Raw genomic sequence first — 57671 nt, 5'->3', positions numbered from 1 at the left:
TTCATATCGTTTTTTTATCTATAAAACTTTTGCTTAAGTATGTTTGTTTTTTTATAGCTGTGTAATTTTAATTTTTTGTAAATGCCAAAATATAAAGTCAATATTGACAAAACAAATTTTTTAGTATATAGTATAATTAATAATTATATATTTGACAATGATGGAAAGTAGTAGATAATTTATTGGTTTAGAGAGTCGGTGGTTGGTGAAAACTGATACAATGATTATTGAATCCGTTCCGAAGTTTCTGGGGAATTAACCTGGACGCAAAACAGGCGATAATTTAGTAAGTGATTATTCATGTGTATAATAATTAGGGTGGCACCGCGGGTAACTCTCGTCTCTAAAATTAGAGACGAGAGTTTTTTTGTATGTTTTTTGTATTTAGAATACAATTATAGTGGGAAGATTATAAATTTATATGGAGGGTAAAAATGTTAGATTTAAAATTTGTCAGGGAGAATCCCGAAGTAGTAAAGCAAAACATCAAAAATAAATTTCAAGACAATAAATTGCCTTTGGTAGATGAGGTTATAGCTTTAGATATTGAGAATAGAGAGGTAAAGCAAAAAGCAGATGACCTTAGAGCAGAAAGAAACAAGATCTCTAAGGAAATAGGTGGATTAATGGCAAAGGGGGAGAAAGAAGAAGCTGAAACCCTTAAAAAAAGAGTGGTCGAAAGCCAAAAAGAGCTGGCGGAGCTGGAAAATAAAGGAACTGAACTGAAAGAAAAAATTTTAAAAATAATGATGATTATACCTAATATCATTGATTCAAGTGTTCCTATAGGGAGAGATGACAGTGAAAATGTGGAGGTAAAACGCTATGGTGAACCTGTTGTTCCAGATTTTGAGATACCTTATCATACAGAAATAATGGGAAAATTTGAAGGCATAGATTTAGAAAGTGCAAGAAAGGTTGCAGGCAATGGCTTTTATTATCTGATGGGTGATATAGCCAGACTTCATTCTGCAGTTATTTCTTATGCAAGAGATTTTATGATTGATAGGGGATTTACATATTGTATTCCTCCTTTTATGATACGTAGTGAAGTTGTTACTGGAGTTATGAGCTTTGCAGAGATGGATGCCATGATGTATAAAATAGAGGGTGAAGATTTATACTTGATAGGAACTAGTGAGCATTCTATGATAGGTAAATTCATAGATACAATATTGCCTGAACCATCCCTACCGCAAACATTAACAAGCTATTCACCTTGTTTTAGAAAGGAAAAGGGAGCTCATGGAATAGAAGAAAGAGGAGTATATAGAATACATCAATTTGAAAAACAAGAAATGATAGTTGTTTGTAAACCTGAAGATAGCCCTATGTGGTTTGATAAATTATGGAAAAATACTGTGGATTTATTCCGTTCATTGGATATTCCTGTAAGGACACTTGAATGCTGTTCAGGAGATTTGGCTGATTTAAAAGTTAAATCAGTGGATGTTGAGGCTTGGTCTCCACGGCAGAAAAAATATTTTGAAGTGGGCAGTTGTTCTAATCTAGGGGATGCACAAGCAAGAAGGTTGAAAATACGCATTGCTGATGAAAAAAACAATAAATATTTTGCTCATACATTGAACAATACTGTCGTGGCACCTCCAAGGATGCTAATTGCTTTTTTAGAAAATAATTTAAATGCAGATGGCACTGTTAACATACCTGTTGCATTGCAGCCTTATATGGGTGGAAAGACAGTTATAAAATAAGGTATAATCGAATGAAAATTGCATCATTTTAATTTAAGGATATCAAAAAATTTAGGAGGTTTTATGATGGAGCATGTAATCAAAACCACAAAACAAAATCAAATGATTGATATCACTAAGATAGTTAAGAAGGCTGTAAAGGAAAGCGGAATAATGAAGGGAATTGTAACAGCGTTTGTCCCACATACTACTGCAGGCGTAACTATCAATGAAAATGCGGATCCGGATGTAGTACATGATATTCTGATTGGTTTAGAAAAAGTTTTTCCAAACAGAAGTGAATATCGTCATATGGAAGGCAACTCAGATGCTCATATAAAAGCTTCTGTTATAGGATCTTCATGTACTGTAATTATAGAAAACGGAGCATTAAAGTTAGGAACATGGCAGGGAGTCTATTTCTGTGAGTTTGATGGACCTAGGACTAGGAAGTTGTATGTTAAGGTTACAGAGGGATAAAAAACTTAAGTATGGATAATATATTATTTTTAGATTAAGGTAAGTTTGAAATATAACTTATCTTTTCTTCTGTTTATTTTGTCTTGACATTTGTAGATTGTTCGAATAAACTACAAATAAGAAGGTTTATTCAGACAAACCAGGGGAGGATTAATAATGGAAGAATTTAAATTATTTGACGCAGAATACAAATTTATGAGTATAATATGGGACTATGAGCCAATAAACTCAACTAAACTTTCAAAACTAACAGAAGAAATATTAGGTTGGAAAAAATCTACCACCTACAACATGATAAAAAAACTTTCTGAGAAAGGCTTATTAATGAACGAAAATGCTACGGTAAAATCATTAATTAAAAAAGAGCAGGTACAAAAATATGAAAGTGAAGCCATTATTGAAAAAAGCTTTGATGGCTCATTGCCGGTTTTTCTAACTGCATTTTTAGACAATAAGAACTTAAGTAAAGGTGAAGCTTTAGAGCTTAAGCGGATAATAGAGGAGGCGACAAAATGACGGGTATATTTATTAAAATATTAAATTTAAGTAGAACAGCCACTTATGTTGCCTTTGCAGTATTTTTATTTAGAATTATTTTTAAAAAGGCTCCAAAAATATTTTCATACATGCTTTGGTCGGTAGTATTGTTTAGGTTAATATGTCCTATAAGTTTTAGTAGCTCCTTAAGCTTATTAAGACCATTGGATAAAAGCTTTGATTATATTCCACGTAATATTGGATTTATAGAAAGTAACTCATCAGAGATTAATCCATTAGGTGTAAATATAGAAACTATAGACATGGTAGTAGACAATACATTACCTGAAGCTACAGCTCATATAAATGTCAATCATATGCATACATTAATGAATGTATTTACTTTAATATGGCTTCTGGGAATTGCAGTATTGGTCATGTATTGTATTTATTCTTATTTAAAGATATATAGAAAGATTAGATTTGCCACATTAGTGAGGGAAAATATATACGAAACAGATCAGATAATAACTCCATTTGTATTTGGACTTATTAACCCAAAAATATACTTGCCCATAGGGCTTAAAAACAATGAGCTGGATTATATCATTTGTCATGAAATGGTTCATATAAAGAGGTTTGATTATACGATTAAGCCTATGTCATTTCTTGTATTTTCAATATATTGGTTCAACCCTGTAATGTGGATTTGCTACTATCTTATGATTAAGGATATGGAAATGTCCTGTGATGAAATGGTATTGAAGGAGTTGGGTAGTGATTTAAAAGGGGAGTATTCATCTTCACTGCTATCTTTATCAGTCAAGCAAAGCAATTTGATACTACCGTTAGCCTTTGGTGAAAGCAATATAAAATCAAGAATTAAAAATATATTAAATTACAAAAATCCTAAGTTTTGGACCATATTGATAGCTTTAATTGCTGTAATTATAATCTCCATAGGTCTTATCACAAATCCAATTTCTAATCAACCAGAGAAAATTTGCAAAGAATTTCTAAGACTATTCTATACAATAGAAAATACGGATATAGCGGATATGATCTATAATTCTGACTTATACTTAGAAAATGGATTGAATATTGATGAAAATGGCTTTGGAATAGTTGGTTCAAATGAGTTAGAAGAGGCATTAACAGCTAAATATGGTGACATTATGACTGAGGATGCGTTAAATAAGGCTATTTCCAATAGAACTATTTTGGCGGGAGAAATACCAGCTAGAGAATTTGGAAGCAAGCTTGAACCTGAAAATATTAATCTTTATGATGAAAAAATATCTCATAATGGCAATAAAACATATCAATACAATATAGATGCTTTTGTGAAGTTTAAGGATGGATCAGAAGAATTAGTTAATTTACAAGGTTCTTTAATGATGGAGAAAGTTAAAGGCAAATGGAAGGTTGGAGATTTTCAGCTTGATAAGGCGGAATTGGCGAAAATACTGGAGTTTGGAAAGTCATTTATATATATAATTAATCGAAGTGATGCATCTATAAAAACTATTGAATTAAATACTGAAGGACATCCTAGTAGTGCCCTAAATGCTGATAATTCAGATATAGATAAGAACGTACGGTTTGATTTTGAAATGATCGATTCAGAGGAAATTGATTTTACAATTAAGTTATTGAATAATGACAGAGAAGTATTATATGAAAGAAGCTTTATTGGAGATTTTTCCAAAGGTAAGGATATGTATCTTTATATTGAAGAAGATGAACTAGGGAAACTAATGATAAATCGTGGAAATAAGGAGGGTAAATATTTAAGCAGTGAGTCCTTAAATTGGTGCATAATGGCTAATGGCAATATTTACAATTATACCGGATATGAAGTTTCGGTGGAAATTGATGAAAAAGATATTCTGGGGAAGATTACATCAATAGTGGGGGAATATGAAACGCTTACTAGTAATGGGCAGGCGAATTTTGATATAAAAGGCTCTAAATATGCACAATACAAAGATGATATTGTAGTATTAATTGATAATGAGTGGGTATTATTTAAAAACAATGAAAATGTAGCTTCCGGACTTTCAATTAGTAATATTGGGTTTTTATATAGAGATTATAGTGATGAAGAAATATTTAGGGTGTTTAGAAATATTAGAAAATATATAAAAGTTGATGATAATTATGAAGCTAATCTTGATACAATAATTGAAAAATCATTTAAGGAATGTGGTATTGATGACCCTTTTACAATATATGCAGCGCAATCATCCCTAAAAATAACTGTATCTGAGTCAAAATAGTATTGGATATATAAAATTATGATACGTCTAATTATTAATTACATTATATTTGAACCATTATGAATGAATATGATATTATAAATGATAAGGGAACTTGATAGAGGAGGAAATTATAATGGCAAAGATCAACATTAAAAGAGGAGATATAACTGAAGAAAAGGTAGATGCGATAGTAAACGCCGCTAATAATACTCTATTAGGCGGAGGTGGAGTTGACGGAGCCATTCATAGAAAAGGCGGAAGGATAATTTTAGAACAATGTAAAAAAATAGGAGGATGTCCTACCGGTGAGTCTAGGATTACAACAGCAGGGGACCTCCCCTCAAAATATGTGATTCATACTGTGGGACCTATTTATCATGATAGTAAAATGAACGAAGAACAATTATTATACAATGCTTATTATAATTCTTTAAAATTGGCTGAAAAATATAATATCAAGTCGATTTCATTTCCATCCATATCAACAGGCGCATATGGATACCCAATAGAAAGTGCAGTGAAAGTCGTTGTAAGAGCTGTAAAAGATTTTTTAATTAATAGTTATGCAATTGAAGAGATCAATTTTATTTTATATAGTGATAATGACTATAGTGTGTATAAAGAATATTTTGAGCAATATTTGAGTAATTTATGATGTACAATTGAAATTGGATTACGAATTGCAGCAGTATGTTTAAATGCTAAATATTTCAATACAATTAAGGTTGACTTACACCTTCTTTTGTAATATTATCAGATAAGATTGTTAATTAAAACTTAAGTATAATAAAGGAAGTGTTTAAAATATTTGCAGATACTCATAAAATAATTGCAACTAACATTAATGATAATGTATTTAAAATATATGGATTTAAATTAGATGAAGATTCACTACTGTGGGGGGCAATCTCCCCTGATATATTGCCTAAGTATAGAATTATTAGACATTATAAAGATGAGAGTATAGATTATATTTCAAAAGAAATAATAAAAATAATATTTGTCAGCAGATTTATTGAATTTAATCAGATATTAGATCCTTTTGCATTAAAGCTTTTAAGTAAAAAAATAGGAGTTATATCTCATTATCTATCGGATTATGTTTGTTTGCCACATGCTAAAAGATGGACATTTAAAGAATCTATGATAAAACATATTAAATATGAGTCAAGTCTAAACGATTATGCACCAGGACACAATTTTAAGAAAAATGTAATCAGTGTTGATGATATTGACATCTATGACGGGAAAATAATTGTTTATAAGTCAAAAATAAAATCATATATAGAAGATGTTGTTGAAGAGTATTCTATGACTAGAGGGTTTGAAAGTGATTTAGATTTTGCTTTATCCTTAAATCTAAAAATAACATATTTTATCATAGATACGATTCATGCTTATTCTGAGGATGTTTATAAGAAAATTGCTATGGAGTTGTAATAAAATAAGTTGACAAAGTTATTCTTCATTTTATATAATTGTTATAATTATTTTTTAAAGCTGAGATAGGGAGAGTAGTTTATTAATTAATGTTTCAGAGAGTTGGGGATGGTGGAAGCCCAATACTATAGAATAAATGAAGAACACCCTGGAGCATCTGACCGAAATGAGCGGAGTAGGCTCAGACGATTATGGCACGATATAGCCGTTATGTATCGATTTATATAAATCCGTACAGATTTAAGTGAGCTTATTGCTAATTAAGGTGGTACCGCGAAATTGAACCTTTCGTCCTTTATAGGACGGAAGGTTTTTAAATTTTTAAAATTACAGGAGGTTGAAAGTATGAATGGGTTATTTACACCTAGAGAAATGCAAGTTGCAATAAAATTGATAAAAGATTATTTTGAAAGGAAATTGGCTGAGAGATTGAATCTTACAAGGGTTTCTGCTCCATTGTTCGTTAAACCTGAAACCGGTCTTAATGACAATCTAACAGGTGTAGAAAAAGCAGTCTCCTTTAGTTTGCGAAAATACGACCAGGAATTGGAGATAGTACAATCCTTAGCCAAGTGGAAGAGAACAGCACTTAAATATTATGGATTTGATGTTGGTGAAGGACTATATACAGATATGGATGCTATAAGACCTGATGAGGTACTTGATAATACACATTCTCTCTATGTAGATCAGTGGGATTGGGAAAAAGTAATAAGAGAGGAAGATAGAACTGATGAATATTTAGAGAAAACCGTTAAAGATATCTTTGAAGTTTTTAAAGATACAGAAAATTATATAAATGGAATTTATCCAAATAAATTATATAAAAAATTACCAGATGAGATTAAATTTATTACATCGCAGGAATTAGAAGATTTATATCCAAAAGAAAAACCTAAGATAAGAGAACATCTGATTGCTAGAGAATATAAGGCGGTATTTTTAAAGAAAATAGGAGGCACACTAAGATCTGGAAGCGTCCATGATACAAGGTCTCCTGATTATGATGACTGGGAATTGAACGGCGATATACTATTTTGGAATCCAATATTAGATGAGTCCTTAGAGTTATCCAGTATGGGAATAAGAGTCGATAGATCTAGTTTGGAAAAACAATTAAGACTTGCAAATGCTGAAAATAGAAAGATACTTGATTATCATAAAATGCTATTAAATCAGGAACTACCTTTTACGGTAGGTGGAGGCATTGGACAATCAAGAATTTGCATGTATTTTTTACATTCTAAACATATTGGTCAGGTTCAAGCTTCTGTATGGACTGATGAAATAATTGAACAATGTGAGAAAGAAAATATTTTTTTATTGTAATAAAATTAAATATGATATCATAGTAAATGAATATAGTAATAAGGGATACTGCACCTTAATTATTAAGATTTTGTAAGAAGCAAATTATATTTTGTTAATCAATTTTGATGAAAAATGTAGTATAATAATTTATACTGTCACTATTTTAGATAACATAAGGATAAGGTATTGGGGGAATGGATATGGCATTGCCAAATAAAAACGTATTTAATTTATATGAAAGCTTAAAATACAATTTTTTATTTAACAATGACATCAATTCAATACATATCCTATTAAATCTATATGATTTAGAGGAAAATATCAGAAATATTTTTCCTAAATATGTATCAATTCGCAATTTAAGAAAAAGTATAAATAGAGCATTAAGAAAAAGAAGAGGAAGTCAACTTATCGCTTTAAATTTAAGCAACTTAGTTCATGAAGAGATTAATAGATTGGAATTATTTTTATACTTAGAAGGATATAAAACAGGATATATGAATACAAGAATTGTTAACGATCTTGAAAGACTTACATTGAAGTATTATCCTATTGAGTATCTTTACAATAATAAATATCTGTTTCATTTTGAGACAAGCAATAATGAAGTATTAGAATTAAAAAAAACCATCAACAGTGATTTGAATAAAGAAGAAAAAAGATATAAAAGGCTATACAATCTAATGTATAAATATACTTATACTGCAATCAAACCTAAAGTTTTTAGTCTAAATAAATATCTGGACAAGCAGATGGCTATGGATTTAGATTTATATGACATCAATATCAAGGAGGATGTACCTTTATTAACTAAAGACGATCTTAATGAGATATATATTGAATTATTCAAGATAATACTTAAAAATGGATTTAAACTTTATAAAAATGCATATTGGTATGGACTAAATGATAGAGTTTTAAAGAGATACAGATAGTATATAGATTGTATAAATTATTAAAATATGGAAATAATATCCCTCTAGATAGAAATCTGGAGGGATTTTATGTTTAAGGATAAAAGATTTAAATATATTTTAATATTTTCTTTTATTTTATTTACACTAAGTTTTAGTTTTGGGTATTTAATTATGGACAACAATATTAAGAAGGAAGAAAATAATATTTCCGCAAGAGAACCTATTGATAAAATTGATAATAAAGAGGATATACAGATTGTTCAAGAAGAAAATATAATAACACCAAGCACTATACTAGAGGAAAGGGTACATTACAAGGTTTGCGATGATATTCCAACAGTGGAAAAAAGGGTGCCGGATGAATTTGTAAATATGACTAGGGATGAATTGGTTGGTTATCTGGAAAACAATTCGCCTCAAGTAAGGCTGGTATCTTTTTCAACCGAAAGGATTATATTATGGAGTGAAAAAGATCAATTATGTACAAATCATTTTGTCATAGGAGAGGAAGATGGTAAGATAGCTATATTTAAAATTGACGAAAAAGGAGAAAGAGTATTGGATAAAGTATTTTCGGAGTATCCAATCAATCTTTTACATCCAATAGATCAAGATAAATTGCGGGAAGGCATAAGAGTTGATAATGAAGAAGACCTATCGGATATAATAGAAAACTATATTAGTTAAGTAAGAGGTGAGATATATTCTCACCTTATTTTTAAGAATAGGTAGTATAAGCCTTTTATATGGAAGCAATTAACTATTTGTGATACAATATATAAAGAAAAAAATTTGCTAATCACAATTTAAACCAATCTAGTAATTCATAATGTGAATTAAATGTGGAAGGAGATCTTGATGATTATACTAGGCATTGACCCGGGAATAGCAATTGTAGGATATGGCATAATTGAATGTAATGGTAATCATTCTAAAGTTATAGATTACGGCTGTATCACAACTGATGCTGATATTTTTTTCCCTGAACGGCTAAAAATTGTATATAATGGTGTTATTGATATAATAGATAGATATAATCCGGAAGAAGTAGCTTTAGAAGAGTTGTTTTTCAATAAAAATGTAAAAACAGCCATAAAAGTCGGACATGCCAGAGGGGTGGAGATTTTAGCTTGCGTAAATAAGAATTTACCTATATATGAATATACACCTCTTCAAATAAAGCAATCGGTTGTTGGATATGGCAGAGCAGAGAAACGTCAAGTGCAGGAGATGGTTAAGATACTTTTAAACCTTAAGGAAATTCCAAAGCCTGATGATGCAGCGGATGCTTTAGCTGTAGCTATATGTCATGGAAGTTCTTTAAATTTTAAGGAAAGCTTTAGGATGAAATAACTTCACAAAGGGTTGATAAAATGATAGATTTTATTATGGGAGATGTAGTAAGCATAAAGGATGATTACATACTTTTACAAAACAATGGTATAGGTTATAAAATAAATACATCTGTCAATACGATGATGAATTTGGAATTGGGGAAAAAGGAACAATTGATTTATACTCAGCTTATCGTGCGGGAAGATGGACTCTATTTATATGGATTTTCGACTGAAGAAGAGATGGAAATGTTTAAATTGCTAATAATGGTAACAAAGGTAGGTCCAAAGGTAGCGTTGGGAATCCTATCTTCCTTAAGTACAAATCAAATCCAACTGGCTATAATGAATAATAATATTGATAAATTATGTAAAGCACCGGGGGTAGGAAGAAAAACAGCCGAAAGGATAATATTGGAACTAAAGGATAGAATAAATAAGGAAATTTTGATTGAAGAAGAAGTGGAGGATAACCCTAACAACAATTATCAGGAAACTGTACAAGCTTTGATGAATTTGGGCTATACTAGATATGAAGTTGATAAAGCCGTTAGATCATTAGATAAGAGCATAAGTGTGGAGGATATGATCAGGGAAGGGTTAAGAGTACTTTCTAAACATTAGAGGTGATTTTTATTTATGGATGATTTAAATAACAGAATTGTTGCCGGAAATTTGCGCAATGAGGATTTAGAAAATGATGCCAGTCTAAGACCTAAATGGATGGGGGAATATATAGGACAGGATAAGACAAAAGAAAAATTGAATATATTTATTAATGCCGCTAAAAAAAGAAATGAACCCTTGGATCATTGTCTATTATATGGTCCTCCCGGTCTTGGGAAAACTACATTAGCAAATATAATTGCTAATGAAATGGGAGTAAATATAAGGATAACATCAGGACCGGCAATAGAAAGACCCGGAGACTTGGCTAGTATACTTACCAATCTTGGTGAAGGAGATGCCCTATTTATTGATGAAATACATAGAATAAATAGAACGGTTGAGGAAATATTATATCCTGCAATGGAGGACTTTGCATTGGATTTAATAATAGGTAAAGGTCCCTCAGCAAGGTCAGTAAGACTTGATTTATCTAAATTTACTTTAATAGGTGCAACAACTAGGGCTGGTCTACTTACATCGCCATTGCGTGATAGATTTGGAGTCCTGCTCAATCTTGACCTATATGATGTAGAAAGTCTCACTTTGATTGTAAAGAGATCTGCCAATATCTTAAATATAAAAATAGATGATGAAGGAGCCATGGAGATTGCCAGTCGTTCAAGAGGTACCCCGAGAATCGCAAATAGACTTTTGAAACGAGTTAGGGATTATGCTCAAGTCAAAGAAGAAGGGATTATCACACATGATGTCGCTATGAAAGGTCTGGAAATGCTGGAAATCGATGAACTGGGTTTAGATTTTGTTGACAGGAAAATAATTCTGACAATTATCGAAAATTTTGAAGGCGGTCCGGTAGGACTTGATACCTTATCAGCGGCTACAGGAGAAGAAAGGGGAACTATAGAAGATGTTTATGAGCCATATCTTATACAATTAGGATTTATAAATAGAACCCCCAGAGGGAGAGTAACGACAAAAAAGGCTTATGAGTACTTTGATATACCGTTTAATGTAGAGTAGGAGGATTATGATGGATCAATTTGGTAAAACAATATTGGGCATTGGCGTTATTTTAGTGATTGTTGGTCTGTTAATGATGTTGGGAAATAAATTGGGGATAGGTAAATTACCAGGGGACATATATTATGAAAAAGGGAATTTTAGGTTTTTCTTTCCCATAACTACTTCAATTATAATTTCCGTAATCTTATCATTGTTATTAAAAATATTTAGAAGGTAGGGGACAATTTATATGAAAAAATTCATTCTGCTTATAATATCATTTATTTTACTAATTCCGTATATCTCATTTGGAGCAACTCAAAATGGAACATATCTGAATGTAAAAATCGGAAATAATATAAACATTTCAGAGAACATTTCATTATCAGCTGATAATGGGTTCTATCTGTATGATAAAAATAGTAAAAGAGAAATAACCTATATTGAAAATAATCATTTAATCGCAAAGGGAAATCAAAATGGTATTATTGAGATATATGACCAAAGTTACAATTACATCACTGAAATTTCTGGAGATGGAAGTGTTATTCTGGGTTCGGGAAATACCAGAGACTCGATTGTTCAAGTTGACCAAAATAAATATAGGGATTATATCACATTTCTAGTTAGAAATAATGAAATCCTACTTTTAAATCATATTGAACTCGATAATTATTTATACGGAGTGCTTCCGAGGGAGATACCTGCAAGTTCTCCAATAGAGGCATTAAAGGCACAGGCCATAGCCTCAAGGAGCTATACTATGGCAAATATAAATAAACATATTAACGAAGGGTATAATCTGTGTGACAAGGTACATTGTCAGGTCTATGGCGCATATGATAACGAAAATCCAGCTACAAATCAAGCTGTAGATGAAACTAAAGGAACTTATGCTTACTATGATGGTAAGATAATCGACGCTACATTTCATTCCACATCCGGCGGCTATACTGAAGACAGCTCCAACGTTTGGGGAAACAGCGTTCCATATTTAGTAGCCGTAGAAGATGAGTTTTCAGCCAATACTCCCAATAGCAATTGGACTGTGGAAATAACAGCAAGAGAATTAAAAGACAAACTATTGTCATCAGGTGTGGATATAGGGGACATAATTGAAATCCAATTGCTTGATATAACAGAAGCTAATAGGGTGCAAAAATTAAAGATTAAAGGAACAAAGGGAGAGCATATATTATCCAGTTCAAACTTTAGAAATTTAGTAGGTGCGTCTTTTTTAAAAAGTACTTGGTTTAATGTAAGTACAACCGGAGCAAGTTCCAATACAAAGGTGTATGCATTAAGCGGGGATAGCACTGTTCCTAGGGAAATGAATTTAGATGATGCATATATACTCAATGATGCAAATAAGTCTACGGTGTCAAGAGATATAGTAAGCAGAGCTATAGGAAAAGACAGGACAAGCTCTCTTGATGGAAAATCAAGCTCAAAACCCACCACTTTTGTATTTAACGGCAAAGGATATGGTCATGGCGTAGGTATGAGTCAATATGGTGCTATAGAAATGGCAAAACAAGGTTATAATTATGAAGACATTATCAAACATTATTACAAAGATGTTGAACTTATTAACGAAAATTAGAAAAGGAAAGACAGATGAAAACTAAGGACTTTTATTATAATTTACCACAAGAATTGATTGCACAACATCCGATAAAAGATAGAGTAGAGTCTAAACTGTTAGTATTGGACAAAACTACCGGAGAGATTGAGCATAGAAGATTTAAAAATATAATCGAATATTTAAATCCCGGAGATGCTCTAGTATTAAATGATACCAGAGTTTTGCCAGCAAGACTATTTGGAAATAGAATAGGAAAAGAAGAATCAATAGAAGTACTTCTACTGAAAAGAGTAGAGAAGGATGCATGGGAAACCCTTGTGAAGCCGGGTAAAAAAATGAAAATAGGAACAACTATTGAATTCGGAAACGGAATTTTAAAAGGAGAAGTATTGTCTATATATGAGGATGGGGTAAGAATCATTGATTTTAAGTATGAAGGCATCTTTGAAGAAGTATTAGACCAATTAGGAGAGATGCCTTTGCCACCGTATATAACGGAAAAACTTGAGGATAAGGAAAGATATCAAACAGTATATTCTAAAAATCTAGGGTCAGCAGCAGCTCCTACTGCTGGTCTTCATTTCTCAATTGATTTATTGAAAGATATAGAGAAGAAGGGAATAAATATAGTCTATCTGACTCTTCATGTAGGGCTAGGTACATTTAGACCCGTAAAAGAAGATGATATAAATGACCACCATATGCATTCGGAATATTTTGAGTTGAGTGACCAGGCAGCAAATATTATAAATAATACAAAGGAAAATGGCGGTAGAATAATTTCTGTAGGTACGACTTCAACAAGAACGCTTGAAGCTATAGGTAATGATGATGGAAGGGTATGTGGAAAATCAGGTTGGACTGATATTTTTATTTATCCCGGTTATAAATTCAAGGTAATTGACTGTCTTATAACAAATTTTCATCTACCGGAGTCAACTCTTTTGATGTTAGTGAGCGCATTTTCAACCAGAGAAATAATCTTGAATGCATATCAAGTAGCTATTGATAATAGATATAGATTCTTTAGCTTCGGAGATGCAATGTTTTTAAAATAATGGAGGATTATATGGCGATTAAATTTGAATTATTAAAAGAATCTAAGGATTCTATGGCAAGACTTGGTAAGATCACCACACCTCATGGAGAAATAGAAACTCCAATATTTATGCCTGTTGGCACTAGAGGGACAGTCAAGGCTATGACACCTGAAGAAGTAAAAATATTAGGTGCTCAGATTATACTTGCTAATACTTACCATCTATATTTGAAACCAGGGCATGAGCTGATAAGTGAGGCGGGTGGTCTCCACAAATTCATGAATTGGGATTATCCTATATTGACAGATAGCGGAGGATTTCAAGTTTTTAGCCTTTCTGATTTAAGAAAAATTAGCGAAGAAGGGGTGGAGTTTAGATCACATATAGATGGTTCAAAGCATTTTATCGGACCGGAAAAATCTATGGAGATTCAAAATGCATTGGGTTCAGATATTATGATGTGCTTTGATGAATGTACACCATATCCATCTTCCTATGAGTATTCTAAACAATCAATGGAAATGACAACTCGCTGGGCAAAAAGATGCAAGGAATATCATAAGAATACTGATAAGCAAGGCTTGTTTGGGATAGTACAAGGGGGAATGTTCAAAGATTTAAGAGAACAAAGTGCAAGAGATTTAGTTGAGATGGATTTCCCCGGGTATGCAGTCGGAGGACTTAGTGTGGGAGAACCAAAGGATTTGATGTGTGATTTATTAGAGTTTACTACTCCTTTGTTGCCTAAAAACAAGCCTAGATATCTGATGGGGGTAGGTACACCGGATTATCTGTTTGAAGCTGTAATTCGGGGAATAGATATGGCAGATTGCGTATTACCTACTAGGTTGGCTAGAAATGGCACTGTGCTTACCAGTCGTGGGAAACTGGTAATAAGAAATGCTAAATATGCAAAAGATTTTTCTAAGTTGGATCCTGAATGTGACTGCTATGCATGCACAAATTATTCACGGGCATATATTCGCCATTTATTTAATGTAGGTGAAATATTGGGTGCAAGGCTCACAACAATACACAATTTATATTTTTTAATTAAACTTATGGAAAATATAAGAGAGGCAATAAAAGAGGATAGATTACTGGAATATAAAGAAGAATTTTATAAAAAATATGGTTATATTTAATATTATTAATGATTTTTGGTAAAATTAAGGTATAATAATATAAGTAGGAATGACCTTTGGTGTTGTTCCACAATTATAGAGGGAGGTATATAGATGGATTCACAATCAATGCAAGCTTTAATAGTGCCAATAGGTTTTTTACTGATTTTTTATTTTTTTCTAATAAGACCACAGAAAAAGAAAGATAATGAAATTAAGGAAATGAGAAATAACCTTCATGAGGGAGATGAAGTTATTACCATTGGCGGTATCTATGGAAAGATTATAAGGGCTAAAGAAGATGTACTTACGTTAGAGGTAGGATCAACAAAAACCAGATTGGATGTTACCAGATGGGCTATAGGCTCAATTGTTAAAAAGAATGAATCAAAATCTAAAAAAGATTCTGAGAAAGGTACCGAACAAGATTCCGGAAAAGATTCTGAAGATAATAACAAAGAAAGTTAAAAGGACTTCCTATTTAAAGGAAGTTTTTTTATTCATCAAAAATCATATATTTCAATATCTTTTTGAGTAATATTTATAACCTTAAGTAAATAGATTTACTATAGAAGGGGGTATTGATATGAAGAGCAAAGGAAACGGAATCAGCATCAAATATTTGGCCAAGGGATTATTAATTGCGCTTATTTTTTCCATTATATTTATAATTATAATCTCCTTTTTATTAAGATTTACAAGCTTAAGAGAATCTAAAGTTTCGTTATTTAACAATATTGCGATGATACTAAGTATTGCAATTGGCAGCATTTATATATCATTTAAAGTAAAAGAAAATGGATGGCTAAATGGAGGTATATTGGGGTTATTATATTATTTAGTTATCATCTTTTTAAATGTTGTATTTTTTAGAAATTTGGACACAAATGCACTAATGTTAACAAAATTGATATTGTCAACTTTTTCCGGGATTATTGGAGGAATAATTGGAATAAATATCCGTTAAAATAAACATTTTATGACAAAAATAAAAGAAAAAATGTTTTTTACTGGTATTTATTAGCTTAAAATGATAAAATTTAGATTATATAATCTAAATTTTTTTTGGAGTGAATTTATTGGACAAGTGGTTTATAAGGAATAATAAAGTTGATATAAATAAGATTTCTAAGAATATGGGGATAAATGAAATTATTGCTAAATTGTTGGCAAATAGGGGAATTGTAGATTCAGATTCAATTAATAAGTTTTTAGAACCTAATCTCAACAAATTATATCCGGCAGAATTAATGAAGGATTTAGTTTTGACAGCAGAAATATTGGGAAAAGATATTAATAACAATAAAAAAATTAGAATAGTCGGAGATTATGATGTAGATGGAGTTATGTCTGTCTGTTTATTGTATAAGGGTTTAAAAAGACTTGGGGCGGATGTTGATTATGTGATACCTGATAGGGTATTGGACGGTTATGGCATCAATCTTAATATCATAAAGACTGCTAAAGAGGACGGCGTGGATACTATCATCACTTGTGATAATGGCATTTCTGCAAAAGATGCAATAGAATTTGCAAAAGATCTTGGATTTACAATTGTCGTAACCGACCACCATGATGTACCGGAAGTTCTGCCTGACGCAAATGCAATTATAAATCCAAAACAGTTGGACTGCAGCTATCCATTCAAAAATTTATGCGGGGCGGGTGTTGTATTTAAGCTCATATCATATTTATATAAAATCAATGGACTGGCTGCTGAAATTTATGATTTCTTAGAGTATGTGGCCATTGCAACTATATGTGATGTTGTTGATTTAATAGATGAAAATCGTATTATAGTAAAATATGGATTGGAAAAGCTAAACAATACAAAAAATGTTGGGCTTAAAGCACTGATTGAAGCATGTGGTATTTTAGATAAAAAAATAGATGTCTACCATGTAGGATTCATAATCGGACCTTCTATTAATGCTTCCGGAAGGCTGGATTCAGCTCTTTTAGCATTACAATTATTTTTAACTGAAGACAGTCAATTGGCAAAAGAAATTGCTATAGATTTAAGAGATCTAAATGAAGAAAGAAAAAAAATGACGTTGGATGGAATAGATAAAGCAGAATATCAAATAAAAAACAGCACTTTAAAGGATGATAAGGTACTTGTAATATATGAGCCTAAAATACATGAAAGTATAGCGGGAATAATTGCAGGAAGGATCAAAGAAAGGTATAATAAACCTACTATAATTTTGACCAATGGAAAAGATGGACAACCCAAAGGCTCAGGAAGATCCATAGAGGAATTCAATATGTATGAGGAACTTACTAAGTGCAAAGATATACTGGATAAATATGGAGGACATCCAATGGCTGCGGGATTATCTTTAAATGTTGAAAATATTGAAGAGCTTAAAAGACTATTAAATGACAACATTTCTTTGACAGAAGATGATTTAATTCCTAAAATTTATATTGACATGGAATTGCCTATTGAATATATTAATTACAAACTAATTGATGATATAAATGGTCTTGAGCCTTTTGGAAAGGGGAATTCTAAACCCATCTTTGGATGCAAAAAATTAAGAATTACAAAAGGATATTTATTGGGTGCAAATAAAAATGTAATAAAACTTAATTTATTATCACCTAAGGGGAGAAGAATTGATGGACTTATATTTAGTGAAGTTGAAAAGTTTATTGAAGCTATGACTGATAAATATGGGGAAGATCAACTTGAAAATATGTATAGGGGTATAGAAAATGATGTTTTGGTAGATATACTATACTATCCAAGTATTAATGAATATAAAGGAAATAGAAGTTTACAGGTAATTATCAATAATTATAGATTTAATTAATGCAATTGAAGAAGGTGAGACCATGTTAGAAAAATTATTGCAAAAAATTGAACAATACAATCCTCAAGCTGATATGAAAGCCATAATCAAAGCTTATCATTTTGCTGAAACTGCCCATGAGTCACAATTGAGGAATTCGGGGGAAAAGTACTTTGTACATCCTTGTGCCGTCGCTCTAATATTAGCGGATATGAACATGGATACAGCTACTATAATAGCTGGGCTTCTTCATGATGTAATCGAAGATACAAATATAACTTATGAAACAATAGCCGAGGAATTTGGAACTGAGGTCGCTGATTTAGTAGACGGTGTCACTAAATTAAAAAAACTTCAATATAAGACAAAGCAAGAAAACCAAGCAGAAAATTTACGTAAGATGGTTCTTGCTATGGCTAAGGATATAAGGGTTATCATCGTAAAACTTGCAGATAGATTGCATAATATGAGAACTTTAGAGTATATGACAGAAGAAAAGAAAAAAGAAAAAGCAATTGAGACGTTGGAAATTTATGCCCCCCTTGCACATCGTCTTGGAATATCTAAGATAAAATGGGAATTAGAGGATTTGTCACTGAGGTATTTGGATCCCGAAAGATATTATGATTTAGTTGAAAAGGTTCAAAAAAGAAGACTTGAAAGAGAAGAATTTATACAAGGAATAATAGAAGAATTATATGAAAAATTATCGGAAATGGGAATTCGATGTGAAATAAGCGGCAGACCAAAGAATTTTTATAGCATTTATAAAAAGATGGTATATCAGGATAAATTGTTTGAGCAAATATATGACCTAACTGCAGTTAGGATTATAGTTGATAATATTAAGGATTGTTATGGTGCGTTGGGTATAGTCCATACACTATGGAAGCCATTGCCGGGAAGGTTTAAAGATTATATAGCCATGCCTAAGCCAAATATGTATCAGTCTCTTCATACTACAGTAATCGGACCTAAAGGTGAAATCTTTGAAGTCCAAATTCGTACTTGGGAAATGCATAGGACAGCAGAATATGGAATTGCTGCCCACTGGAAGTACAAGGAAGGCTATTCAAAATCAGACAATTTTGATGAAAAGCTTACTTGGTTAAGGCAGCTTTTAGAATGGCAAAATGAATTAAAAGATCCCAGAGAATTTATGGAAACACTGAAGATAGATTTATTTACAGATGAGGTATTTGTTTTTACACCAAAAGGAGATGTAATAAACCTGCCTGATGGTTCAACTCCTATAGACTTTGCCTACAGGGTTCATACGGCAGTGGGGAATTCATGTGTCGGTGCAAAAGTAGACGGGAGAATAGTACCATTAAATCATAAGCTGAAAAACGGTAATATAGTAGAAATCATCACTAATCCAAATAGCAACGGTCCAAGTAGAGACTGGCTAAACATAGTAAAAAGTACTCAAGCTAAGACTAAAATAAGACAGTTTTTCAAATTGAAAGAGAAAGATTTAAATATTGTTAAAGGTAAAGAATTATTAGAAAGAGAAGTAAAAAGATTAGGATATAAAACATCGGATATTTTAAGAGAAGACTGGCTTAAAAATGTATCTAATAAGCTAAGCATAAACGCGATAGATGATTTATATGCCGCATTAGGGTATGGAAGTATAACTCTAAACCAAGTAATACTCAAATTAAGGGATTATTATAATGATTTTTATAAAATTACTGATGAGAAAGCCTTTGTTGAAAGTAAAATACAACAATCGCAGCCCAAAAAAGCTCTAAAATCAACACAAGGTGTATCGGTAAAAGGCATTGACAATGTAAAGGTGCGTTTTTCAAAATGTTGCAACCCTGTACCCGGTGATGAAATCATTGGATTTATAACAAAAGGTAGGGGAGTATCTATTCATAGAAAGGATTGCCCTAATATACTTGCAGATGGAGAAAACGAGGAAAGACTTATTGAAGTAGAGTGGGGTAACCAAAAAAAGGCATCTTATCATGCTGAGATTCAACTGAGAGCTGAAGATAGACCAGGGCTTTTGGCCGAAATTGCACTAAGAATAAATGAAGCGGATGTAGGGCTTTTATCCCTTAATGCAAGGACGAATAAGGATAAGACAGTCATAATCAATATCACATTAGAAATTCATGATATAGAGCAGTTAAAGGATCTGATGAAGAAGATGAGAAAGATAAAGAATGTAATGGATGTATTTAGAGTCACAGTATAATTCGCAAGAAAATTAATTCTTTAGTTCATATACGGGAGGATATAAAATGAGAGCAGTTGTTCAGAGAGTAACTACAGCATCAGTTTCGGTTGAAGGGAAAGCAGTTGGAGAAATAGGTAATGGACTAATGGTATTGCTGGGAGTCGGTGATGAAGATACTGATCGAGATCTTGAGTATTTAGTTGAAAAAATTGTAGGGCTTAGAATTTTTCAAGATGAAAATGATAAGATGAATTTATCTCTGATGGATGTAAAAGGAGAGCTCTTGGTAATATCACAATTCACGCTGTACGGAGATGTAAGAAAGGGCAAGAGACCCAGCTTTATAAAATCGGCAAGGCCGGATATTGGTAAAATGTATTATGAAGAATTTATAGAGAAAACAAAATCCTTGGGAATTAAAACTGAGAAAGGTATCTTTGGTGCACATATGGATGTTAATCTTATAAACAATGGACCTGTAACCATATTATTGGATAGCAAAAAAATATTTTAGGAGGTATGGTTTTGAAAATAATAGTTAAGCCTGCCGGAATTTATGCGGCAAATTGCTATATTGTATTTTCTGAGAAAACAAGAAGCGGGATTGTAATTGATCCGGGTGGAGATGTCGATGACATAGTTTCTAATCTGGATAAAAATAATATCCATGTAAAATATATTGTATTAACACACGGACACGGAGATCATATCGGTGGTGTAAAAGAACTGAAAGAAAAATTGAATGTGCCTGTGGTAATCCATAAAGAGGATGCTGAAATGTTGGAAGATGCAAGTTTAAATTTATCAAGCACTATGGCTATGGGAGAAATCGAAATAACTCCTGATAAGACGGTCGAAGACGGGGACACATTAGTATTTGGAGAATTAAAGGGAAGGATAATTCATACTCCTGGGCATACCATGGGAGGCATGTGCTTGTTAGTAGAAGAAAATTTATTTTGCGGTGATACCTTATTTAAAGGTTCTGTTGGGAGATCAGATCTTTATGGAGGTAATCATGGAATTCTAATGAATTCCATAAAAGAAAAAATACTGACTCTTCCGGATAATATAATGTTGTATCCTGGACATGGAGAACCCACTACAGTAGGGGAACAAAGAGCGACGAATCCATTTTTAAGATAATTTGAAGGTGAAATAATGGTATCAATAGCAATTAGCGGATTTGATTATAATCATGATATATATGAACTATTAAGAGTATTTTTTCCAAATGAAGAGATTGTTCAGCTTGATGATATAAATTCAAATAAAGAGGATTACATGGTAGAATTAAATGTAAGATGTAACAGATGTATTACAAATTTATATTATAATAAAAAACTATTAAGCTCTTATGAGGAAAATCTTGAAAAAATCAATATAAATAGAGAAGTGGATAAAACATTAAGGGTGGGTATTAAGAAATCTCTTTATAACTGTTTGGAAAGAGAGCTTAATACCCATTTGCCATGGGGTATTTTGACTGGAATCAGACCCGGTAAAATAGCAGATGAATTATTTGAAAAAGATACTAATGAAATAAATATATTTAATATTTTGACAGAAGAGTATAAAATAAGAAAAGATAATGCTAAACTTCTAATAGACATATCCAAAAAACAAAAAAAATATATCTATCCCATTGACAATGATAGATATAGCCTTTATATAAGCATTCCGTTTTGTCCTACACGGTGCATTTACTGCTCATTTCCTTCTCTTCCGATAAAAAAATTTGACGATGAGATACCTAAATATATTAATACATTAATATATGAATTAAAATGCATATCAGAAATGATGAAAGACAGGAAGTTGGATTCCGTATATATAGGAGGGGGAACACCTACTTCCATACCTATTAGAGAATTAGAAAGGATAATACAGACAGTTTATCAAGAATTCGGAGAGCATATAAAAGAATTTACCGTAGAGGCAGGAAGACCTGATACTATCGATAAAGAAGTATTACAGATGCTAAAGGACAACAATATAAATAGAATTAGCATAAACCCACAAACTATGAATGATAAGACTTTAAAAACTATAGGAAGAAATCATTCATCTCAGGATATAATAAAAGCATATAACATGGCTAAAGATATTGGAATTCCAACAATAAATATGGATTTAATCATAGGACTTCCCGGCGAAGGGATAGAAGAAATTGGACATACATTAAATTTATTGGGAAAACTTGATCCTGAGAATTTAACCGTTCATACATTGGCTGTAAAACGCGGGTCAAAATATAGTGAAAATATTGATAAATTTGATAGAAAAGATATTGATATCATTCAAAATATGATAGATGAAACTAAATTGTTTGCAGAGAAGATGCACTTAAACCCTTATTATCTTTACAGGCAAAAACACATGCTTGGAAATTTTGAAAATATAGGTTATGCCAAGGAAGGATATGAGTGTATATATAATATTTCCATGATGGAAGAAAAAGAAACGATAATTGGAGCGGGAATGGGTTCTTCGTCCAAAATATATTATATGAGAGAAAATAGAATTGGAAGGATACCAAATTTTAAAGATTTAAAGGAATATATAAATAGAATAGATGAGTTGTTGGAAAAGAAGAAAAATTGTTTATATCGTGAAACAATAAATATATTTTGATATATGATAAAATGTATGATATACTAATTTAAATATATATAGGATGTGATTGTATGAAAAAATACGGAGTAAATGCTTTAAGATTTTCCGTTGCTTTAGTAGGTTTAATTATTCTACTTCTTTGTATATTTTGGTTGCCTCAGATGGCGAGGGTTTCAGCAGAACAAAATCCTGAATATGCATATTTACGGTATCCGTTACTATATGGATTGTATATTACGACAATTCCTTTTTACTTAGGAATATTTCATACTTTTAAACTACTAAACTTAATCAGCAAGAATACGGCATTTACTGTAGATGCATGCAAATCATTGGGGAGAATACAAATATATACTATTATTGAGATCGCATTATATTTTATTGGGATGGTCTTTCTTAATCTTAATAATGCTTTACATCCGGGAATATTTATACTGGGGTTGGTAATTATATTTGCATGTTTCATTATTTCAGTTTTTTCATCAGTATTAAAAGCACTTCTAACAAAAGTAGTCGAAATAAAAAACGAAAATGATTATACGATATAGGGTGATAAAATGGCTATTATAATTAATATTGATGTAATGTTAGCTAAAAGGAAGATGAGTGTAACTGAATTATCGGAAAAGGTAGGTATAACTATGGCCAATATTTCTATCCTTAAAAATGGTAGAGCTAAGGCAATAAGGCTTTCAACATTAGACGCAATATGCAAAGCCTTAGACTGTCAACCCGGAGATATATTAGAATATCAAGAGTAAAGTATAAGACAAGCTAGATTTAAATGAGATAATTTACTTAGGAGGTATTTTGACGAGTGGTTTTGGGAATATATATAAATATTAACTTTTTAGCACCAGATTTTAAATAATTGGTGCTTTGTTTTTTTGTAATAATCATTTTATTCTTGACAACCAATTAAGCTCTTGGTATACTTTATTCAATGAAATTCTTTTATACAGAAACATATTCCGTGTAGTGGAATAATTGACATCGTTTTCTGAGTATAAAGCTTTTTACATTTACTAAATACATTATTAAGGGAGGGAAAAGGTACATTAAAATAAAAATGTACCAAAAAAGATGAAAAAATTTAATAAAATTGGTGTATTGTTTATTGCAATGATGCTTGTTTTAACAGCATGTTCTAATGGTTCTAAATCACCAAACAATGATCAATCGGATGCAGAAGGGACATATAAAAATATAATGTTCGTAGTTACCGGAACACTAGGTGGGAGAACTAACAACGATGATGTACTTGCTGCTATAAATGACTATATTAAGACTGTTGATGGAAATGTAGATACATTTGAGTGCAATATGGATGCATCATTGTATGAGTCTACATTAATGCAAGTTGCTGAATCCGGAGAATATGACTTAATAGTCACCGGTTTTGGAACTATGATTGAGCCATTGGGTAATACCGCTAAAAAATATCCGGATCAAAAATTCTTAATCTTTGATACTCAAATGGATTATTCTGACGAAGCTAATTCCAACGTTATTTCTGTACAAGTATTGCAAAATGAGGGTGGTTTTCTAGCAGGAGCACTTGCTGCACAAATAACAACAAGCAATGCAGAACTTGCTAATGAAGATAAAGTGGTAGGATTTGTCGGAGCTATAGAATCCACATCTATTCTCGACTTTTTAATGGGTTATATTGAGGGAGTTAATTATGTAGATCCATCAATCGAAGTACTATATTCATTCGTTGGTAACCATACAGACTCCGCTTTAGCGAAAGAATTAGGATTATCACAATATCAACAAGGAGCAGATGTAGTATTCGCTGTTGGTCAAAATGGTTTAGGAGTTGCTGAAGCTGCATCCGATGCTAATAAGTATTTGATTGGAGTAGACTTTGATTATTCCGAACGTTTGGAAGCAACAAGCAAGGAAGATGCATCGCATGTATTGACTTCAGTAATCAAAGATTATCACGGAATGGTTTATCCTATTCTTGAAGCCATCAACAAAGGAGATGTTGAGTGGGGAACTCATACATTTATTTCACATGGTGAAGGCGGAGTTTATTTAGTAAGAAATGATTATACTAATGCTATAGTTCCAAGCGATGTATGGCCTGAATACGAAAAAATTGTTAAGGATATTGACAGTGGGAATATTAAAGTAAGTACTGCTTTTGGTGCTTCCACTGAAGAGATTGAAAAAGTAAAATCCGAAGCAAAATCACATTAACAAAAAATTTTGAAATAAACGTTGAGCCCTGAATTTATAGGGCTCAACCAATTATTAAGCAGATGATATAAAATATCTAAGATGTTTGAAAGGCAGAGGTCTGTTATGGAATTTAATAAAAAAGTCTATGATGATTTAAATATTGGTGAAGACATACTTAGTATGGAAAATATCACTAAAATATATGGTAATGGTTTTGTTGCAAATAAAAATGTCAATTTTACCATAAGAAAAGGCGAGATTCATGGATTGGTAGGTGAAAACGGAGCAGGTAAAACTACATTGATGAAGGTTTTATTTGGTCAGGAGATACCTGAAGAAGGGAGGATCCTTTTAGCTGGTAGGGAAGTAAATATTTCCAATCCTCTAATTGCATTAGAATATGGAATCGGAATGGTGCATCAACATTTTATGTTGATTGAATCATTGAGTGTTGCTGAAAATATGGTTTTAGGTAGTGAGCCCGTAAAGGGTATTGCTTTTGATTATGATGAGGCTGTTCATAGAACCAAGGAGGTTTCTAAAAAATTTGATTTGGATGTAAACCCTAAGGCTATAATTCGAGATTTGTCCGTAGGATATAAGCAACGCGTTGAAATCTTAAAGATGTTGTTGCATGGGGCACAAATATTACTGTTAGATGAACCAACCGCGGTTCTAACACCGCAGGAAACAAGAGAATTATTCATACAATTAAAACAGTTACGAGAAAAAGGTTATTCTATTGTCTTTATATCGCATAAATTAAATGAAGTTAAAGAAATATGCGATCGTATCACTGTACTACGCGGTGGAGAATCAGTAAGCACAACAGATACCGCAACAGTTTCTGAACAGGATATTTCGAAAATGATGGTTGGACGTGATGTATTCTTAAATATTGAAAAGAAAAAGTCAAATCCGGGTAAACCTGTATTGAGTGTTTCCAATTTAAGTTATAAAAACAAGTTCGGGCTATATGCTTTCAAGGATTTGAACTTTACTATACGTAGTGGAGAAATATTGGGTGTAGCGGGAGTTGAAGGGAATGGACAATCTGAGTTGGCAAATGTTTTAGCCGGACTTGAGCCGATTCAAGATGGAGATATAAAGGTTAACGGTCGCTCTATAAAAGGGATGAATATAAGACAAATTCGTGAAGAAGGAGTTGCTGTCATTCATGAAGATAGGATGACTTATGGTACATCTGCAACTCAAAGTATAGCGGAGAATGTCATATCTGATAGATACTATAAAGAAGAATATAAGAAAAATGGATTTATAAATTGGGAATATGTAGTTTCAAAATCAAAGGAGTTAATCCAAAACTATCTAATTAAGGCTGATGGATATGATGCTGAAATACGAACACTTTCCGGAGGGAATATTCAAAAAGTGGTTGCTGCTCGTGAATTTACATCAAAACTGAAGCTATTGATTGCCAGTCAACCTACAAGAGGAATTGACGTTGGAGCTCAAGAACTGATTAGAAAGAAAATGATTAAGTTACGAGATGAAGAAAATACTGCAACTTTATTGTTTTCTGCCGATTTGTCTGAATTATTAAATGGAAGTGACGGAATTATCGTTATGTATGGTGGCAAGATTACAGCCTATTTTCCGGATGCTTCTTTAGTCAATGAAGAGATCCTAGGGGAATATATGCTAGGACTAAAGAGCCAAAGTAGTGAAGAAATTGGAGGTGTTGTACATGAGTAAGAAAGAAAAAGTAAAGACAACAAAACAAATTGAAGGAATGTTCAGTATTATTCGAACACTGTTGGCCGTTACTATCGCATTGATATTTGCTTTTTTTCTCATCTCAACCGTAAGCGATAATCCGATTAAAGATTTTAGTACTTTGTTAATAGGACCATTAGCAAATACTGGTAGAATGATAACTGTTGTTTCAAAGATGATTCCACTATTATTCACAGGAGTGGCAGTATCATTGATATATTCCGCAGGGCAAATCAATATTGCTGCGGAAGGTGCATTTTTTGCTGGAGCTGTGGCATCTACTGTTGTTGCCATTATAGAAGGAATTCCGGCGCCGATTCATATTATACTGTCGCTATTGGCCGGAGCTGTCACTGGAGCTATAGTCATGGGGATACCTGCTATTATGAATGTAAGGTACAATGTTGTTACAATTGTTTCATCCTTGATGATGAACTATGTAGCGTTATATGGCGGACTTTATATAATATTAAATCCGCTTAGGGATCCATCGGCAGGATTTGAAGCATCATTTTCCTTTGCAAAGTCAGCTATTTTGCCTCGTATTCTTGGGAATGATAGATTGCATATAGGATTATTAATTGGATTGGCAGTTGTAATTTTTGGTTCGATTTTACTTTATAAAAGACCCTTTGGATACTCCATACGTACAGTGGGAGCGAATAAAAGATTTGCAATTTATTCTGGTATTCCGGTTGACAAAACGATTGTATTAACTTCTCTACTTTCAGGAGCAATTGCTGGTATGGGAGGTAGTGTAGAGACTCTGGGTAACTATAGTCGATTCGTATATTCGGGATTTACTAACCATGGTTGGGATGGAATTATGTTAGCTGTTTTATGTCGAAACAATCCAAAAACAATCCCATTTGCGGCATTCTTTTTAGCATATTTGAAAACTTCAGCCGATTCATTGAATTTAACTTCTAAGATTCCGCCGGAAATCATTAGTGTTATTCAAGCGATTATTATAATATTTATTGCTGCTGAAAAGCTACTTTCAAAATGGGAACATAAGAAAATTGTTGCCAACTCCCAAAAAGTCATGGCAGTTGAAAAAGGAGATTGATTCATATGTTAGATTATATATTTTCACTCGATTTTGTTTATGCTGTTATCCGCATGGGGACTCCCCTTCTATTTGTTGGTATGGCCGCTGTTATAGGAGCGAAGGCTGATATTTTGTGCATTGCTTATGAAGGGATGATGCTCTTTGCTGCCTTAGGTGGGGTTGTTGGCAGTGCTTACTCCCAAAGTCTATTTGTCGGAATGATTATTGGATTATTATGTGGTTTGGTAATAGCGATAATTTTTGCCTATTTTGTATTATACTTGGATACAAAGCCACTATTGACAGGATTAGCTTTAAATACTTTGGGAACCGGAGGTACTGTATATGTTGTTTATCTATTGACAGGAATGAAACTGGATACTTCTTCCCTTCATAGTCTAAGATTTCCGGCAGTTCATATTCCAATTATAAAGGACATTCCCATAATTGGAGGACTTATTTCTGGACACAATTTACTATCCTATATTGCATTTATTATGGTAATTGTCGTATGGTATTTGGTTTTTAGAACTCGATTGGGGCTGCGAATTAGAGCTGTAGGAGAGAATCCGGGCGCTGCTGCCTCTGTTGGGATCAATGTAAAACGTACAAAATTTTTAGCTATGATGATTAGCGGATTAATTGCATCCATGGGGGGTTTATTTATGTCTATGGCATATATGCCTTATTTTACAAATAATATGACTGCAGGACGTGGGTTTATAGGAATTGCTGCACAAAATCTAGGAAGAGGGAACCCTTTTTTTACAATGATATATACGTTAATCTTTGGTGCTGCAATGGCAATAGGTAATACTGCTCAGGCTTACCGTTTACCATCACAATTCGCATCCATGATGCCATATTTGATTACTTTAATAGGATTAGTAATAATTGGCTCTAGAAATAAAAAGACAAAAAATTAGTTAAATTTTTATATAGATAAGTTTATTAGAAAGGGGACTACATGGAAATATCAGCAGAAAATCCAAGATTTGAAGGGAAAGTACCACATTTAATGTGTAAAGAAGGAGATATTGCAGAAGTTGTATTGATTCCGGGAGATCCTGCACGAGTGAACATGTTTCAAGATTTATGTGACGACTTCAGGATTGTCGCTTCAAATAGAGAATATACTATTGGGACAGGAAAATACCAAGGGTATCCAGTTAGTATTTGTTCTACAGGAATTGGCGGACCATCAACCGAAATTGCAGTAATTGAGCTAATTGAATTAGGAGCCAAAGCATTAATCCGTATTGGTGGTACTGGTGTTTTAACTTCGGAAATCAAATGCGGAGATATGGTTATTACAACAGGCTCAATGAGATTGGGAGGTTCCAGTAGTTTCTACGCACCGGTTGAATATCCTGCCGTTGCATCCTTTGAAGTTATCCATTGTTTAATTGATGCTTGTAAAAACAGAGGATCAAATTATTGGAAAGGGATTAGTGCATCGGTTGGATCCTTTTTTGCGGGACAAGGCAGGACTGCTATAGGAAAAAAATTTTATAACTCAGATCTTATTGAAAAATATAGGAAATTGAATATAATTAATATGGAGATGGAATCAGAAACAATTTTAACATTGGGAAATTTATTCGGCATTTTTACCGGGAGTATTTGTGCGGTACATGCAAATCGTGAAACTGATGAATGGTTATATGATTTTTCGCCGGCTCAAAAACAAATGTGTATGATTGCCTTAGATGCAGTTGTACTTTTATATAATCGTTATTTATCTAATGAAGATTAAAAATGTAGGAGGGGTATTATGCAATTGGTGGAAAGAACTTTAGATGTATTGGTAATGCTAAGCAAAGAAAGTGATGGTTTATCGTTATCTGAATTGGCTGAGAGGTTAAAAATACCTAATAGCTCAACACACCGCATTCTTGCCGCTCTAAAGAAAAATCATTTCGTAATGCAGTCTAGTGAAACGAAAAAATATAGATTAGGTTATAAGGTACTTACCTTAAGTAGCAATATCATTAGAGAAGACAATTTGACCCTTGCAGCCAAACCTTTTATGAAAGAGCTTGCAGATAAAATGAACAAGACTATTACATTATGTGTAATGGAAGGGGAAGATGTCATTTGCATATATTACGTAGAAAGCAAAGATACATCTATGTTTTTAGTACGAACCGGATTTGCAATGCCTCCTCATGCTACTTCGGCGGGTAAGGCAATGCAAGCATATATGCCTCTCAATCAAGTTCAACAGATTTATTTAAACAATCATCAGGAGTTGACAAGCCATACAAAAATAAATTTGGAATCTTTTTTAAAGGAATTGGAGGAAGTTCGGGTAAATGGATATGCAGTTAGTGATGAAGAACTCCAATTGGGAGTTCAGGGAGTTGCTTGTCCAATCTTTGATTATAATGGCAAGGTAATTGGGTCAGTATCATATACTGCATTAAAATCTGACAATTCTTTGATTGATGAAAATATAAAAATGTTAAAAGAGTGTGCTCTAAATATATCAAAAAGCATTGGGGCAGTATAAGAAGAAAAGAAATCCAACCCCTTGATATTCACAAATTTTAACATATAATCTTGTTTTTAAAAGTTAAGAAATAAAAACTTTGATAATCCTTGTAAATAGGACATTCAGGGTTTTTATTTTTTTAAAAGCGTTAACGTGTTTTAATTATTTTATAAAATAAGAAAATAAAAAAGCCAGAAAATATACAGCATTATTCAGAGAAAATTTTTTAGAGGTTGTGTCACATATGTTTGACTTCTCTAGACATATAGACTAGTTGGTTCGATGAGGATAATCGTTGACAAAAAAAGGGAATATGGTAGAGTTTTTTCTATGTTATATTATTAACTAATAAGTATAGTATTTTATTTGGACACTCGACGAGTGGTTGTGCATTGCCACTTAGATAGAAAATTATTTAAATGAAAATTAAATCTGAATAATAGGAGGTTCATGTGATGAAGTACATTAAAAATGCTGATATTTTATTGAAGCATGGTGATGTGCCTGCCAAAGGAAAGATTTTAGAATTACTTGACAGGTTGTGGTATGAGATGGATTCTTATCGCATTATCAAGAATATGGTAAAAATAGAGGACGGGACCCTTCATATAGGCGAATGCAGCTGGGATTTATGTAAAAAGAAAAACATCTATCTTTTTGGAGCAGGCAAAGCATGTAACGCTATGGCTATGGCTATGGATGAGGTATTAGGGGAGCATCTTAGTAAAGGGATTATATCCGTGAAAATTGCCGAGCCGGAGGATAAATATAAGAATACAATAGCTTATGTTGGTGGGCATCCTTTGCCGAATAAAGAGGGTATGACTGCAGCACTAGAAATTATCAAAATGATTGATGATGCCTGTTCTGATGACCTATTTATATCTGTTATAAGCGGAGGTAGTTCGGCGTTATTGACATGTTCGGTCGATGGTATAACTCTTGAAGATGAGATATGTACCCAGGACACATTGCTTCGCTCCGGAGCGAAGATAGGTGAAATCAATGCAGTAAGGCGTCATATTTCACTTACTAATGGAGGGCGTCTTGCTGAGAGAATACTTGGAAAAGGTGCAGAGCTTATCAATATTATAGTTGATGACGGAATAGGGGAGCTGCCGCTTGTGAATAGAAATGTGCCTGTGCCATATTCAGCTACGCCTGTAGCAGAGGACTCTACAACATTGCAGGATGCACGAGATTGTATAGAGAATTATAATCTTAAAAATCGCATTCCAAAATCTGTCATAGAGTATTTATGGGATGATGATCCGAAAAAGGAAACGCCTAAAGCTTTCAATAGCGGTATAACTCATTTTGTGCTTAATTCGGTGCCGGATTCTTGCGAAGAAGCATTGAAGATAGCAAAGGATATGGGAATAAATGCTATGGTGTTTTCTACGTTTCTTGAAGGTGAAGCAAGGGAAGCAGGATATTTCTTTGGATCGCTTGCTAGAGAGATACAAGCCAATAAACGTCCGATTGTACCTCCCTGTTTCGTGTTTTGTTCCGGTGAAGCAACCACCACAGTTTTGGATGGCTGTACAGGTAAAGGTGGTCCGGGACATGAGTTGGCGCTTGGCTTTGCGTTGGAAGTGAAGGATATTGATAATGTTGCACTTGCCTCCGTGGATACCGAAGGTACTGATGGTACGACAGTTTTTGCTGGCGGTATTGTTGATACCCATACGATTAGGCAAATTGAAGATAAAGGGTATGATTATTATGAAATCATGAGAAACCATGACTCAGGTGGAGCTTTGGAAGCGATAGACAGCTCGATATTGACTGGAAATACAGGAACGAATGTATGTGATTTTAACGTTATGTATATTGGAAAATAATAAATGAGATGGGAGACTGTTAAAATGAATAGTAACAAAATAAAAAATGTCAAGGCACGACAAGTGTTAGATTCCGATGGACGCCCGGCGATAGAGGTGGATGTTATAACTCAAAACGGTGCTATTGGCAGGTCAAGTGCTGCTACAGGTAATTCTGTTGGTATAAACGAATCAGCAGTAATCAGGGATGGAAACCCGAAGTTGTATGGCGGAAAGAGTGTGTATAAAGCAATTGAAAATGTAAACAAAATAATAGCACCGGCTATTATAGGAATGGATGTTACTGATCAGCAGGCAATAGACGATAGAATGATTGAGCTTGATGGTACGAGATATAAAACCAAACTTGGGGGCAATACCATCAATGCGGTTTCATTCGCGGTTGCACGTGCGGGAGCTGCCAGTCTGAGGCTTCCATTCTACAGATATCTGGCTGGTGGTACGGAAATAAAGCATATGTTTACCCCAATCTATAATCTGATAAATGGCGGTCAATATTATGGAATTGTTCAAGCTTTTCAGGAATTTATATTAATACCGCGCAACATAAATAGCTATGAAGAGGCTGTCAGGGTAGGTGTGGAGATGTTTTACACGATTGGAGACATCATCAGCGAAGAAAAGAAGCAGCCAGCAGTAAAAGGTGAATACTGTGGTTATGGTGCACCGTCCGATGACCCGTTTGAGGTATTTGAAATATTTGAAGAGGCAGCCTCTCGATTGGGATACAAGGACAAGGTATGTTATGGTATTGACTGTGCAAGCAGTGAATTTTACAATACGAAAAGTAATACATATCGTTATAGGAATCGCGATATTGATTGTGACGAATTGATTTCGATTCTCAAAAAACTTACGCAAAGATTCCCTATTGGTTTTATAGAAGATGCTCTGCAGCAAGAAGATTTTGAAGGTCATCAAAAGGCGCATGAATGTATCCCGGCGGCGCTTATAGGTGATGATTTCATCTGCACAAATATAGAGCGCGCTCGTAAAGCTTATGAGATGCATGCCATAGATGGCATTATAGTGAAGCCAAACCAAGTGGGTACATTAACGGAAACGATGAACACTGTAAGATTCCTGCAAGAGAAAGAACAGATTTTGATCGCTTCTGGGCGCTCCGGCGGACCATTAGACGATCCTACCACTGATCTTGTAGTGGCAATTGGAGGTCATATGCTGAAGACCGGCGCCCCACGAAGCGGTGAACGTGTTGTTTCCATTAACGACGGCATACATATTTCTGAAGAGTTGGGGGATAATGGCAGGCCATTCAATGTCATGACACTTCCGGGATTTTCACGTCTGAATAATATTGAGGAGGAATTAAAATGAAAAGTAAAACCAAAGGTCTGCCGCATATTTATGCACTTGTTTTTATCTTCATGGTTATTATGGCACTTTTAACATGGGTGCTACCTAGCGGTCAATATACAAGAAAGGATGTAACCATAGGGTCTAGTACAAAATCGGTTCCCGTTGACGGTACATATGCTCAGATGGATAAAATCGGAGAAGATGGTAAGGATGTCCGACAGGGTCTTTTCGGACTATTTGTAGCACCTACAGAGGGTGTTCAGAAATCCGCCGATGTAGTAGCATTTGTTCTAATCGTTGGAGGTGCGTTTCAGATTATTAACAGTACCGGTGCTATTATGACGGGAATGAAGGCAATTGTGCGCAAACTTGGCAAATTCAACATCCTTGTCATCCCTATCTCGATGATTCTTTTTGGACTGGGAGGAACTACCTTCGGTATGGCGGAAGAACTTCTTCCATTTTATATGATTTTTATCCCTTTATTGTTCAGCATGGGATATGACTCCATGACAACATTTCTGGTTGTATTTCTAGGTTCCAGCGTGGGTGTCATGGCCAGTACAGTTAACCCATTCTCTGTTATAATTGCGCAGGGTATAGCAGGAATTGTCGGAAACCCACAACTTGGTTTCCGCTGTGTACAATTTATAATTTTGGAAGCATTGGCAATTTTATTTACAGTTCTTTATGCTAGAAGGGTCAAAAAAAACCCGGAAAGTTCGATTACTTTTGCGACCGATATGGAATGGAAAAAAGAACTTGTTGAACAAGATGCTGGCAAAACGGATGGAACGATGACAAACAGACAGAAACTTGTTATTGTGATTTTTACGGTATGTTTTATCATAATCATATATAATTTGGTTGTGAATGGCTGGTATATGGATGAAATGTGTGCCGTTTTTCTAATGATGGGAATTTTCAGTGGTATCGCAGGCGGACTTTCTATGAATGAGATGGCATGTGAGTTTGTAAACGGAATGAAGGATTTCGTATATGCTGGTCTTATTATAGGTATTTCAAGAGGAATTTTGTGTATCGCAGAAAATGGTATGATAATAGACACGATACTTTATTCACTGGTATCTGTGCTTAGAAGTGTACCTTTATGGTTCTATACCACGGCAATGTATCTGGTGGAAGTGGTCTTTTCCATCTTTGTTCCTACCACATCCGGTGTTGCTGCGCTGACAATGCCGGTTCTTGCACCACTTACAGAGTTTCTGGGCTTTAATCCTGAGGGCGCAGTTACCTGCTATCAGTATGCATGCAAGCTTACTCTGATGCTTAGCCCTGCTGCTCCGGTCACGGTAGCCGGTATCGCCATGTGTCGGCTGACTTTCCAACAGTGGTGGAAGACAATTTGGAAGTTTGTACTTTTAATGCTGGCCGTTACAATTGGTTTTGCTATCATTTCAAGCCGGTTGCCTATGTAGTGAATTGAAAAGGAGATGTGCATATGAAAGTTAAAGAAGCAAATATTTATGTGGTTGAGACAGGAAGTTTTAGACCGATCATTGCGGAGCTGATTACTGATGAGGGCATAGTCGGTATCGGTGAGGGATCTGTTGGGTTTGGCATCGGCTGTAAAGGAGCCGCCGCTATGGCAATAGACTTGGCGGAAAACTTTGTGGTTGGCCGTGATCCGTTTGCAATACAGGATATTTGGAATGATTTTTACTATAATACTTTTTGGGGCAAGGGGGGAGGTCCAATTTTCTATTCAGCTTGCAGTGCCCTTGAGGTTGCATTATGGGATATTAAAGGCAAAGCATTGGGAGTTCCTATATATGAAATGCTGGGTGGAAACCAGAGAAAAAATATACGCGTCTATGCAAATGATTGGTCTGATTCTTCTGAATTTGAATTTCCGGAGCAGTTTGCGGAAAGGGCGTTGGAAGTTGTTGCTGATGGTTACGATGCAATAAAATTGTATCCAATGAGTCCCTATGTTCCGGAAAATGATCATGACGCTAATTTTCACGTTAAAAACCGCTATATAGATAGTGCTTATGAAAAGCGGACGATAGAGGTTGTAAAAGCTGTACGCGAGGCGGTTGGCGATGATATTGATATGATGGTGGATGTTACTGCAGAGGGTACTACTGATATTATGACCAGAATAGGACAAGCTATCGAACCGTATCACCCATTTTGGTATGAGGAGCCTATAGACGCATTTGATATAGACGATTATAAGACTCTGAAAAATAAAGTTAATATCCCTATAGCGACCGGTGAACGGCTTTATACCAGATATGGTTTTCGTAGATTGATAGAGGAACGTGGCGTAGATATTGTTCAGCCAGATCCGGGCACATGTGGCGGCATACTGGAAGCATGGAAAATTGCGTCAATGGCTGAAACCGCCAATATGCGCTTTGCACCACATAACTGTGGCGGCCCTATATTGTGTGCCTCTGCCATACAGCTTGCATGCTGTACCTCTAATTTTGAAATTCTTGAAATTTTTCCGTATAGACCTGATATTCACTACAATATCGTTACTGATGCGTTTGAGCGTAAAGTAAAAAATGGACGCTTACAGGTCTCGACACTGCCCGGCTTGGGAGTAGAACTGAACCATGAGGTCGTAGATCAATTCAGGGTTGGACATGTCACCAAAAAATTACAGTATTGATTTGTGGGTTCCGACCGTCATAATGATAGAATGTATACCATAAACTATCTATGATTTTTATCTTGCATTTTGCGGTCAATTGTAAAACTAAATTAGACTTTGTAAAGTTAAATTAGACTTTTTGGAGAAGCTACAAAAACACACGATTTGAAATAGTTTAAATCACTAAAAATGAGCTTCAAAAAGATTGTTTTTATGATATAATAATAAAGAACAAGTTAAATTTGGGCATGACTTTAAGGAGTCTACTATAGTAAAATTTTTTTGAAAGACTAAATTAGACCCCTAATTTTTAGTATGAAATGCCCGGATAATAATTTAAATTATTTAAGTAGAGATGGTTTTAAGATTATATCATTAGCATCAATTCTTGTGATTCCTAATGCGTTAATTAGCTTAAAACCATATCTTGAGCTGAATGAGTCATATGGAGATTGGTCATTCAGCTTTTTTCTTATATAAGAGTTTACATGAGACATTAATAACGTAATATCTGCTTGTACCAAATGATCCATACTTTTGCCTTTTGGAATTACTCTGCGAATTAATTCATGGTTATTCTCTACTTCAGGCTTTTGAAAAGCCGAATATGGATAACAGTAAAATATATTTGTTAACTTTTCTGTGCCTTGTATTGTCTCAATACTCTTTGGATCTGAAAATTCGCTGCCATTGTCAGTTAAAATGAGAGGAAAGAGCCTTTTAAAGTAATCAGGTCCTACCGTATCGTAAATCATCTTAAAGCACTCTCTAACACTCTTTGTATCATTAGTATCCCTAATAAACATAAGCATAAAGGATGTATCAACAAAATGAATTGTAAGTAATACTTTTCCACCTTTTTTACCTTCTACAGTATCCATTTCAACCATTGATAAATCCTTATTCTCATCAATAAATTTTAAAAAATCATCATATTTTCTACCCTCTAAGCACTTTTTGTCAACTTTGTAGCCCATTTGGATTCTTCTTCTAGATCGATATCTTACCTTCCTAGGTAAATCAATGTTTTTTACTGATAATGCTCCTATTTCAATATATTTATATATAGTTTTTTCACTAACCATAATAGTATCTTTATTGTTTGCAAGTATATGATGCACTGATTGACCATTATCAACCAATGGGCTAATAATATCATCTAATCTCTTGATTTCTTCAGGAGAACTTTCAATGCCAACCCTAGATTCAACCAACAAACCTTCATAGTCTTTTTGAGATAATTTAGCTGAGTAATAGTGCTTTGCTAGAGTACATTTATTTCTATTATCACAACCATTACATACATATGGTGAAGATTTTAATTTTTGACAATAATCTTCTTTAAAATATTGGCAATCATTATTGCAATATCTGCAGAATCTACAAAACTTGTATTTACTCGTACATGTATTTTCTTTACAAATATTAGTTAAATCACAATTGTATCTGTAAATACATGCATTGTAACTACGACCGTAGCAACCCCTTTTATCAATAGTATATCTAAGAGAAATTTCTCTTGATATAGTTGATTTATGTCTATTGAGTTTTCTCGATATTTCAGATAAAGAAAAACCTAATTTAAGATATTTTTCTATATCCAATCTATTATCATAAGTTAAATGTTTTGCCATAACAGCTTCCCCCTTAGAGCTATTATCCGGGCATAACATAATGATACTACAAAATCCGCCGATGTTGACATGAGAACCTGAAAATGATAAGTAGGAATTACCCGAAGGCAAGCAAAACAAAGTTAAATACTATATTTGCTTCGAGATGGAGAATTTTATCATTTTCAGAACCCCATATCAACATTTCCCACTAACGTGGCGGCTCAATTGATTGAGAAAAACCCTCAGGCTTCACAAAACAAAATGTTGGGATCGGAATTTGTAAGGTTAAATGAGACTCCTTAGTTTGTAAGACTAAATTAGACTCTAAATCAAAAATGGGTCTATTTTACTTTTACAATTAACATCTTGCATTTTGCAAAAAAACTAAAGTATCAGCCTCTTGACACTCACAAATTTTTAACATATAATAGTGAAAACGAATATATGCTGTGACAAGGAAGAGTATTTAGATATCTTAGTTAAAGAGAGTTGGCTATATTGGTGTGAGGTCAATGCTAATATTTAAAGAAGACACCTTGGAGTAAATAATTCCAAAGGGATTATTCGCTGGATTTTAGCGTTAAAATAATGAGTTGAGGATTGCCTAATTAGGGTGGTACCGCGAGTTAACCTCTCGTCCCTGAAGTTTCAGAGATGAGGGGTTTAAATTTTTTGTAAGGAGGAAATTTTATGTCAGAATCAATGGGAAATTTAAGAAGAAACATGATGTGTGGCAATTTAAGAGATGTAAATGCAGGACAGGAAGTTATATTGATGGGGTGGGTACAAAGAGAAAGAAATCTTGGCTCACTATTGTTTGTTGATTTAAGGGATACAACAGGTATATCTCAAATAGTTTTTGATAGTACTGAAGATGAAGCATTATTTAAAAAAGCGGTAACTTTAAGGTCGGAGTATGTAATTGCAGTAAGAGGAAAGGTTAGGATCAGATCATCAATTAATAAAGAAATACCAACAGGAGATGTGGAGGTATTGGCAGAAGAATTGAAGATTCTAGACGAAGCACAAACCCCTCCAATCTATATAAAAGATGATGATAATGCATCAGAAACAATGAGGCTTAAATATAGATATTTGGATTTAAGAAAACCTCATATGCAAGAAAATCTAAAATTAAGAGCAAAGACAGCCAAAATCACCAGAGATTTCTTTTATGACAATGACTTCATAGAAGTTGAAACGCCTTTTTTGACTAAACCTACTCCTGAAGGAGCCAGAGACTATCTTGTCCCAAGTAGGGTTAGCCCAGGGGAATTCTATGCGCTTCCACAATCACCACAGCTTATGAAACAGCTTCTTATGGTATCAGGCATGGATAAATACTATCAAATAGTAAAATGTTTTAGAGACGAGGATTTGCGAGCAAACAGGCAACCGGAATTTACACAAATAGATATTGAAATGTCTTTTGTCGATGTAGATGATGTTATAAGCATAAACGAACAATTTATATACAAATTATTTAAAGAATTGAAGAATGTAGAAATAGACCTGCCTATTAGAAGGATGACTTACAAGGAAGCAATGGAGAGATATGGGGTAGATAAGCCGGATTTAAGGTTTGGATTTGAATTGGTTGATATATCCGATTTAGTGATAAATTGCGGATTTAAAGTATTTTCTGACACTGTCCAAAACAAAGGAGTAGTGAAAGGCATCAATGTTAAAGGCTATGGAGATAAATTTACCAGAAAAGATATAACATCCTTAGAAGAATATGCTAAGACCTATGGAGCAAAAGGGTTGGTATGGATAAAATTGACTAAAGGTGGTATAACCTCTCCTATAGCAAAATTTTTTGGCGATGAAGAATTAAAAAATATATTGGATAGATTCAATGCAGAAAAAGGAGACTTAATCCTTATAGTTGCTGATAAATTATCCGTTGCTTGTGATTCCTTGGGAAATCTACGAAATGAAGTAGCAAGAAGGCTTAACTTATTGTCAAATGATGATTTTAAACTAGTATGGATTATTGAGTTTCCATTGTTTGAATATGATGAAGAAGAAAAAAGATATGTAGCCAAACACCATCCTTTCACTCATCCGATGGATGAGGATATTGATTTACTTGAAACAGAACCTCAAAATGTAAGAGCGAAGGCTTATGACATAGTAATAAATGGCGATGAAATGGGTGGAGGGAGTATTAGAATTAATAACAGTAAACTGCAGAGCAGGATGTTCAAGGCTTTAGGTTTTACCGAAGAGGAAGCTCAAGAGAAATTTGGATTTCTCCTAGAGGCATTTAAGTATGGAGCACCTCCGCATGGTGGGATAGCTTATGGATTCGATAGGCTTATAATGTTATTTACAAATAGTTCAAATATTAAAGATGTTATAGCATTTCCAAAGACTCAGTCTGCTACGTGTTTGATGACTGATGCACCAACGAATGTCTCTGAAAAACAATTGGAAGAAGTTCATGTAAAGGTTGATATAAAATAATGAAAAATCCATTTGAGCGAACAGAATTGTTGTTGGGGATAGAAGAAATGAAAAAGTTACAAAATTCGGAAGTAGCTGTTTTCGGCATTGGAGGTGTAGGGTCTTTTTCTGCAGAGGCACTAGTAAGATCAGGATTGGGGAAGATTGTTTTAGTAGATTATGATATAATAGATATAACAAATATCAATAGGCAAATTCATGCAACTATAAAAACAGTGGGGCTTTCTAAAGTAGAAGTAATGAAAGAAAGGTTGCTTGATATCAACCCAGATCTAGAAATAAAAGTTTTTAATGAAAAATATACTGAAGAAACAAAGGATTTGCTATTGAGTTCAGATTATGATTATGTTATTGATGCTATTGATATGATTTCTGCAAAAATTGATTTGATTAATACCTGCAAGACGATGGGTATATCTATAATAAGCTCAATGGGCGCCGGAAATAAATTGGATCCAACATCTTTTGAAATTAAAGATATTTACTCAACAAAGGTATGTCCGCTTGCAAAGGTCATGAGGCGTGAACTTAAAAAAAGAGGCATAAAGGATTTAAAGGTTGTTTGCTCTGAAGAGACGCCGAAGAAGATAAATATCGGGGATAAAGAAATTAGAAAAGCTACTCCGGGAAGTATTGCTTTTGTACCTTCAGTTGTAGGTTTGATATTGGCATCTGAGGTAATAAAAGACCTTATAAAGTAGGAGGTGTATTTATGGAGCAAGTTGGCTTTGTAAGAAAAGTTGTTAAAGATAGAGCTGAACTTGAAGTTCGCAGAGCTTCAGGTTGTGGCAGCTGTAAAGGGTGTTCAGCCGGTTGTGAAACTAAAACTCATGTTATTACCTTAAAGAATGATCTAAACGTTAAAGTTGGAGATTTAGTTGAATTAGAAGGTGAACCTAAAAGCATATTGAAATATACGTTCATAGTATATATGATTCCATTCATATTTTTAATGGTAGGCATATTTGCAAGCTCTGGTTACTTTAAAGCACACGGTAATCCAAATTACGAAATATTAAGCTTCTTAGTTGGTATAGTTGCTCTTTTTATATCTTTCTTTGTAGTAAGATCGTTAGATAAAAAAATAGCAGAAAATGATGAAGGTGCTATAAAAATGACAAGGATATTATAGAGGAGGGTGCTTTCTTTGGTGGATAAAACCGCTGTTGTAAAACGACTTAGAAGGGTAGAGGGACAAATTAAAGGCATTCAAAAAATGGTAGAAGAAGACAAATATTGCGGAGATATATTGATTCAAATAGCAGCTGCAAGATCTGCATTAAATAGTGCAGGGGGATTGATTTTAGAAAATTATATGAAAACATGTATGAAGGATTATTCATCGGGGTTAGCTGAGGATGAGGAATTAGATAAATTGGTTGAAGTTATGCTAAAGTATACAAAACAAAATTAGAATAGATGAAAAGCTTAGTTGCAAGTAAAACTGAGCTTTTTGTATTTAATAATTTATATTCTTGTAAATGGGGTATTTTATTTATATAATGTAAGTGATTGGTTGCTTTGCTTTTAATTATAATAATATATATGTTGGAGGGAGTATAGCAAATGAATTTTAAAAATCTTGAGAAGATGGATCATGAAGTAATGGACATTATAAATAAGGAGATTGATAGACAAAACAAGCATATTGAGTTGATTGCATCCGAAAACTTTGTATCCCAGCAAGTTATGGAAGCTATGGGAAGTCAATTGACAAATAAATATGCTGAAGGGTATCCTGGGAGAAGATATTATGGAGGATGTGAAGTAGTTGACTTAGTCGAAAACTTGGCGATAGATAGATTAAAAAAGCTGTTTGGAGCAGACCATGCCAACGTACAACCCCATTCCGGTTCAAATGCAAATCTCGGAGTATACTTAGCTGTATTGAAGCCGGGGGATAAGGTTCTTGGAATGAATTTATCTCAGGGCGGGCATTTGACCCATGGCAGCCCGGTAAATATTTCGGGACTTTATTATAACTTTGTAGCATATGGAGTAGACAAAGAGACAGAAAGAATTGATTATGATGCTGTAAGAGAAATAGCACTGAAGGAAAGACCTAAGCTGATAGTAGCAGGTGCTAGTGCTTATCCAAGGGAAATAGACTTCAAAAAATTCAAGGAAATTGCAGATGAAATAGATGCATACCTTATGGTAGATATGGCTCATATTGCAGGTCTTGTTGCAGCAGGACTTCACCAAAATCCGGTTCCCTATGCAGACTTTGTAACTACTACAACTCACAAGACACTAAGGGGACCAAGGGGAGGAGCAATCCTCTGCAAAGAAGAATATGCGAAGACTATTGACAAGGCAATATTTCCGGGATTACAAGGTGGACCGTTGATGCATATTATAGCAGCAAAAGCGGTAGCATTTGGAGAAGCATTGCAGGATGATTTCAAAGGCTATCAGAAGCAAATAGTTAAAAATGCATCTGCACTTGCAGAAGGCCTAATAGAAAATGACTTTAGACTCGTTTCCGGAGGCACTGATAATCATTTAATATTGATTGATGTCAAGGCAAAAGGGTTAACAGGGAAAAAGGCAGAAGCATTATTAAATGATATAGGAATTGCCACAAATAAAAACACAATACCTTTTGATACTGAAAGTCCGTTTGTGACAAGCGGTATAAGGATTGGTACTCCGGCTATGACAACAAGAGGAATGAAAGAAGCTGAGATGAAAGAAATTGCATATCTAATAAGTTTAGCATTAGATGAAAAATATGATAGAAATGTAATAATAGGAAAAGTTCATCAATTATGTGATAGATTTCCATTATATTAAAAAGGGGGTGGTTTCAATGCCACCTTCGTTAAACATAATGACAGGCGGAAATTAAATGGAATTAAAGAATATTAATGAATCAAGAAATATAATTCAAAAAATAGATAAGGGTAGCATAGCAGAGGAATTGGGAATTGAGTTAGGAGATATACTACTTAGTATAAATAATGAAAAAGTTAAGGATATTATAGACTATAAATTTCTGGTATCTGATGATTTTTTATTAGTTAAAATACAAAAACCTAATGGTGATATTTGGGAATTTGAAATAGAAAAGGATTATGATGAGGATTTAGGCATTTCTTTTTCAAATCCATTAATAGATAAAGCTAAATCTTGTAGAAATAAATGTCTTTTTTGTTTTATTGATCAATTGCCTCCCAATATGAGAGAAACATTGTATTTTAAAGATGATGATTCAAGGCTATCGTTTCTGCAGGGCAATTTCATTACATTAACGAATATGAGTGAAGATGAAATAGAACGCATTATAAAATACAAACTAAGCCCAATAAATATCTCGGTTCATACGACAAATCCAGAACTGCGAATCAAAATGCTTAATAATAAGAATGCCGGGAATGTATATGAAATATTGAAAAGATTTCATAAAGCAAAATTGAAAGTAAATTGTCAAATAGTTCTTGTTCCATTTGTTAATGATGGGGCAGAATTATTAAGGACTATAAATGATTTATCTAAATTATATCCTACCATTGAATCAGTAGCAGTAGTACCTGTAGGTATTACAAGATATAGGGAAGGACTATTTGATGTTACCCCTTATGATAAAAAATTGTCCGATGAATTATTGGACATTGCAGAAAGCTTACAGAGAGAGCTTTTGGGGAAAATAGGAACAAGATTTATTTTTCCTTCAGATGAGTTTTATTGTCTTTCTAAAAGGGAAGTACCATTATATAAAGAGTATGAAGGTTTTCCACAATTGGAAAACGGGGTAGGGCTGATGAAATCTTTTGAACATGAGATAGATGCGGAGTTGGCTAAAATAAAAACTCAAATGTGCACAAACAAAAAATACATTTTAGCTACCGGAACCTTGGCATATGATTTTATTTCAAAGCTTGCATCCAAAATAGAAGAAAAATTTAAAGATTTAAGTTTACAAGTTATCCCTATAGTCAATCATTTTTTTGGAGAAACTATTACCGTGGCAGGTTTAATTACAGGAGAAGATCTGGTAGGGCAATTAAAGGAGCATACTTGTGATTTAGATGGAATTATCATACCTAAAAGTATGCTTAAAAGGGATGAAGATGTATTCTTGGATGATTTGTTATTGCATGAGGCGGAAGAAAAATTAGGAGCAAAGATAATTGTTTCAAATGTAGAGGGTAAAGCTTTGTTGAAGATATTTGAAGAAGAGGTGAACAAATGAATAAAGCTATAGTTTGTATAGTAGGAAGACCAAATGTTGGCAAGTCCACATTATTCAATAAATTAGTAGGAAGAAGAATTGCAATTACAGAAGATACCCCAGGTGTTACAAGGGATAGAATATATGCTGAAGGCGAATGGTTAAATAACTATTTCACTGTTATAGATACAGGTGGTCTGGAACCGGAAAATGAAGACACAATAATGTCAAATATTAGAAAACAAGCTCAAATAGCAATAGATACATCAGATGTGATACTGTTTGTAGTAGATGGAACTCAATCACTTACCCAAACGGATAGAGAAATAGGAAATATACTAAGAAAATCCAGAAAAAAGGTAATAATTGTAGCCAACAAAATAGACAATCAAAATATCCCCAGTGAAATATATGAATATTATGAACTTGGATTAGGGGAACCCATGATAATATCTGCTGAACAGAGTTTAGGTTTAGGTGATTTATTGGATGAAGTAGTAAAGTGTTTTCCGGAAGAAAGAGATACCGATTTGGATGAAGAGACAGTAAGAGTAACTTTTATAGGAAGACCTAACGTAGGTAAATCTTCTCTTATAAATTATATATTAGGAGAAGAAAGGGTAATAGTTACAGATATTGCAGGAACTACAAGAGATTCTATTGATAGCTATTTTGAACATGGGGACAATAAATATGTATTTGTAGACACGGCAGGCTTAAGAAGGAAAAGAAGTATATATGAGAATGTTGAAAGATATTCTGTAGTAAGGACATTAGCGGCAATAGATAGGTCGGAAATTTCTGTACTTTTGATAGATGCTACAGAAGGTGTAACGGAGCAGGATTCTAAAATAGTCGGATATGCTCATGATAATGGCAAAGGTATAATCATTGCAGTAAATAAATGGGATAAGATAGAAAAAGATAATAAGACATATAAAGAATTTGAAAAATCAATAAGAAAAACCTTAGGATTTATTGATTATGCTCCTATAGTTTTTATCTCAGCACTTACCGGGCAACGAGTGAGTAAATTACTTGAGTTGATCAACGTAGTTAATAATAATAATAATTTGAGAATTAGCACAGGAGTGTTCAACGATATAATTAATCAAGCGGTACTTATGAATCAACCACCCTCAGATAAAGGCAAAAGAGCAAAAATATATTATGGAACCCAAGTATCTGTAAGGCCGCCAAAATTTGTTATATTTGTAAATAATATTGAATTGATGCATTTTTCATATACAAGATACCTTGAAAATCAAATTAGAAGTCATTTTGGATTTATGGGAATTCCTATTCAGATTGAATATAAAGAAAGGGGTAAAAGTGAATAGCAATGAAGTTTGTTATTATTGGTATAATATCCTATCTTATAGGTTCATTTTCTTCAGCGTTTTTTTTGGGTAAGGCAATAAAAAAAATAGATATTAGAGTTCATGGCAGCGGAAACTCCGGTACAACAAATGCAATAAGAGTAATGGGGTTTAGGATGGGAGTTTTGACATTTCTTATTGACTTTGCAAAAGGCGCCATAGCAGTTTTAATTGGATTTTATTTAGAAGGATACAACGGGGGTTTACTTGGAGGGATTTGTGCTGTTTTAGGGCATGATTATCCAATATATATAAGGTTTAAAGGTGGAAAAGGAGTTGCCACATCTATTGGAGCGTTGGCAATATTAGATTTTCCAATGGCATTAATATCAGTCATAATAGGATTAATTGTGGGATTTTTTACGAAATATGTATCTTTAGGATCAATAGTATTTTTTGTACTTAACCCTTTTATCAGTATTATAATAAATAATCCAAATAATAGGTATCTAACATTAACTACTGTATTTTTGGGATTACTTGGAATATGTAGACACAAGTCGAATATCGAAAGACTTATAAGGGGAAATGAAAACAAGATTGGTAGGTGAATCGCGTGTGTAAAAGCATAGGCGTTATCGGAGGGGGCAGCTGGGGTACTGCTTTGGCAATACTTCTTAGAAACAAAGGTTATAAAGTGGATATGTGGATGAGAAATAGGGAACAATCTTTTGAGATGAACAGTACTAGAGAAAATAAAAGATTTCTACCAAATGTAAAGCTTCCTGGAAATTTAAATGTATCTAGTGATTTGGAAAAAACAATCTACAATAAAGATGTAATATTATTAGCAGTTCCTACTCATGGCGTTAGAGAAGTATTAAACAATTCAAAAAATTTTATAGGTGGAGATCAAATCATAGTAAATGTTGCAAAGGGTATAGAAAATGACAGCCTTCTAAGAATTTCTCAGATAGTTAAGGAGATACTTCCCCAAAATAAATACGCAATACTTTCGGGGCCTTCTCATGCAGAGGAAGTAGCTATTAATATACCAACTACCGTAGTATCTGCATCGGAAGATATGGAAGTAGCGCATTACATACAGGACTTGTTTATTACACCTACATTTAGAGTATATACAAATCCGGATGTAATTGGAGTTGAGCTTGGAGGTTCACTGAAGAATATAATAGCATTAGGTGCCGGCATATCAGATGGTCTAAGCTATGGGGACAATACCAAAGCTGCCCTTATGACCAGAGGGATCTTTGAGATAGCAAAACTCGGTGAAAAATTGGGGGCAAATCCGAATACATTTTCAGGGCTGTCAGGTATAGGAGACCTAATTGTAACTTGTACAAGCATGCATAGTAGAAATAGAAGAGCAGGTATACTTATTGGTCAGGGGAAAAATATGGAAGAAGCTATTCGAGAAGTTGGTATGGTGGTTGAAGGAATAAAAACTACTAAATCAGCCTATATATTAGGTAAAAAATATAATGTAAGTATGCCTATTACATCAGAGATTTACAATGTATTATATGAAAATGCAGATGTAAAAGCCGCTGTAGATAGACTAATGCAGAGGGACAAAAAACATGAGATGGAAGATGTAGTACAATAAAAAATTTTGTATTAATTAACCTGCTAAAAAAGCAGGTTTTTTTTTAACAAAGTAATAATTATAATAATTTTACGTATATATTATAATAGTGATTTAATATGTAATAAGGGGGGTAAGTAGTGGGGAATTTTGATATATACAAAGACATATCTGATAGAACAGATGGAGATATATATGCAGGTGTAGTGGGTCCAGTAAGAACAGGAAAATCAACATTTATTAAAAGGTTTATGGAATTATTGGTTATACCTCATATGGATAATAAACATAAGAAGGAAAGAACGATTGATGAACTACCTTTAAGTGGAGCCGGCAAAACTATAATGACAACAGAACCCAAATTTGTACCTTCAGAAGCTGTTGAACTTACTTTAAGCGAAAATATAAAATTTAAAGTTAGGATGGTTGATTGTGTAGGATACTTGGTAAAAGGCGCTTTAGGGCATGAAGAAAATCAAATGCCCAGAATGGTAAATACACCATGGAGTGAGGATACTATTCCATTTGAAGAGGCTGCAGAAATAGGCACCAAAAAAGTAATAAATGAACACTCTACAGTTGGCATAGTCATAACTACTGACGGATCTATTACGGATATTCCCAGAGCCAATTATATAAAGGCTGAGGAAAGGGTAATAGAGGAATTACAAGCATTAGAAAAGCCTTTTATTATCATACTAAATTCAAAACATCCAAATTTGGATAGTACGGTGGCATTAGCTGAAAGTTTAGAAAATAAGTATGGAGTTTCTGTTATCTCTATGGATTGTCTGAATATGGATGTTGGTGATGTCGAGAAGATATTTGAGAATTTATTGTATGAATTTCCGGTAAAAGAAGTAAATATAAATCTACCGGGGTGGATAGACGGATTGCCAAGGAATCATTGGATTAGACAAGAAATTATGGACTCACTTCAGGAATCAATCGTAGATATGGAAAAGTTGAATCAGGTTGGAGGATGTTTAAATCCATTAAGAGATGTAGATATAGTTGAAGATCTATTAATTAATGAAATTCATCTGGGAGAAGGATCTGTTGATACTGAGATAATTCTTGAAGAAGGATTATTTTTCAAAATTTTAAGCGAAATTACCGGGTATCTAATAGATGGAGATTATCAAATATTAAATCTTGTAACAAAACTGTCTGAGACCAAGAAAGAATATGATAAGGTTGAAAAAGCTATTCGCGAAGCCCGAGAGATAGGATATGGTCTAGTAAGTCCAAGCCTGGAAGAAATGGAATTAGCAGAACCTGAAATCTATAGACAGGGTAATAGATTTGGAGTAAAGCTTAAAGCAAAGGCGCCATCCCTCCATGTGTTGAGGGCAGATATTACTACAGAAGTATCACCCCTAATAGGTACAGAGATTCAATCAGAAGAACTTGTTCAATATTTTATGTCTGAATTTGAGAGCGAGCCATCAAAGATTTGGGAGTCCAACCTATTTGGGAAATCATTGTATGATCTTGTAACTGAGCAGCTTCAAGGGAAGTTGAATACAATGCCAGAAAATTCAAGACAGAAAATGAGAAAAGTATTAGAAAAGATATTAAATGACGGAAGCGGAGGACTGATCTTAATAATAATATAGACTATAATGGGGTGGATTATTGTAATCCACCCCATTAAATTATTTAGGCATAAATTAACAAAAAAAGTCGGAGTGAGAGGATTTGAACCTCCGGCCCCATGACCCCCAGTCATGTGCGCTACCAAACTGCGCTACACCCCGATTACAATAGATATTATATATTACAAAATTGGATTTGTAAAGTGTTTGAATCGTAACTAAATTATGGTATACTATATTTTAACAACAAAGTTTGGAGGTGTTTTATGTTTTTTAATGAAATTTTAATTATGCTATTTATAATAAGTGTAATTGGATATATACTGGTAGTAGTAAAAGAAAAATTTTATTTAAAAAATAATATGATTATTATAGATAATAAAAATGTGACGCAAGAACATTTAGATGAAACAGATTTAAAAGAGTTTTTTTTAGATGGAAAAAGAATAAGAGCTGGTGATGAAATTAAAGTAATTACAAAATCAAAAGATAAATTCATAGGAACTATCATTGGTGCAACTCAAAAGGAAAAAGCTATATTGATGATTACCAATGGAAATCAATTGTTGAGATTTAAGATAGACAATATTGCTCAATTTAAAATAATAAGTAAATATGGTAAATTTTTTACTTAATTGGGAGGTATATTATGTCCCAGACAAGAGTACAAAAAAAGAAAAGAAAAAATAGAATCATATTAATTCTTTTCACTTTTCTTCTTATATATTTTATTATTAGTTTAATACCTCTTGTATTTGGAAATCCATATAAAACCGTATTGCCTGAAGACGATGTGCTATTTCGAAAGTTTGAAGGACAAAGTGTGTTAATCAAAGAAGAATATGTATATTTTGCCGAAGGGAATGGACAGGTGGAAAGGATAGCTAAAGAGGGTGAAAGAGTTTCATCTTTTGAAGAAGTTGCAAGGATAAGTCTTCTAAATGATACTTCCGGACTTAAACAAGAGCTACTAGAGGTAGATCAAAAAATAGATACACTCAGCAAATCCGATAGACAAGCATCGGATATTTCTAATGATAACACTCAATTGGAAGATTTTCAAAAAGAAACAGTGAATGATATACAAAAATATATAAACGAGGGTAGTTATTTAAATGTCCAAAGATCAAAAGAAGAAATTCTAATATATAATGGAAAATTAAATAATTCATCCCAAGGGAATACTCTTCTTAATCAAAGTATTGAAACCTTAAAAGAAACTAGAAAGGGTTTAGTTGAAAAAATAGATAAAAATAATATAAGATGCTATTCAAGCGAATCAGGATTAATTTCATATGAAATTGACGGGTATGAGAATATATTTTTGCCAAAAGATTTTGAAAATTATACTTATGAAAATCTAAATATAGATGAGAATGCTAAGAACGAAATTCAAGATAAAATTAGTATTGGCTCTCCGGTTTTTAAGACAATCAATAATTTTGAATGGTATTTGGCTATAAAAGTTACAAATACTAAGGATATTGAAGATTATGAAATTGGACAAGCGATAACTGTGGAAGTAGCAGATAAAGAAATTATAGGGAATATCGTAGCAATAAATACTACCAACAACAAAGCTGTGATTGTAGTAAGATTCAGGGATTATTTACATGAAATATACAATTTAAGATTTACCGATGTAAGTATCATAAAGGAAAAAATAGAAAGCTATAAAATCCCGGTAAATGCTGTATTTGATTATGAAGGTAAAAAAGGCGTATATATTGAAGAAGTAAATGGAATAGTAAAATTTAAGCCTGTTAATGTTCTTGATATTGTTGGAGATGATGCATATATAGATAAAGGAGATATTGGTGGGTTTATAACTATTGGAGGAGAAAAATATAAAACAGTATCTTTATATGATGAGATATTTATTGACCCTACGACAGTTAAAGATGGTCAAATTCTAAGGTAATAAGGAGGGCTTTAGATGTATATAAAAGAGAATCTCTCGGAGATAAACGAGAATATATATAAATCATTGCAAAGAGTCGGCAGAAAGGATAATGTAGAGTTAATAGCGGTAACAAAGACTGTAGACATAGATAGAATTGAAGAGGCAATCAGTCTGGGGATAACAGATATTGGAGAAAATAGAGTACAAGAGTTAGAAAAAAAGATTGATGCCTTGGGTAATAGGGTAAATTATCATTTGATAGGTTCACTCCAGACAAATAAGGTAAGATTTATAATAGATGAGGTAAAATTGATTCACTCTTTGGATAGAGTTTCTTTAGCTAAAGAATTAGAAAAAAGAGCAAAAATGAATAATATTTTAGTTAATGCCCTAATCCAAGTAAATGTAGCAGAAGAGGAGACTAAATCAGGACTTAGGGTAGATGAAGTTATTTCTTTTATAGAAGAAATACAAAAATATGAGAACATTAGAATAAAAGGTTTAATGACGATAGCACCTTTCACAGATGATGAGGCTATTTTAAGGAATGTTTTTAGAACGATGAATTCTTTAAAAGAAAACATTATAAGTAGAGATTATGAGAATGTTAGTATGGATTATCTTTCCATGGGAATGACAAATGATTATGAAATAGCGATTGAAGAGGGGTCAAACATGATACGCGTAGGTACAGGAATATTTGGTAAAAGAAATTATTAAGGGGGCTAGACTATGAGTAGTTTTATGGACAAGTTTAAATATTTTATAGGTATTGATGAATTCGAGGAAGAAGATGAAGATGTTGTAGAAGATACATTGGAAGAAGAAGCTTTAGATTTTCCTTCACAAACAAAAACAAAAAAGTATAATAATAAAGTGGTAAATATCCATACTAATAGTAATATGAAGATAACAGTACATGAACCGCTTAGCTATGATGAAGCTCCTCAAATCATTGATGACTTAAAATCCAGGAAAGCAATAGTGGTGAATTTTGAACAATTGGAGCTGAGTGTAAAGAGACAGATATTTGATTTCATAAATGGGGGTATTTATGCAGTTGAAGGAAAAATTCAAAAGGTAACAAAGGACATATTTATATTGGCACCTAGCAATATAGAAATAGACGGACTAAAAGATGAATTAAAAAACAGGGGAATTTTTCCTTGGTAGGTTATAAGGTGGAAAATATGGCTTTATTAATTAGAAGTTTGAGTATCTTTGTAGAATTGATTGAAGCATTGATAATCATTAGGATTTTTATGAGTATATTTAGGATTAACTTTAATACAACTTTAGGAAGACTGGTATATGAATTGACAGAACCCATCCTTTCTCCATCAAAGAGATTATTAGATAAGATTGGCTTAGGCAGAGGGATGTTTGATTTTTCTCCTTGGGTTTCAATACTTATACTACGTATTTTGACTGCAATAATAATTAGTTTTTTGGGGCAATTATGAAAATAGATAGGGAGTTTTATACTTCTCATATAAAAGATAATGAGCAATTAGTAAATATGAGAAGAATATTGGATAAAGCAGAAAAGGTACTTAACAATCATTTAACTGAAGAAACAGATTTTTTGGATCCGTATGAAAGGCATCTGGCAAAATCCATTTTAAATAGATTTGAGTTAAACTATTTGGAATATGGTGGGCTAGACTCAGCTGAAAGAAAGATATTTATTATATATCCATTTTATGTAGATGAAAGCGATATAAAATTAAATTTATCTTTTTTAAGGATCAATTCAGGTCAAGAAGGATTGGCACATAAAGATTTTTTAGGCGGTATATTAAATCTTGGAATTAAAAGATCCAAAGTTGGGGATATTTTAGTACATGATACTTATGCAGATGTGATAGTCAAGAAGGAAATAAGTAGCTTTTTGCTATTTAATTTAGAAAAGATTGGGAACAGAAATGTAAATTTAATTGAAATTTATTTAAGTGATATATCTGAACCTGAAGAGTCATTTAAGGAATATAAAAAGTTTTTATCCTCAATGAGGATAGATGTGTTTATATGTTCTGTCTATAATCTTTCCAGAAAAGAAAGTCAGGATATTATAAAATCCGGAAATGTAAAGGTCAATTGGGAACTGATTGAAAAACCTTCTAAGGAAATAAATGTGGGGGATATTATATCAACTAGAGGATACGGACGCGCTAAACTTGTTTCTATAGATGGATTAAGTAAAAAGGGAAGGTATTATACTACTATAAGAATACTAACTTAGACGGAGTGATATGATGATAACACCACTAGATATACAAAATAAAGAATTCAATAAATCTTTTAGAGGATATAATTCAAAAAATGTTGATATCTTTTTAGATGAAATAATTGATGATTATGAAAAAATCTATAAAGAGAATATTGAGTTGAAAGACAAAATAAATATGCTTTCAGATCAAATAAGCCATTACAAATCAATGGAAGAGACATTAAAAAGTACATTGATAGTAGCACAAACTACTTCAGAAGATGTGGTATTGGCTGCCAGACAAAAATCAGATAGTATAATTGAAGATGCTGAAATAACAGCTAAAAAGATGATAGAACAGGCTAGAGAAGACGTTAGAAATATAAAACAAGAATATGAGTATTTAAAAAAAGAAATTTTTGTTTTCAAAACTAGGTACAAATCTTTTATTGAGGCTCAGTTGATTTCTTTAGATGATTTTTATACTGAAGTAGAAGATGTAAGAAAAGAAGGAAGTAAGAATGAAGAAAACAGTGAATCCAAAGAAATTACAAATTTGGGGGCGTAACTTATCATAAAATGCCATTTTAACAGTTGAATGATTATTTCTCCATTGGATATATTAAATTTAAGATTTTATTTAAAATGGAGGAATATATGGATAGAGATAAACTTAATCATTTTTGGAATAGACTTTTAAAAGAAAAAAAGAATTTGATTAAATCCAGAGAAAATATAACTCAAGAAGAATTTGGGTCAATGGACCTATATTATACAGAAAGTTCTAATTATGATAATCATCCTGGGGATATTGGGACCGAACTTTTCTTCAAAGAACAAGATCAAGGCTTTAGAAATAAAATGGATGATACTTTAGACGATATAGATCATGCTCTAGAAAAAATTAAAAATAAAAGTTATGGCATTTGTGAAAAATGTCATAAAAATATAGATGAAGAGAGACTGGAAGTAGTTCCTTATGCTAAAACTTGTTTAGAATGTTCTGAAGAAGTAAGTCCTAAACTCGATAATAGATTATATGAATCAATAGATGAAAAAATTGCCACATCTTCCAGTGTGGATCCTGATAGCAATGTGGAATATGATAGAGAGGATGCATATCAGGAAGTTTCTTATTACAATATTGTGCCCAATGATCCATCTTTCACTACTGGAGACAATATGGGGCTTGTCATTGATGAGGCTGACGATGACTCTGTAGAGGCGGTAGAAAATTTTTCTCAGGAATATTATGATGAAACATTAAAATAAACTTCTCTTGCAAATCAAGAGAAGTTTTTGTTGAATTCGAACTTTATATAATATAGAATAGGTATAGATAATTCACGATTTACAATGAACAAATCACATTAACTTGGAGGTATCAATTTGATAGTATTAATTGCATTTATTATTATAATAGATCAACTTACAAAACATCTGGCAATAAAATATCTAAAAGGTCAAAGTCCTGTAGTACTGATAAAGAACTTTTTAAGTTTACATTATACCGAAAATGCGGGAGCAGCCTTTGGCATACTCCAAGAAAAAAGAATGTTATTTGTCATCATAACGACAATATTTCTACTTGTAATTTCATTTTATATTATCAAATATTTTAATGAACTTTCGTTAATTAGCAAAATCGGAGCATCCGTATTATTAGGCGGAGCTATTGGCAATTATATTGATAGAGTAAGACATGGATTTGTTGTAGATTTTATAAGTGCTAAAATAACAAAGACTTATGATTTTCCAGTATTTAATATAGCAGATATGGCAATTGTGCTAGGAACTTTAGTTATAGTATATGTTGTATTGTTTGATAAACATAGCGCCTAGGAGGGTTTAATGGAGACTATAGAAATATATGTGGATGAGGGTGATAATGAAAGGCTCGACTATTATATAGCTACAGAATTAAATGAAGTATCAAGAACTTACATACAAAAATTGATAAAAGATGGATTAGTAGATGTAAATGGACTTAAAAAGAAGCCAAGTTATTTGGTAAAGGAAGGGGATAGGATACTGGTTAACCTTCCTAAACCAAAAAAATTAGAAATTGTGCCTGAGGATTTGCCTTTGGATATTATTTATCAAGATGAAGATATAGTAGTAGTGAATAAATCTCAAGGAATGGTTGTGCATCCTGCACCGGGGAACTATACCGGAACTTTGGTAAATGCATTGCTGTATCATATAGGTAGCTTATCTTCAATAAATGGCATTATCAGACCGGGAATAGTTCATAGATTGGATAAAGATACATCTGGAATATTAATTATCGCTAAAAATGATTTCAGTCATCGCTCGTTGTCAGAACAGCTTAAAGACAGAAAAGTCTACAGAGAGTATATTTCACTTGTAAATGGAGTTATAAAAGACGATAAAGGTACAATTAATGCACCAATAGGAAGAAATCCAAATAACAGAAAAATGATGAAAGTAATATCTAGTAATAGCAAAGAGGCTATTACTCATTATGAAGTAATAAGAAGATATGATAAATATACATTAATAAAGGCGGTACTTGAAACAGGAAGAACACATCAAATAAGAGTTCACTTTTCATATATGAACCATCCGGTAGTTGGAGATCCCATATATTCCAGTGGAAAGAATGAATTTAATTTAGATAAACAACTGCTCCATGCACGTAAGGTGGGAATAATTCATCCCCGAAGTAAGAAATATATGGAGTTTGAATGTGATATCCTCAATAATTTTAAGGAAGTACTTAAGAAATTGGATAATAGGTGATAAAAATGATGGTTAAAGCTGTGATCATGGACGAAAAGGCAATAGCAAGAGCTATTACAAGAATAGCAAATGAGATAATTGAAAGGAATAAAGGAGTTGGCAATATAGTGCTTGTTGGGATCAAAACAAGGGGGGTACCATTCGCACATAGACTTGCGGATAAGATTTATGAAATCGAAGGAGAAAATCTCCAAACTTATACGCTAGATATAACACTTTATAGAGATGATTTAAAAGAAATAAGCCCTCAGCCTACTGTAAATGAAGAATTTACCGGAGATATTAACGGAAGGATTGTTGTATTGGTTGATGATGTTATATATACCGGAAGGACTGTTAGAGCTGCACTTGATGCTTTAATAGATAAGGGAAGACCAAATAAGGTTCAGTTAGCTGTTCTGGTGGATAGAGGACATAGGGAGCTGCCAATCCGTCCAGATTATATAGGGAAAAATGTCCCAACTTCAAAGACTGAAATAATAGGTGTTGAATTCAAGGAAGTAGATGGAATAGACGAAGTCGTTATAAAGGAATAAGTTTAGAATGAGATGATTTTTTATATACATAAATTGATGTTTTTGCATATACGTCATTATTTATTACCCTCTCGAATAATATATAAATCGAGAGGTGATTTTATGATTAAAAAACTTCCTTTATCGATTTCAGGTTTGATGCTTGCACTAGCAGCACTGGGGAATCTTTTATTCACTTATGGTTATATTTTGCAAAATATATTTGGAATTTTATCTACTGTCATACTTTTTATGATGCTCGCAAAAATTATAATATGTTCAAAAATCATAGCAAATGAATTAGAAGATCCAATTAATGCAAGTATGTTTCCAACATTTTCAATGGGGATTATGCTATTGTCTACATATACCAAAGGACATATCGGAAATATATCATTCATTATCTGGATTATAGGCTTATTTCTTCACATATACTTGATGATAAGATTTACAACTAAATTTATAAAAAATTCTGGTATTGAAAAAATATTTCCATCTTATTTTATTGTGTATTCCGGCATTGTAGTAGGAAGCATTACTGCTCCTGTATTTAATATGCAGAGCATAGGAAAGATGCTATTCTATTTTGGAGTTATTTGTTTTGCAATTCTACTTTCCAATGCTATAAAAAATACTTTTACAAAACAAATGACAAAATCCGAACTGCCGACTATTGCAATATTTGCTGCGCCACTAAGTATATTTCTATCCGGATATTTAAATTCTTTTCAGTCAAAAAATGTATATATCGTCTATTTATTGGTGATATTTTCTCAGTTAACATTATTTTTAGTTTTAACTATATTTCCTAGGGTATTAAGGCTAAAATTTCATCCAAGCTTTTCTGCATTAACGTTCCCCGTAGTAATAAGTGCTATATCTTTAAAATCAGCAAATGGATTTTTAACAATCGCAGGAAGAGCAAACTCATTTATACCACGATTGGTTCAATTAGAAGAAATATTATCTATATTAATCGTATTATATGTTTTAGTTAGATATATAGTTTATTTGTTGCCTGGAACTTGCCATATGATAAGGTGTTGAAAACTTTTACCTTGGATTTTATTAGAGGCCCCAGAGTTTTAGAGGATATTTTAGTGACATCAGTAGGTCATTCGGCTATCCTCTTTTTTATTATATGAAATGTGATATACTAGAAGTAGCATATAAGTATGTATCCTATGTGAGGAGAGGATTTTGCATGCAAAATGAACTTATAATTACACAGGTAGAGAATTCGGAAGAAAAGGAAAAGATTGTTTCAGAAGTATTATCCGATTTACCGGAATGGTTTGGACTTCCGGAAAGTACCAGAGAATATATAATTGATTCAA

General features: G+C 33.1%; 59 protein-coding genes, 1 tRNA gene and 3 other annotated features (1 of these 63 only partly in view). Of the genes, 58 read left to right on the top strand and 2 right to left on the bottom strand.

Annotation, left to right across the window (positions count from 1 at the left end; all coding sequences use genetic code 11):
* The first annotated feature begins 148 nt into the window (after positions 1-148).
* Positions 149-348 (top strand) — a binding site (T-box leader).
* Positions 349-434: 86 nt separating this feature from the next.
* The 35 genes from serS (at position 435) to H8707_RS10650 (ending at position 36180) form a co-directional block, all read left to right on the top strand.
* Positions 435-1715 carry a serine--tRNA ligase gene (serS, locus tag H8707_RS10820; RefSeq protein WP_262430158.1) on the top strand — a complete coding sequence of 427 codons (1281 nt, stop codon included), beginning with the start codon at positions 435-437 and terminating at the stop codon, positions 1713-1715.
* A 66-nt stretch (positions 1716-1781) separates the two neighbouring features.
* Complete coding sequence (locus tag H8707_RS10815) at positions 1782-2174, top strand: secondary thiamine-phosphate synthase enzyme YjbQ (protein WP_262430157.1); 393 nt, start codon at positions 1782-1784, stop codon at positions 2172-2174.
* 156 nt (positions 2175-2330) lie between these two features.
* Positions 2331-2690: a BlaI/MecI/CopY family transcriptional regulator gene (locus H8707_RS10810; protein WP_262430156.1), complete on the top strand. Its 360-nt coding sequence runs from the start codon at positions 2331-2333 to the stop codon at positions 2688-2690.
* Positions 2687-4930: a M56 family metallopeptidase gene (locus H8707_RS10805; protein ID WP_262430155.1), complete on the top strand. Its 2244-nt coding sequence runs from the start codon at positions 2687-2689 to the stop codon at positions 4928-4930. Before H8707_RS10810 ends, H8707_RS10805 begins: the two co-directional genes overlap by 4 nt.
* Positions 4931-5045: 115 nt before the next feature.
* Complete coding sequence (locus H8707_RS10800; protein ID WP_262430154.1) at positions 5046-5567, top strand: O-acetyl-ADP-ribose deacetylase; 522 nt, start codon at positions 5046-5048, stop codon at positions 5565-5567.
* Positions 5568-5707: 140 nt separating this feature from the next.
* A complete protein-coding gene (locus H8707_RS10795; RefSeq protein ID WP_262430153.1) occupies positions 5708-6352 on the top strand; it encodes a zinc dependent phospholipase C family protein in 645 nt (214 codons plus the stop codon).
* 53 nt (positions 6353-6405) lie between these two features.
* Positions 6406-6651: a binding site (T-box leader), on the top strand.
* A gap of 46 nt (positions 6652-6697) precedes the next feature.
* A complete protein-coding gene (gene asnA, locus H8707_RS10790; protein ID WP_262430152.1) occupies positions 6698-7681 on the top strand; it encodes an aspartate--ammonia ligase in 984 nt (327 codons plus the stop codon).
* A 182-nt stretch (positions 7682-7863) separates the two neighbouring features.
* Positions 7864-8598, top strand: a complete 735-nt coding sequence (locus H8707_RS10785; protein ID WP_262430151.1) for a hypothetical protein — start codon at positions 7864-7866, stop codon at positions 8596-8598.
* 69 nt (positions 8599-8667) lie between these two features.
* A complete protein-coding gene (locus H8707_RS10780; protein WP_262430150.1) occupies positions 8668-9267 on the top strand; it encodes a BofC C-terminal domain-containing protein in 600 nt (199 codons plus the stop codon).
* A gap of 171 nt (positions 9268-9438) precedes the next feature.
* The gene (gene ruvC / locus H8707_RS10775) at positions 9439-9933 is read left to right on the top strand and encodes a crossover junction endodeoxyribonuclease RuvC (protein WP_262430149.1); all 495 of its coding nucleotides are present in this window, start codon (positions 9439-9441) and stop codon (positions 9931-9933) included.
* A gap of 20 nt (positions 9934-9953) precedes the next feature.
* Positions 9954-10538: a Holliday junction branch migration protein RuvA gene (gene ruvA / locus H8707_RS10770; RefSeq protein WP_262430148.1), complete on the top strand. Its 585-nt coding sequence runs from the start codon at positions 9954-9956 to the stop codon at positions 10536-10538.
* Between the two features lie 15 nt (positions 10539-10553).
* Complete coding sequence (gene ruvB, locus H8707_RS10765) at positions 10554-11564, top strand: Holliday junction branch migration DNA helicase RuvB (protein WP_262430147.1); 1011 nt, start codon at positions 10554-10556, stop codon at positions 11562-11564.
* 10 nt (positions 11565-11574) lie between these two features.
* Positions 11575-11784, top strand: coding sequence for a DUF2905 domain-containing protein (locus H8707_RS10760; protein ID WP_262430146.1), 210 nt, complete (start codon positions 11575-11577; stop codon positions 11782-11784).
* Between the two features lie 12 nt (positions 11785-11796).
* Positions 11797-13149, top strand: coding sequence for a SpoIID/LytB domain-containing protein (locus tag H8707_RS10755; protein WP_262430145.1), 1353 nt, complete (start codon positions 11797-11799; stop codon positions 13147-13149).
* 14 nt (positions 13150-13163) lie between these two features.
* Positions 13164-14189 (top strand): tRNA preQ1(34) S-adenosylmethionine ribosyltransferase-isomerase QueA, encoded by a 1026-nt coding sequence (gene queA / locus H8707_RS10750; protein ID WP_262430144.1) that lies wholly within the window; start codon positions 13164-13166, stop codon positions 14187-14189.
* 11 nt (positions 14190-14200) lie between these two features.
* Positions 14201-15316 carry a tRNA guanosine(34) transglycosylase Tgt gene (gene tgt / locus H8707_RS10745; RefSeq protein WP_262430143.1) on the top strand — a complete coding sequence of 372 codons (1116 nt, stop codon included), beginning with the start codon at positions 14201-14203 and terminating at the stop codon, positions 15314-15316.
* A gap of 93 nt (positions 15317-15409) precedes the next feature.
* On the top strand, positions 15410-15763 hold the full coding sequence (gene yajC, locus H8707_RS10740) for a preprotein translocase subunit YajC (RefSeq protein ID WP_262430142.1): 354 nt from the start codon (positions 15410-15412) through the stop codon (positions 15761-15763).
* A 118-nt stretch (positions 15764-15881) separates the two neighbouring features.
* A complete protein-coding gene (locus H8707_RS10735) occupies positions 15882-16262 on the top strand; it encodes a TIGR04086 family membrane protein (RefSeq protein ID WP_262430141.1) in 381 nt (126 codons plus the stop codon).
* 112 nt (positions 16263-16374) lie between these two features.
* Positions 16375-18114, top strand: a complete 1740-nt coding sequence (gene recJ / locus H8707_RS10730) for a single-stranded-DNA-specific exonuclease RecJ (RefSeq protein WP_262430140.1) — start codon at positions 16375-16377, stop codon at positions 18112-18114.
* Positions 18115-18136: 22 nt separating this feature from the next.
* Positions 18137-20302, top strand: a complete 2166-nt coding sequence (locus tag H8707_RS10725; protein WP_262430139.1) for a RelA/SpoT family protein — start codon at positions 18137-18139, stop codon at positions 20300-20302.
* A gap of 46 nt (positions 20303-20348) precedes the next feature.
* Positions 20349-20798 carry a D-aminoacyl-tRNA deacylase gene (gene dtd / locus H8707_RS10720; RefSeq protein WP_262430138.1) on the top strand — a complete coding sequence of 150 codons (450 nt, stop codon included), beginning with the start codon at positions 20349-20351 and terminating at the stop codon, positions 20796-20798.
* Between the two features lie 11 nt (positions 20799-20809).
* On the top strand, positions 20810-21430 hold the full coding sequence (locus H8707_RS10715; protein ID WP_394354663.1) for an MBL fold metallo-hydrolase: 621 nt from the start codon (positions 20810-20812) through the stop codon (positions 21428-21430).
* A gap of 15 nt (positions 21431-21445) precedes the next feature.
* Positions 21446-22918 (top strand): coproporphyrinogen dehydrogenase HemZ, encoded by a 1473-nt coding sequence (hemZ, locus tag H8707_RS10710; RefSeq protein ID WP_262430136.1) that lies wholly within the window; start codon positions 21446-21448, stop codon positions 22916-22918.
* 53 nt (positions 22919-22971) lie between these two features.
* On the top strand, positions 22972-23448 hold the full coding sequence (locus H8707_RS10705) for a DUF2975 domain-containing protein (protein WP_262430135.1): 477 nt from the start codon (positions 22972-22974) through the stop codon (positions 23446-23448).
* A 9-nt stretch (positions 23449-23457) separates the two neighbouring features.
* Complete coding sequence (locus H8707_RS10700) at positions 23458-23661, top strand: helix-turn-helix domain-containing protein (RefSeq protein ID WP_262430134.1); 204 nt, start codon at positions 23458-23460, stop codon at positions 23659-23661.
* Positions 23662-23983: 322 nt separating this feature from the next.
* Complete coding sequence (locus H8707_RS10695) at positions 23984-25108, top strand: BMP family ABC transporter substrate-binding protein (RefSeq protein WP_262430133.1); 1125 nt, start codon at positions 23984-23986, stop codon at positions 25106-25108.
* A 105-nt stretch (positions 25109-25213) separates the two neighbouring features.
* Positions 25214-26806: an ABC transporter ATP-binding protein gene (locus H8707_RS10690; RefSeq protein WP_262430132.1), complete on the top strand. Its 1593-nt coding sequence runs from the start codon at positions 25214-25216 to the stop codon at positions 26804-26806.
* Positions 26799-27896 carry an ABC transporter permease gene (locus H8707_RS10685; protein WP_262430131.1) on the top strand — a complete coding sequence of 366 codons (1098 nt, stop codon included), beginning with the start codon at positions 26799-26801 and terminating at the stop codon, positions 27894-27896. The genes H8707_RS10690 and H8707_RS10685 overlap by 8 nt, the downstream gene beginning before the upstream one ends.
* A 5-nt stretch (positions 27897-27901) precedes the next feature.
* Positions 27902-28804 carry an ABC transporter permease gene (locus tag H8707_RS10680; RefSeq protein WP_262430130.1) on the top strand — a complete coding sequence of 301 codons (903 nt, stop codon included), beginning with the start codon at positions 27902-27904 and terminating at the stop codon, positions 28802-28804.
* A gap of 41 nt (positions 28805-28845) precedes the next feature.
* Positions 28846-29634 carry a nucleoside phosphorylase gene (locus H8707_RS10675; RefSeq protein ID WP_262430129.1) on the top strand — a complete coding sequence of 263 codons (789 nt, stop codon included), beginning with the start codon at positions 28846-28848 and terminating at the stop codon, positions 29632-29634.
* Positions 29635-29652: 18 nt separating this feature from the next.
* Positions 29653-30390 (top strand): IclR family transcriptional regulator, encoded by a 738-nt coding sequence (locus H8707_RS10670; protein ID WP_262430128.1) that lies wholly within the window; start codon positions 29653-29655, stop codon positions 30388-30390.
* Between the two features lie 437 nt (positions 30391-30827).
* The gene (locus H8707_RS10665) at positions 30828-32216 is read left to right on the top strand and encodes a glycerate kinase type-2 family protein (RefSeq protein WP_262430127.1); all 1389 of its coding nucleotides are present in this window, start codon (positions 30828-30830) and stop codon (positions 32214-32216) included.
* A gap of 24 nt (positions 32217-32240) precedes the next feature.
* Positions 32241-33554 (top strand): phosphopyruvate hydratase, encoded by a 1314-nt coding sequence (gene eno, locus H8707_RS10660; RefSeq protein ID WP_262430126.1) that lies wholly within the window; start codon positions 32241-32243, stop codon positions 33552-33554.
* Positions 33551-34975 (top strand): YfcC family protein, encoded by a 1425-nt coding sequence (locus tag H8707_RS10655; protein WP_262430125.1) that lies wholly within the window; start codon positions 33551-33553, stop codon positions 34973-34975. Before eno ends, H8707_RS10655 begins: the two co-directional genes overlap by 4 nt.
* A gap of 23 nt (positions 34976-34998) precedes the next feature.
* Positions 34999-36180: a mandelate racemase/muconate lactonizing enzyme family protein gene (locus H8707_RS10650; protein ID WP_262430124.1), complete on the top strand. Its 1182-nt coding sequence runs from the start codon at positions 34999-35001 to the stop codon at positions 36178-36180.
* Positions 36181-36503: 323 nt separating this feature from the next.
* On the opposite strand, the gene H8707_RS10645 is transcribed toward H8707_RS10650, so the two are convergent.
* Positions 36504-37796: an IS30 family transposase gene (locus tag H8707_RS10645; RefSeq protein ID WP_262430123.1), complete on the bottom strand. Its 1293-nt coding sequence runs from the start codon at positions 37794-37796 to the stop codon at positions 36504-36506.
* Positions 37797-38218: 422 nt separating this feature from the next.
* Positions 38219-38423 (top strand) — a binding site (T-box leader).
* Positions 38424-38468: 45 nt separating this feature from the next.
* Between H8707_RS10645 and aspS the strand changes: the two genes are divergently transcribed.
* The 10 genes from aspS (at position 38469) to spoIVA (ending at position 48965) form a co-directional block, all read left to right on the top strand.
* Complete coding sequence (gene aspS / locus H8707_RS10640) at positions 38469-40247, top strand: aspartate--tRNA ligase (RefSeq protein WP_262430122.1); 1779 nt, start codon at positions 38469-38471, stop codon at positions 40245-40247.
* Positions 40247-40948 (top strand): tRNA threonylcarbamoyladenosine dehydratase, encoded by a 702-nt coding sequence (locus tag H8707_RS10635; protein ID WP_262430121.1) that lies wholly within the window; start codon positions 40247-40249, stop codon positions 40946-40948. Before aspS ends, H8707_RS10635 begins: the two co-directional genes overlap by 1 nt.
* A gap of 11 nt (positions 40949-40959) precedes the next feature.
* Positions 40960-41379, top strand: coding sequence for a SoxR reducing system RseC family protein (locus tag H8707_RS10630; RefSeq protein ID WP_262430120.1), 420 nt, complete (start codon positions 40960-40962; stop codon positions 41377-41379).
* An 18-nt stretch (positions 41380-41397) separates the two neighbouring features.
* Positions 41398-41661 carry a metal-sensitive transcriptional regulator gene (locus tag H8707_RS10625; protein ID WP_262430161.1) on the top strand — a complete coding sequence of 88 codons (264 nt, stop codon included), beginning with the start codon at positions 41398-41400 and terminating at the stop codon, positions 41659-41661.
* Positions 41662-41813: 152 nt separating this feature from the next.
* A complete protein-coding gene (locus H8707_RS10620; protein ID WP_316699656.1) occupies positions 41814-43043 on the top strand; it encodes a serine hydroxymethyltransferase in 1230 nt (409 codons plus the stop codon).
* 55 nt (positions 43044-43098) lie between these two features.
* Positions 43099-44442, top strand: a complete 1344-nt coding sequence (locus H8707_RS10615) for a DUF512 domain-containing protein (protein ID WP_262430119.1) — start codon at positions 43099-43101, stop codon at positions 44440-44442.
* Positions 44439-45761 carry a ribosome biogenesis GTPase Der gene (gene der / locus H8707_RS10610; protein ID WP_262430118.1) on the top strand — a complete coding sequence of 441 codons (1323 nt, stop codon included), beginning with the start codon at positions 44439-44441 and terminating at the stop codon, positions 45759-45761. The genes H8707_RS10615 and der overlap by 4 nt, the downstream gene beginning before the upstream one ends.
* 2 nt (positions 45762-45763) lie before the next feature.
* On the top strand, positions 45764-46351 hold the full coding sequence (gene plsY / locus H8707_RS10605) for a glycerol-3-phosphate 1-O-acyltransferase PlsY (protein WP_262430117.1): 588 nt from the start codon (positions 45764-45766) through the stop codon (positions 46349-46351).
* A 5-nt stretch (positions 46352-46356) separates the two neighbouring features.
* Positions 46357-47367, top strand: coding sequence for an NAD(P)H-dependent glycerol-3-phosphate dehydrogenase (locus tag H8707_RS10600; RefSeq protein WP_262430116.1), 1011 nt, complete (start codon positions 46357-46359; stop codon positions 47365-47367).
* A gap of 119 nt (positions 47368-47486) precedes the next feature.
* Positions 47487-48965: a stage IV sporulation protein A gene (gene spoIVA / locus H8707_RS10595; protein WP_262430115.1), complete on the top strand. Its 1479-nt coding sequence runs from the start codon at positions 47487-47489 to the stop codon at positions 48963-48965.
* A 67-nt stretch (positions 48966-49032) separates the two neighbouring features.
* Here the strand turns inward: spoIVA and H8707_RS10590 are convergent.
* Positions 49033-49106, bottom strand: a tRNA-Pro gene (locus H8707_RS10590).
* A 104-nt stretch (positions 49107-49210) separates the two neighbouring features.
* Here H8707_RS10590 and H8707_RS10585 point away from each other — a divergent pair.
* The 13 genes from H8707_RS10585 to H8707_RS10525 all read left to right on the top strand — a co-directional run.
* Positions 49211-49579, top strand: a complete 369-nt coding sequence (locus H8707_RS10585; RefSeq protein WP_262430114.1) for a hypothetical protein — start codon at positions 49211-49213, stop codon at positions 49577-49579.
* A gap of 14 nt (positions 49580-49593) precedes the next feature.
* Positions 49594-50865, top strand: a complete 1272-nt coding sequence (locus H8707_RS10580; RefSeq protein ID WP_262430113.1) for an HlyD family efflux transporter periplasmic adaptor subunit — start codon at positions 49594-49596, stop codon at positions 50863-50865.
* 15 nt (positions 50866-50880) lie between these two features.
* Positions 50881-51567, top strand: coding sequence for a YggS family pyridoxal phosphate-dependent enzyme (locus H8707_RS10575; protein ID WP_262430112.1), 687 nt, complete (start codon positions 50881-50883; stop codon positions 51565-51567).
* A gap of 12 nt (positions 51568-51579) precedes the next feature.
* On the top strand, positions 51580-52020 hold the full coding sequence (locus H8707_RS10570; protein ID WP_262430111.1) for a cell division protein SepF: 441 nt from the start codon (positions 51580-51582) through the stop codon (positions 52018-52020).
* Positions 52021-52037: 17 nt separating this feature from the next.
* Positions 52038-52310, top strand: coding sequence for a YggT family protein (locus H8707_RS10565; RefSeq protein ID WP_262430110.1), 273 nt, complete (start codon positions 52038-52040; stop codon positions 52308-52310).
* A complete protein-coding gene (locus H8707_RS10560; protein WP_262430109.1) occupies positions 52307-53089 on the top strand; it encodes a YlmH family RNA-binding protein in 783 nt (260 codons plus the stop codon). Before H8707_RS10565 ends, H8707_RS10560 begins: the two co-directional genes overlap by 4 nt.
* A 13-nt stretch (positions 53090-53102) precedes the next feature.
* Positions 53103-53624 (top strand): DivIVA domain-containing protein, encoded by a 522-nt coding sequence (locus H8707_RS10555; RefSeq protein WP_262430108.1) that lies wholly within the window; start codon positions 53103-53105, stop codon positions 53622-53624.
* A gap of 89 nt (positions 53625-53713) precedes the next feature.
* Positions 53714-54328: a TraR/DksA C4-type zinc finger protein gene (locus tag H8707_RS10550; RefSeq protein ID WP_262430107.1), complete on the top strand. Its 615-nt coding sequence runs from the start codon at positions 53714-53716 to the stop codon at positions 54326-54328.
* 117 nt (positions 54329-54445) lie between these two features.
* Positions 54446-54898: a signal peptidase II gene (lspA, locus tag H8707_RS10545; protein ID WP_262430106.1), complete on the top strand. Its 453-nt coding sequence runs from the start codon at positions 54446-54448 to the stop codon at positions 54896-54898.
* A gap of 9 nt (positions 54899-54907) precedes the next feature.
* Positions 54908-55819: an RluA family pseudouridine synthase gene (locus tag H8707_RS10540; protein ID WP_262430105.1), complete on the top strand. Its 912-nt coding sequence runs from the start codon at positions 54908-54910 to the stop codon at positions 55817-55819.
* 8 nt (positions 55820-55827) lie between these two features.
* On the top strand, positions 55828-56355 hold the full coding sequence (pyrR, locus tag H8707_RS10535; protein WP_316699654.1) for a bifunctional pyr operon transcriptional regulator/uracil phosphoribosyltransferase PyrR: 528 nt from the start codon (positions 55828-55830) through the stop codon (positions 56353-56355).
* 102 nt (positions 56356-56457) lie between these two features.
* Entirely contained in the window at positions 56458-57381 is a 924-nt protein-coding gene (locus H8707_RS10530; RefSeq protein WP_262430103.1) for a TDT family transporter, read from the top strand.
* Positions 57382-57538: 157 nt separating this feature from the next.
* Positions 57539-57671: the 5' end (the start) of a GNAT family N-acetyltransferase gene (locus H8707_RS10525; RefSeq protein ID WP_262430102.1), read on the top strand. The gene runs 335 nt beyond the window's last position; the window shows 133 of its 468 coding nt (coding positions 1-133); its start codon is at positions 57539-57541; the stop codon falls past the right edge of the window.

Origin of the sequence: Paratissierella segnis (assembly GCF_014385195.1) — a bacterium.
Lineage (GTDB): Bacteria > Bacillota > Clostridia > Tissierellales > Tissierellaceae > Paratissierella > Paratissierella segnis.
This window is presented reverse-complemented; position numbering and strand designations above follow the sequence as displayed.

Bases quoted from the DNA above. Each gene is read 5' to 3' on its own strand.
- serS (WP_262430158.1), top strand. From the start codon at position 435: ATGTTAGATTTAAAATTTGTCAGGGAGAATCCCGAAGTAGTAAAGCAA.
- H8707_RS10815 (WP_262430157.1), top strand. From the start codon at position 1,782: ATGGAGCATGTAATCAAAACCACAAAACAAAATCAAATGATTGATATC.
- H8707_RS10810 (WP_262430156.1), top strand. From the start codon at position 2,331: ATGGAAGAATTTAAATTATTTGACGCAGAATACAAATTTATGAGTATA.
- H8707_RS10805 (WP_262430155.1), top strand. From the start codon at position 2,687: ATGACGGGTATATTTATTAAAATATTAAATTTAAGTAGAACAGCCACT.
- H8707_RS10800 (WP_262430154.1), top strand. From the start codon at position 5,046: ATGGCAAAGATCAACATTAAAAGAGGAGATATAACTGAAGAAAAGGTA.
- asnA (WP_262430152.1), top strand. From the start codon at position 6,698: ATGAATGGGTTATTTACACCTAGAGAAATGCAAGTTGCAATAAAATTG.
- H8707_RS10785 (WP_262430151.1), top strand. From the start codon at position 7,864: ATGGCATTGCCAAATAAAAACGTATTTAATTTATATGAAAGCTTAAAA.
- H8707_RS10780 (WP_262430150.1), top strand. From the start codon at position 8,668: ATGTTTAAGGATAAAAGATTTAAATATATTTTAATATTTTCTTTTATT.
- ruvC (WP_262430149.1), top strand. From the start codon at position 9,439: ATGATTATACTAGGCATTGACCCGGGAATAGCAATTGTAGGATATGGC.
- ruvA (WP_262430148.1), top strand. From the start codon at position 9,954: ATGATAGATTTTATTATGGGAGATGTAGTAAGCATAAAGGATGATTAC.
- ruvB (WP_262430147.1), top strand. From the start codon at position 10,554: ATGGATGATTTAAATAACAGAATTGTTGCCGGAAATTTGCGCAATGAG.
- H8707_RS10760 (WP_262430146.1), top strand. From the start codon at position 11,575: ATGGATCAATTTGGTAAAACAATATTGGGCATTGGCGTTATTTTAGTG.
- H8707_RS10755 (WP_262430145.1), top strand. From the start codon at position 11,797: ATGAAAAAATTCATTCTGCTTATAATATCATTTATTTTACTAATTCCG.
- queA (WP_262430144.1), top strand. From the start codon at position 13,164: ATGAAAACTAAGGACTTTTATTATAATTTACCACAAGAATTGATTGCA.
- tgt (WP_262430143.1), top strand. From the start codon at position 14,201: ATGGCGATTAAATTTGAATTATTAAAAGAATCTAAGGATTCTATGGCA.
- yajC (WP_262430142.1), top strand. From the start codon at position 15,410: ATGGATTCACAATCAATGCAAGCTTTAATAGTGCCAATAGGTTTTTTA.
- H8707_RS10735 (WP_262430141.1), top strand. From the start codon at position 15,882: ATGAAGAGCAAAGGAAACGGAATCAGCATCAAATATTTGGCCAAGGGA.
- H8707_RS10725 (WP_262430139.1), top strand. From the start codon at position 18,137: ATGTTAGAAAAATTATTGCAAAAAATTGAACAATACAATCCTCAAGCT.
- dtd (WP_262430138.1), top strand. From the start codon at position 20,349: ATGAGAGCAGTTGTTCAGAGAGTAACTACAGCATCAGTTTCGGTTGAA.
- hemZ (WP_262430136.1), top strand. From the start codon at position 21,446: ATGGTATCAATAGCAATTAGCGGATTTGATTATAATCATGATATATAT.
- H8707_RS10705 (WP_262430135.1), top strand. From the start codon at position 22,972: ATGAAAAAATACGGAGTAAATGCTTTAAGATTTTCCGTTGCTTTAGTA.
- H8707_RS10700 (WP_262430134.1), top strand. From the start codon at position 23,458: ATGGCTATTATAATTAATATTGATGTAATGTTAGCTAAAAGGAAGATG.
- H8707_RS10695 (WP_262430133.1), top strand. From the start codon at position 23,984: ATGAAAAAATTTAATAAAATTGGTGTATTGTTTATTGCAATGATGCTT.
- H8707_RS10690 (WP_262430132.1), top strand. From the start codon at position 25,214: ATGGAATTTAATAAAAAAGTCTATGATGATTTAAATATTGGTGAAGAC.
- H8707_RS10685 (WP_262430131.1), top strand. From the start codon at position 26,799: ATGAGTAAGAAAGAAAAAGTAAAGACAACAAAACAAATTGAAGGAATG.
- H8707_RS10680 (WP_262430130.1), top strand. From the start codon at position 27,902: ATGTTAGATTATATATTTTCACTCGATTTTGTTTATGCTGTTATCCGC.
- H8707_RS10675 (WP_262430129.1), top strand. From the start codon at position 28,846: ATGGAAATATCAGCAGAAAATCCAAGATTTGAAGGGAAAGTACCACAT.
- H8707_RS10670 (WP_262430128.1), top strand. From the start codon at position 29,653: ATGCAATTGGTGGAAAGAACTTTAGATGTATTGGTAATGCTAAGCAAA.
- H8707_RS10665 (WP_262430127.1), top strand. From the start codon at position 30,828: ATGAAGTACATTAAAAATGCTGATATTTTATTGAAGCATGGTGATGTG.
- eno (WP_262430126.1), top strand. From the start codon at position 32,241: ATGAATAGTAACAAAATAAAAAATGTCAAGGCACGACAAGTGTTAGAT.
- H8707_RS10655 (WP_262430125.1), top strand. From the start codon at position 33,551: ATGAAAAGTAAAACCAAAGGTCTGCCGCATATTTATGCACTTGTTTTT.
- H8707_RS10650 (WP_262430124.1), top strand. From the start codon at position 34,999: ATGAAAGTTAAAGAAGCAAATATTTATGTGGTTGAGACAGGAAGTTTT.
- H8707_RS10645 (WP_262430123.1), bottom strand. From the start codon at position 37,796: ATGGCAAAACATTTAACTTATGATAATAGATTGGATATAGAAAAATAT.
- aspS (WP_262430122.1), top strand. From the start codon at position 38,469: ATGTCAGAATCAATGGGAAATTTAAGAAGAAACATGATGTGTGGCAAT.
- H8707_RS10635 (WP_262430121.1), top strand. From the start codon at position 40,247: ATGAAAAATCCATTTGAGCGAACAGAATTGTTGTTGGGGATAGAAGAA.
- H8707_RS10630 (WP_262430120.1), top strand. From the start codon at position 40,960: ATGGAGCAAGTTGGCTTTGTAAGAAAAGTTGTTAAAGATAGAGCTGAA.
- H8707_RS10620 (WP_316699656.1), top strand. From the start codon at position 41,814: ATGAATTTTAAAAATCTTGAGAAGATGGATCATGAAGTAATGGACATT.
- H8707_RS10615 (WP_262430119.1), top strand. From the start codon at position 43,099: ATGGAATTAAAGAATATTAATGAATCAAGAAATATAATTCAAAAAATA.
- der (WP_262430118.1), top strand. From the start codon at position 44,439: ATGAATAAAGCTATAGTTTGTATAGTAGGAAGACCAAATGTTGGCAAG.
- plsY (WP_262430117.1), top strand. From the start codon at position 45,764: ATGAAGTTTGTTATTATTGGTATAATATCCTATCTTATAGGTTCATTT.
- H8707_RS10585 (WP_262430114.1), top strand. From the start codon at position 49,211: ATGTTTTTTAATGAAATTTTAATTATGCTATTTATAATAAGTGTAATT.
- H8707_RS10580 (WP_262430113.1), top strand. From the start codon at position 49,594: ATGTCCCAGACAAGAGTACAAAAAAAGAAAAGAAAAAATAGAATCATA.
- H8707_RS10575 (WP_262430112.1), top strand. From the start codon at position 50,881: ATGTATATAAAAGAGAATCTCTCGGAGATAAACGAGAATATATATAAA.
- H8707_RS10570 (WP_262430111.1), top strand. From the start codon at position 51,580: ATGAGTAGTTTTATGGACAAGTTTAAATATTTTATAGGTATTGATGAA.
- H8707_RS10565 (WP_262430110.1), top strand. From the start codon at position 52,038: ATGGCTTTATTAATTAGAAGTTTGAGTATCTTTGTAGAATTGATTGAA.
- H8707_RS10560 (WP_262430109.1), top strand. From the start codon at position 52,307: ATGAAAATAGATAGGGAGTTTTATACTTCTCATATAAAAGATAATGAG.
- H8707_RS10555 (WP_262430108.1), top strand. From the start codon at position 53,103: ATGATAACACCACTAGATATACAAAATAAAGAATTCAATAAATCTTTT.
- H8707_RS10550 (WP_262430107.1), top strand. From the start codon at position 53,714: ATGGATAGAGATAAACTTAATCATTTTTGGAATAGACTTTTAAAAGAA.
- H8707_RS10540 (WP_262430105.1), top strand. From the start codon at position 54,908: ATGGAGACTATAGAAATATATGTGGATGAGGGTGATAATGAAAGGCTC.
- pyrR (WP_316699654.1), top strand. From the start codon at position 55,828: ATGGTTAAAGCTGTGATCATGGACGAAAAGGCAATAGCAAGAGCTATT.
- H8707_RS10530 (WP_262430103.1), top strand. From the start codon at position 56,458: ATGATTAAAAAACTTCCTTTATCGATTTCAGGTTTGATGCTTGCACTA.